This is a genomic window from Planococcus sp. CP5-4_YE, assembly GCF_019042655.1.
Classification (GTDB): domain Bacteria; phylum Bacillota; class Bacilli; order Bacillales_A; family Planococcaceae; genus Planococcus.
On the sequence record NZ_JAHPZO010000010.1, the window covers coordinates 1 to 57,231 of the forward strand.

Genomic DNA, 57,231 nt, shown 5'->3' on the forward strand with positions numbered 1-57,231 from the left:
TCGTTCCGCCTTTCGTGCGGGTCGGAACTTACCCGACAAGGAATTTCGCTACCTTAGGACCGTTATAGTTACGGCCGCCGTTTACTGGGGCTTCGGTTCGCACCTTCGCTTGCGCTAAGCACTCCCCTTAACCTTCCAGCACCGGGCAGGCGTCAGCCCCTATACGTCACCTTACGGTTTTGCAGAGACCTGTGTTTTTGCTAAACAGTCGCCTGGGCCTATTCACTGCGGCTCTCTCGGGCTGTAACACCCTACCAGAGCACCCCTTCTCCCGAAGTTACGGGGGCATTTTGCCGAGTTCCTTAACGAGAGTTCACTCGCTCACCTTAGAATTCTCTTCTCGCCTACCTGTGTCGGTTTGCGGTACGGGCACCTCCCGCCTCGCTAGAGGCTTTTCTTGGCAGTGTGAAATCAGGGACTCTGAGGTTAAACCTCTTGCCATCACTGCTTGATGTTATATAGAAACGGGATTTGCCTCGTTTCTCATCTCACAACTTGGACGTGCACAACCAACGGCACGCTCACCCTATCCTTCTGCGTCCCCCCATTACTCAAACGGCGGGGAGGTGGTACAGGAATATCAACCTGTTGTCCATCGTCTACGCCTATCGGCCTCGACTTAGGTCCCGACYMRYCSCGGGCGCAGGAAATTTGAGAGGAGCTGTCCTTAGTACGAGAGGACCGGGATGGACACACCGCTGGTGTACCAGTTGTTCTGCCAAGAGCATCGCTGGGTAGCTATGTGTGGCCGGGATAAGTGCTGAAAGCATCTAAGCACGAAGCCCCCCTCAAGATGAGATTTCCCATTGCGCAAGCAAGTAAGATCCCTCAAAGACGATGAGGTAGATAGGTTCGGGGTGGAAGCGTGGCGACACGTGCAGCTGACGAATACTAATCGATCGAGGACTTAACCAATAACTGAAATGCGTTTCCATAATTCAATGTCGATTTATCCAGTTTTGAAAGAATAAGATATTATTTTTGAAAAAATACTTGAAAAAATCGGTATTATTGATATAATAAATCTTGTCTTTCAAATTAATACAGTCTAGTGATGATGGCAAAGAGGCCACACCCGTTCCCATCCCGAACACGGAAGTTAAGCTCTTTTGCGCCGATGGTAGTTGGGGGTTTCCCCCTGTGAGAGTAGGACGTCGCTAGTCTGGTTATTATTCCGAAGTAGCTCAGTGGTAGAGCACCGCACTGTTAATGCGATGGTCGTAGGTTCGAGTCCTACCTTCGGAGCCAATTATGGAGAGCTGTCCGAGTGGCCGAAGGAGCATGATTGGAAATCATGTAGGCGGGCAACCGTCTCAAGGGTTCGAATCCCTTGCTCTCCGCCAGTATCTTAAGCTCAAAATAAAGGCCCCTTGGTCAAGCGGTTAAGACACCGCCCTTTCACGGCGGTAACACGGGTTCGAATCCCGTAGGGGTCACCATTCAATGGAGGATTAGCTCAGCTGGGAGAGCATCTGCCTTACAAGCAGAGGGTCGGCGGTTCGATCCCGTCATCCTCCACCATTTCTTTCATGCACATAAATAGAAGGAAACTTTAATATTATCGCGGGGTGGAGCAGTTCGGTAGCTCGTTGGGCTCATAACCCAAAGGTCGCAGGTTCAAATCCTGCCCCCGCAACCAAATGGTCCCGTGGTGTAGCGGTTAACATGCCTGCCTGTCACGCAGGAGATCGCCGGTTCGATCCCGGTCGGGACCGCCATTTTTATTAATTAATATGGGTCAGTAGCTCAGTCGGTAGAGCATTAGATTGAAGCTCTAAGTGTCGGCGGTTCGATTCCGTCCTGACCCACCATATTTTTTCTCCATGCCGGAGTAGCTCAACTGGTAGAGCAACTGACTTGTAATCAGTAGGTTGAGGGTTCAAGTCCTTTCTCCGGCACCATTAGGTGGGGTAGCGAAGTGGCTAAACGCGGCGGACTGTAAATCCGCTCCTTCGGGTTCGGCAGTTCGAATCTGCCCCCCACCACCAGTTTTTAGGGGCATAGTTTAACGGTAGAACAGAGGTCTCCAAAACCTCCGATGTGGGTTCGATTCCTACTGCCCCTGCCATTTTTTAAATATTATGTTGGCGGTCGTGGCGAAGTGGTTAACGCACCGGATTGTGATTCCGGCACTCGGGGGTTCAATTCCCCTCGTCCGCCCCATGTTTTCTTGAAATTTTAATATCATACATAATAATAGCGTGGCGGTCGTGGCGAAGTGGTTAACGCACCGGATTGTGATTCCGGCACTCGGGGGTTCAATTCCCCTCGTCCGCCCCAGTATTATTGGGGTATAGCCAAGCGGTAAGGCAACGGGTTTTGATCCCGTCATGCCCTGGTTCGAATCCAGGTACCCCAGCTTTTGCGGAAGTAGTTCAGTGGTAGAACGCCACCTTGCCAAGGTGGAGGTCGCGGGTTCGACCCCCGTCTTCCGCTCCATTATTTAGGCGGCATAGCCAAGCGGTAAGGCATGGGTCTGCAACACCCTTACCACCGGTTCGAGTCCGGTTGCCGCCTCCAAACTATTTTGCCGGCGTGGCGGAATTGGCAGACGCGCGGGACTCAAAATCCCGTTCCTTCACGGGAGTGTCGGTTCGACCCCGACCGCCGGTATCAAATGATCATCACTCTGCCAAGTGATGAAAGCTTAAAACTCTGACTTTTATAGTCAGAGTTTTTTTCTTTATTTATATGAATGATTTGCAGTTGTACATAGCAAAGATTTTTTTTAAAAAATAGCTAATAACCCCTTGCAAAATAATCGGTTTACTAATATAATAATAAATGTTCCTGAAAGCAATGAATAATTGTTTCTGGATTCAATTTTGCCGGCGTGGCGGAATTGGCAGACGCGCGGGACTCAAAATCCCGTTCCTTCACGGGAGTGTCGGTTCGACCCCGACCGCCGGTATCATCTACATTGCTCTGCCAAGCAATGTATTGAAAGGCCCTAACTTCAGTTAGGGCTTTTTTCTTTGTCTTAATCTGGTAACAATAGTAGCACTATTATTAGAAAAACCACTAATGGAAAAGTAGCTGAGGAGTAACCTGTTTTCGCACGAGACGGACGTGGCCGATGCGTTAAGTTGAAAGGGTAGTGATGGAAACATCTTAGGGGATCGGCTCTCTACACCGTTATTTTTAAAAAGGCAGCTTCCTTTGAAGACTGTCTTTTTTACGTATGTTGGAATATATAATAGGATGCCGTGGGAGAACGGAGGCTGCGTGTTATAATAATCAAAATTACGATCTTGGCGGGGGTGGCAAGGTGGCCGAAGAACAAGGTTTTGACCAAGAGTTTACGGCTATACTCGATAACCAGGAAGTCCGTTTAGAAGAAGGATTGAGTAGAGCTGAAGCTGTAAGAAGGCTGAACGCAATAGGACTTAATGAGTTGCCTGAAGGAAAGCGAGAATCTGGAATAATAAAGTTTTTTAAGCATTTTCATGATGTACTGATATATGTATTGCTGGCAGCGGCAGTCATTACGATCGCACTTGGACATTATATTGATACGAGTGTTATTTTAGCTGTAGTTGTAATCAATGCGGCAATTGGCTATATTCAGCAGAATAAAGCTGAGAAAGCATTGGATAGCATACGAGAAATGCTATCGGTCAAAGCCGGAGTATTGCGAGAAGGAAAACGAAAAGATATTCTGGCAGCTGATTTGGTGCCTGGGGATCTTGTTTATTTAAGGGCGGGTGATAAAGTGCCCGCAGATATACGGCTTGTAGAAGCGTCGAATCTTCAGGTGGAGGAGTCGTCTTTGACTGGTGAGTCGGATGCAGTAAATAAACAGACTGAAAGACTATCGAGCGACACTGTGCTTGGCGATCGTTCCAATATGGCATTTGCAGGAACTGCTGTTGCAGCCGGATCAGGGTTTGGGGTTGTCATTGCAACAGGAGGGGATACTGAACTCGGAAAAATCAGCAGCGCGATGGAATCGGTCGAGAAATTACAGACACCCTTATTAAAGCAGACCGCTCAATTCGGAAAAGTGATATCAGTGATTATTGTACTGAGTGCAATCGGCATGTTTTTCATTGGTTATTGGATCCATGACTATGCCACCGCTGAGTTATTGTTGGCAATCATCGGCTTGACCGTAGCCGCCATTCCAGAAGGGTTGCCGGCGGTATTATCCATTATTTTAGCTTTGGGTGTCCAAACGATGGCTGGGAAGAATGCTATTGTACGGAACTTGCCATCAGTCGAAACTTTAGGGGCCGTTACGGTAATATGCTCAGACAAAACAGGGACTTTGACGAAAAATGAAATGACGGCGACTTCTGTTATTCTGGCAGATGAAGAAATCAATGTTAGTGGGGTCGGTTATTCACCCGAAGGAATGTTAAAGAAAAACGGAGATGGAATTCGTTTAGCTGATCATCCTCGCTTGGCAAAGTTTTTAGCCTGTGTGAAAACAGTTAATGATGCGCATTTGGTCAAAGGGAAAAAAGGGAAATGGTCAATCAGTGGGGGTGCGACAGAAGGCTGCCTGTTGACGCTTGCAGAGAAAGCGGATGACGAAGTAGAGAAGTTGCCAGTAATTATGAAGATTCCGTTTGATTCTACTTATAAATACATGGCTGCTTTGGTTGAAGATCGGGGAACTAAATGGATCTATGCAAAGGGTGCCCCTGAAAAGCTGTTGGGGATGATACCAAGCGAAGAAAGGAATGAATGGGAGGCGAAGGTAGCCTCACATGCAAAACGCGGAGAACGCCTTTTAGGAGCTGCTGTTAAGCAAGTCGATTACACAGTGGAAGTCATAAATCACGAAGATATGAAGTGCGGATTTGAGTTTCTGGGCATGGCTGGCATCATTGATCCTCCGCGCGAAGAAGTGATCGATTCAATTGTACAATGCAAGAAAGCCGGAATTCGTGTCAAGATGATCACTGGAGACCATAAAGACACCGCTGTGGCGATTGGAGCCAAGCTTGGAATCGGCGATGGGGTCAAGGCGCTTGAAGGTAGGGAATTGGATGGTTTAAACGCACAACAGTTGGAAGCTGCAGCCTTGGAATATGACATTTTCGCGCGTACCAGCCCGAAAAATAAATTGCAATTGGTTGAAGCTCTTCAAGCCAAGGGGCAAGTGTGTGCAATGACCGGCGACGGGGTCAATGATGCACCGGCTTTGAAACGAGCTGATATCGGCATTGCGATGGGAATCAAAGGAACAGAAGTATCAAAAGAAGCGGCAGAGATGGTGCTGGTTGATGATAATTTCAGCACGATTGTCAATGCAGTGAAGGAAGGGCGGCGCGTCTATGACAATTTGAAAAAGACCATCCTGTTCATATTGCCGACAAACGTATCCGAAGGGCTGCTCATTTTTATCAGCATTCTATTTGGCACTACGATTCCGCTCACTGCGGTACAAATTTTGTGGGTCAACATGATTACAGCTGTGACGATTTCCTTGGCGATTGCATTTGAGAAGCTCGAGCCTGGTACGATGGAGCGGCCACCTAGGAAAGCCAATAGCCCGTTGCTCAGTGGCTATTATGTTTTCCGCATCGCTTTTGCATCGGCGATTATCGGAGGGGGCATTTTATGGATGAACAGCATGCTGGAAGCTAGAGATTATGACCAAGGCATCTTGCAGACCATGACTTTACAAGCCCTGGTCATTTCACAGCTATTTTATTTATTCAATTGCCGGAGTGAGCGGCGTTTTGCACTGAATCGTGATTTCTTTTCCAATAAAGCGGCTTTTATTGTCTCGGCCATATTAATCTTAGTGCAGCTATCGGTGACGTATGTGCCGTTTATGAATACGCTGCTTGGCACGGAACCGATCGGGCTCAGGTATTGGATTTGGCCATTGCTGATCGGGATGAGTGTCTTTATTATTGTGGAGCTTGAAAAATGGGTGGTTCGCCGAATGAGTAAGAAAGATGATCTTTTAAAAAATTAAAAAACGATCAGTAATGAGGAGGAGTTATGAGACAGATAGATAGTGAAGTCGTCGAATTCAGAGGAAGCCATTATGATTATGGAATGATGCAAGGGAATGCGCTTAAAGAATCGATCACGCTGCACAACCGCCGCGGGCAATGGAAGAGTAAGAGGCCGCGATTTGTCATCGACCCGGCAGAAGCGCAAGCTGCGTTCAATGAATACGCCCCGAACTTGTGGGAGGAGTTGAAAGGCCTTGAAGATAGCCTCAAGCTACCGATTGATGAGGTGCTTCGTGATTTTGGCGGTTACCGGATCGATGCACCGCCGTCGGGCTGTTCAATCGTCAGCGGCGAAGACTTTTTGGTGCGCAATTATGACTTCCATCCGCAGACATATGAAGGCAGGTTCTGCTTGTTCCAGCCACAAGAGGGGAACGCCATTATCGGTCCGAGCCAGCGCATTTTGGGACGTATGGATGGCATGAACGAGCATGGCTTGGCGATGGGCTATAATTTTATGCACCGAAAAAACCCGGGTGATGGCTTTGTCTGTTATATGATCGGGCGCATCATTCTCGAGAGCTGCTCAACTATAGAAGAGGCTGTTGCTTTAGTAAAAGATATTCCGCATCGAGGGTCATTTAGCTACGTTGTGACCGATAAGAGCGGCGCCACAAAGGTTATGGAAGCAACACCGCGCAAAGTGGCAGTGCGCGATGCTTCGGCCTGTACGAATCATTTTGAAATCCAGCAGCATGAAAACCGCAATTATTTAAAGGATTCTTATGAACGACTGTCGGTTATCGAACAGAATGCAGAAGATGCAGCGGAAGCGTATCGCGCTTATCGCTTGTTCAATGACACGGGCCGCGGCTTGTTTTCGGATCTTTATAAGAGTTGGGCCGGAACAATCCATACCTCTGTTTATCTACCGAAAGAGCAGGAAGTGTGGTTCGCGCTTGGAGGCGACCAGGAGCCCGAAGTGTTCAAGTTTGGGGAATGGCTTGCAGGGAAGCCTGTCCGCAATACATCCGTCAATGGACAGATCGATACCGGCATTGGGTTCGCCCATACTGATGCGTTGTTCAAATGAAAAACGGCTGGAGCATCCGAATGCTCTAGCCGTTTTTTTGCTGCAATGAAGATAGGTCGTCAAGATACGGAAACGGGAAATGGGTATCGATTTTCCCGTTGATGCGTTTTGCCAGCAAGCGTTCGCCTTGAAGCCATTTTTGAAAATCGAACATGAGCGGCAAACGGTCGGGGCCGATCGCGAAGCCGACTTCCAAGCTGTTTGGAAAATAGGAAGCCGTATGCAAGGTACCGGAAGCGGTGCTGTATTTTGTTGAAAACACGCCCTGGTTTGAGTCGTTCAATAATCGGAACGCTGCGTATGCGTCGTTTGATGTGGTGGCATGAGTCAGCAGCGCATCTTCGCGGCGTTTGGAATCGTCGATCTGGTAACGGTTTTCTTCCGATAACACTTTGAAATGGTTGGTCGATACAGCCGCTTCCCGGACAATGACATTGCGTGGGGAAGTTTCGGCGACAACTGAACGTCCGCTCTTATCCAGTAATACATAGCTGAATGACCGGCGGTGGGGCAGTTCTTTCAATAAATCGACGGCTTCTTCGATCGTTGCGCAATGCTCGAGGATCAGGCGGCCAATCATATTACAGATAAACCCGTCTGCTGAATTGCGGCGGTTGATGAAATTATAGCCCATCGCAAGCCCTTTCTCGTTGAGTCCATCCGTCCGCCCGGTAATTTGCATGGACGGCCCGATGGAAGCATAGCCTCCGTCTGTCGGCTCGTATAGGGCGAATCGGCCTTCATAGCCTTGCGGCGAACTATCATAATTGCGGACTAGAAAATCGGAGCGGCTCAGGATCGAACAGCCGCTGCGTGTATATTCGATATAATAGCCGCCGAATTCGCGCAAGGCATCAAAAAGTGGCCATTTCAAGGCATCAGCCAAGCCTTCGATTTCTTCCCAGATGCGCGGGGCGAAGCGTTCGAGCATATCAATGGCTTTCGTTTCATCCACCAATAATTGCTTGCTGTTTTCATTGCGCTGTATTTTTCGGTTTGGTAAAAGTAGTGAATCTCTCAACAACTCCCCTTGGTGGTAGCCGAAATCGTAATGGCTGCCGCGGAATTGGATAACGTCGCTATGGACTTTTTTCATGTGGCATCCCTCTTTTTTATCTCAGTATCAAAAGAATACTAGAGTTTTAGGGAGAACAAAAAGAATATGCCTGAAGCAAATGCTTCAGGCAATTAAAGAACAAACGCAGTCGCTTCGCCGCCGTTGATGCCAGTGAACATATTGCCGGCAGCGGTCAATAGCTGGATGGCGTTGTCGCTGTTCATGGAGGGGCGGAGGTAAAACACATGTATCGCGTCAGTAGTCTGTTGTGTTACAGCAGTGCGCTTTGAATCGACGTATGGGCTGCCGAACGCGCCATTTGCATCGCGTGTGACGATAATGTTATCGAGCGTATTGTCGCGGTTATTCAAGCCTTCATAGCGGTCATCGGGCTTGCCGAGTGCGATTTCGATACCGCCTTCGATTTGGTCCGTGTCGTATAAACCGAGCGGAATTTCGTACTGAAGGGATAGGAAGCTGTTCATATCAATCGCCGAGTTGACAGGGACCAGATAGTTTTGTTTGCGCACACGGCGATACAAGGCTTCTGCAGAAGGCCGGTAGCGGTTCGGGTCGCCTCCGAGAGCTTTCCAAGCCAGCCTCCATTCGAGAAGGCCAGGAAAATCCGTCAATTCTTTATCGTCCATATCGAAAAATAATTGTTCCTGAAACAGTTGGAGGCGGCCTTTTAACATTTGAGGTGAATCCGAAACGGTGATATTGTTATAATGAATAATGCCGATTTTGAAATCAGGCAGGATTTCTGTAATTTCAGAGTTTACGCGAAAGTCCACAGCAATCATCCTTTCCGTGAATAATAGCCTTATCTTACCATAAATTGGAGCAAGGAGTTATCGACATGAACTTGGATCAATTCCAACAACAACTGGTTGCGTATGCCGCGGAAATCGGAATTGATAAAATCGGCTTTGCTTCGGCCGAACCATTTTTTAATTTAAAGCATCGCTTGATCCGCCAGCAGCAATTGAATTTTCAGTCCGGTTTTGAGGAATCGGATGTGGAGAAACGCACACGTCCGGAACTATTGATGGAAGAGCCCGTGAGCATTATTGCAATTGCGATTGCCTATCCTTCCAAAATGGAAGGGGCGACGCCTGGTGTCAAGGGAGCGAGGCGCGGCATTTTCTCGCGTTCTTCCTGGGGCAAGGATTACCATGCAGCACTTCGGGACCGCCTGGCGCTGCTTGAAGCGTTCATCGCGGCTCATTATCCAGATGCGCGGACAAAATCGATGGTCGACACCGGAGAGTTGTCTGACCGTGCCGTGGCAGAGCGTGCCGGCATCGGATGGAGCGCGAAAAACACCAATATCATCACGCCGGAATTCGGGTCATATGTCTATTTGGGCGAGATGATTACCAATATCCCATTTGAGTACGACGAACCGCTGGAAGACCAATGTGGCGACTGCCGCTTATGTATCGATACGTGCCCGACTGGTGCGATTGTCGAGGGTGGGCAGCTCAATGCCCAGCGCTGCATTTCGTTTTTGACGCAGACAAAAGGCTTTCTGCCGGATGAGTTCCGCTCGAAAATCGGCAACCGGATCTATGGCTGCGACACGTGCCAGACCGTGTGCCCGAAAAATAAGCGCAAAGCCAATCGCATCCATCCGGAATTCGATCCGGACCCGGAAATCGCCAAGCCTTTGCTCGAGCCGTTGTTGACCATTTCCAATCGGGAGTTCAAAGAGAAATTCGGCCATGTATCAGGTTCTTGGCGCGGCAAAAAGCCGATCCAGCGCAATGCCATTTTGGCGCTTGCCCATTTCAAGGAGCAGTCTGCAGTGCCCACGTTGATCGAATTGATGAAGACGGATCCGCGCCCGGTCATTCGCGGGACATCGGCTTGGGCGATCGGCCGCATCGGGACGGATGATGGAAGACAAGCGCTCGAATATGCACAACAGCAAGAGAAAGATGAAGAGGTGCTGGCGGAGATCGCTAAAGGCTTGGCATTCTTTTCTGCAGAAACGAAAGGATAAGTGAAGAAATTTGGGAATACACATTGTGTTATATCAGCCATTAATTCCGGCGAATACCGGGAACATTGCACGCTCTTGTGCGGGCACAGGCGTCAGCCTTCATTTGATCAAGCCGCTCGGATTTTCGACGGACGATAAAATGCTCAAACGGGCCGGGCTCGATTATTGGGAGCACGTGGACATTCATTACCACGATGGCCTCGATGAGTTATTTGCAGCTTACCCTGACGGCAAATACCATTACATCACCAAATTTGGCACGAAGACCTACAGCTCGTTTGATTTTTCGGATACCGGGGAAGATTATTTCTTCGTTTTCGGGCAGGAGACGAAAGGTTTGCCGAGGGAATTGATTGATGCCAACTTAGAGCGCTGTTTGCGCATCCCGATGAACGAACATATCCGTTCACTCAATTTGTCGAACACGGCAGCGATCTTGATGTATGAAGCGCTGCGCCAACAGGATTTCCCGAATTTGAAATAAACGACAAAAAAGGACAGCGCGTGGGCGCTGTCCTTTTGCTTTTCAGGTTATTGTCTTTTGTCTGTGCCTGGTTTGTCATCGTATCCAGCAGTGAAGATAGCTACCAAAAACGATACACAAATCCCCAAGATTAAGATCAAGTTCATGAATGACGACCTCCTTGAAATTTGCATCTGTGTTTAGTATAGCGTACCATCGGGAAAAATGAAATATGGAACCCACTCGAAAATATGGACATTTTCCGTCTATCCGAAAAACTTGAAACTTTTTTGGATGTGATGCGTATATAGGGGTAGGAAGAAAAGGAAGGGATGAACTGATATGAAAATGAAGACATCCGTTGCACTGCTTTGGATTACGGGCCTTGCGGAGGCATTTCTGGCCATTCCGTTCATCGGGGGCGGATTTGTGATTTCTGCAGGCTATGCACCGCTCGGCATCATGTTCGTGCTACATGCCATTACGTTGTTCTTTTGCTTTAAAGAATATTCGCCGAAGTTCGGCTCGATTCTGGGGATCATTACAAGTGCACTCGCTTGGATTCCGTTGATCGGCTGGGCGCTGCACTTATTGACAGCAATCGTGCTATTGCTCTCAGCAGCCATGTCCGGGCGTTCAGCTAGAGTCTAACAAGAAAAGCACCGAGAAATCGGTGTTTTTTTGTGGGCAAATGTAAAGACAACGAAAATTGGTTTGTAAGCGGCCCTATCGTTTAAGATGCAAAAAATCCCCTGCATAGAAGAATGCAGGGGATTTTTTAATGCGGTGCAATGAGGATCTGGATCGTGAACAGCACAGCAAAAATATAAAGAATCGGGTGAACGGCTTTCCATTTGCCTTTGAAGATTTTCATCAGTGGGTAAGAGATGAATCCGAGTGCGATACCCGTTGCGATGCTTGATGTGAGCGGCATAGCGAGAACAATCAGGAACGCCGGGAACGCTTCATCGAATTGATCCCAATCGATTTGCTTGACGGCGCCGATCATTAAGCTGCCGACGATGATGAGAGCGGGAGCGGTGATGGCGGCGACGCCAGAAAGCGAGCCGACAAGCGGCCCGAAAAAGGCAGCTGCGATGAACAGGATAGCGACGGTTAAAGTTGTGAGCCCCGTGCGCCCGCCTGCAGCTACGCCGGCGGAAGATTCGACATATGCGCTGGTCGGGCTTGTGCCGACCATGGCGCCTGCACTGGCAGCGACAGAATCAGCGAGAAGCGCCTGGCGCACGCGCGGCATTTTATTGTCTTTCATGAGCCCTGCTTGTTTTGCGACACCGATCATCGTTCCGGTCGTGTCGAAAAGCGTGACGAGCAGGAACGAGAACACGACGCCGTAGAGGCCGAATTCGGCGACCAGCAGGAAGGCTTCGATGGGATTCCAAACGATGATGCCTTCCGGAAGCGATGGCAACTTCATGAAGCCTTCCGCAAATGTCAATTGGCCGGTGAAGAAGGCAATGATGCCCGTTGCGATCATGCCGAAGAAAATCCCGCCGTGAATGTTCAAGGACATGAAGATAAGCGTGATGGCGAGCCCTGCGAGCGTCAAAGCGACAGGCGGCGAAGTCAGGTCGCCAAGCCCCACGAGATTCGCTTCATTGGCGACGATCAAGCCGCTGAGGCGCATGCCGATGAAAGCGATGAACAAGCCGATGCCTGCCGTGATGGCGTGTTTCAAGTTTTCGGGAATGGCTTCAATGAGGATTTTGCGCATCGAGGTTAATGACAGTGCGACAAACAGCAATCCCGAAACGAAGACTGCAGCAAAAGCGGTTGTATAATCAATGGCGCCGTCAGAAGCGAGCACCATGGAAGTGAAATATGCGTTAAGCCCCATGCCCGGAGCGATGGCGATCGGGTAATTGGCGAGCAATGCCATCCATAATGTACCGATAACCGCTGCTATGATGGTGGCAAGAAAAACCTGGTCGAACGGAACGCCGGCAGCACCTAAAATCACCGGGTTGACGATGACGATATACGCCATTGTCAGGAACGTCGTCATACCGGCAGTAATCTCGGTTCTGACGTCAGTTCCGTGTTCTTTTAACTGAAACATGGAATATCCTCCTTATAAACACGAACATTTTGAACAACACGTTTAATAATATTCGTTTTTAATATCGGATGCAAGAGCTTTTCTCAATCTAGTGGCGAATAGTCGAAATTCCTGTCGACAATTTGTACAATAAAAAAGAACAGGAGGAGAATTTTTATGAATCTGACGATTGAATCAACAAAGACCTTACATAATGGAGTGGAAATGCCGCGTTTCGGCCTTGGCGTCTACAAGATGACCGATAAAGAAGCGGCGGTCGAAGCGATGGTAAAAGCGATCCAAACAGGTTATAAAGCGATCGATACCGCTACAGTATATGACAACGAAGCAGAGGTTGGCGAAGCAGTCCGCGCAGGAGGCGTGCCGCGTGAAAAGCTGTTCATCACGTCGAAAGTATGGAATACCGACCAGGGCTACGACCAGACCTTGCGTGCATTCGAAGCTTCATTGAAACGGCTGGATATGGACTATCTGGATCTGTATTTGACGCATTGGGCGATCCCCGACACGTTCGAGGAAACCTACCGTGCAATCGAGCGGCTCTATGATGAAAAATTGATCCGTGCTGCCGGCGTTTCCAACCATCAGCAGCATCACCTGGAGAAGATCTTGGCCAAGGCCAATACGAAACCGATGGTCAACCAGATCGAGTTGCATCCGCAATTGACGCAGGAGTCACTGCGCGAATTTTGTGCGGCACAAGACATTGCGGTCACTTCCTGGTCGCCTCTTGCGAGAGGGCGTCTGCTCGAAGATCCGGTGCTTTCGGAAATCGGCGAAAAGTACGGGAAATCCATCGCGCAGACCATTATTCGCTGGCATCTCCAGAATGACTTGATTGTCATCCCGAAATCGGTGACGCCGTCGCGCATCGTTGAAAATGCCGATGTTTTTGATTTTGAATTAAGTAAAGAAGAGATGAAACAGATTTCAGCGCTCAACCAGGATTGGCGGAGCGGAACCCATCCGGATGAAATCAAAGTTTAATAAAAAAAGGCCAGCGAATGGGTTCGCTGGCCTTTTGGTTATTGTTTTGCTTCGATATCGATTTGCTGTCCAGTGAACGGGTGTTTAAACGCGATGCGGAATGCATGCAGGAAGTATTCGCCGTCTTCAGTCGGCGGCCCTCCGTACAATTCATCGCCGATTATCGGGTGCTTGACGTGCGACAAATGGGCGCGGATTTGATGCGTGCGCCCCGTCTCCAAAGTTAAATGAAGCAGGGAGCGACCGTCTGCACGGTTGATGACCTGGTAATGGGTGACGGCGCTTTGCCCGTTCGGCGATACGCGGCGTCGCGTCGCATGATGGCGGTCGCGGCCGAGCGGGAAGTCGAGCGTCCCGGATTGCCCGCGCACCAGCCCTTTGACGAGTGCTTCGTATTCACGCTGCACAAGCTTTTGTTCGACCATCCGGTCCATGACGTTTTTGGCGATTGGGTGTTTTGCCAATAGCAACACGCCGGAAGTGCCTTGGTCGAGCCGGTGGATGTGTTCGATATACGAACCGCCGGATTGCTGGACGTAAGCCATCAAGCCGTTGATGAATGTATCATCCTGGTGGTTATCGTTCGGGTGGGTGGCGAGCCCTTTTGGTTTATTGGCGATGATGAAATGCTCATCTTCAAATAAAATCTCAGGTTCGATCGACGCGTTCGGGCGATACGGCGACTCGGCTTGTGGGATAGTAACAGTCAGCTGCGTCCCTTTGTCGAGTGCTTCCTGCCAGCGCGGTTCTGTGCCGTCTTCAAGACGGACGCCTTTGGCCATACGCAGTTCGTGCACGGTCTTTTTTCCGAGTCCCCATTCACTTTTCAATAAGTCCGTGACGGTCATGCCTTGTTCCGGGATTTGGTAAGTCCAATTCATCATACAGTCCTCCATAAAAACGGGATCATGCGCGCGGCACATGATCCCGTTTCAGTTTATTTTTTCACGACTTCCTGGAAAAATTGTTCGATATTCTCTTTCGGCTGTGCGCCTGTCCAGCGGGCGACTTCCTGACCGTCTTCATAATGGACAAGTGTCGGTGTCGCTTCAAGTCCATAATCAGACCAGCCTTGCTCAAATTCGAGCAGGTTGTACTGCAGCACATCGACATCCATATCATCTGCGACAGGCATCAAAACCGGTGTCGTCTGCTGGCAGAATTGGCAAGTCGGGCTGAAGAAATAAACCGTAGTCGGCTCGCCGCTTTGGATCTGTTCGTTCACATCATCCGGCAATGCGATGTTCTGGTAGTTTTCATCATCGAGCTGGTCGATGGTGGCCGGGTTCAAATCATCCGTGCCGTATTGGTTGTCCGCCAGTTTCTCGTCTTGCGATTGATTGGTCAAGAAGACGATCAAGGCAAAGATGGCAAGTACGACGCCGGCGATAATCAATAACTTCTTCATCTTATTGTTCCTCCTTCAATGATTTCCACAGATAAACACTCGTTCCGGCAATCAAGGCGAATGCGATGAGTGCGAGAAACGGGATGGTGATGAATCCGAGGTAATTAATATATTCCCCTGTGCATGGGACTTGCCCGCATGACGGTGCGGAATCCGACAAGAATCGGAGTTTCTGGATGCCGTAATGATACAGCGAAACCGAGCCTCCGATGACGGACAGCACGAGCGAAGTCATTGCGATGTGCGGGTTTTTCTGAACATAGGCAACGCCGAGCACAAAAACGAGGGGATACATGAAGATGCGCTGCACCCAGCAAAGCTCACACGGGGCATACCCGCGCACCTGGGAAAAATACAGCGAGCCAAGTGTCGCAACCAGGGACACTGCCCACATGAACAGCAAACTGTTTTCTTGACGCTTTGTCATCTGTTGTCCCTCTTTTCCGGAAAGCTTTCCTTTTGAAGTATAATTCTTAAAACCATACAAGTAAAATAATATCAACAACGGGGCGTATGGGCTATAATGAACTTTGAAACTTTTGTGAAGGAGCGCGGTAACGTGGCAGAACAATTCGATTTATCCCATTTTGAAAAAAGCATGATCATCCGTGAGATGAGCTATGCTGATATACCTGCCATTCTGGAAATGCAGCAGCTTTGCTTTCCGGGTATGGAACCTTGGAAAGAAGAGCAGCTTAGAAGCCATTTAGGCGTTTTTGCGCAAGGGCAGATCGTCGCGGAACTTGACGGCAAAGTAATCGGCTCTTGCTCGAGCCTATTGATCAATTTCGACGAATACGATGACCGCCATACGTGGGACGATGTCACTGACGGCGGCTATATAACGAACCATAACCAGGACGGCTATAATATGTACGGCATCGAAGTCATGGTGCATCCCGAATATCGCCGCATGCAAGTCGGGCAGCGTTTATACGAAGCGCGCAAAGAACTCGCGCGTGAACTGAACTTGAAGTCGATCATCATCGGCGGGCGCATCCCGAACTACCATAAACACGCAGACGAAATGTCGCCGCGTGAATACGTCGATTCGGTGTCACGCCATAAAATCTATGATCCGGTGCTGACGTTCCAATTGATGAACGGTTTCCAGTTGATGCGCATCAACCCCGGCTATTTGCAGGACGATAAAGCATCGGGCAAATACGCAACGCTTATGGAATGGAACAATGTCGATTACAAACCGATCTCCAAGCGCCATTTCAAGACCAGTTTGCCTGTTCGCATCTGTGTCGTCCAATATTTGATGCGTGCCATCAATTCATTCGACGATTTGGCGAACCAGGTCGAGTACTTTGTCGATGTGGCATCGGATGCCCATTCGGATTTCGTCGTGTTCCCGGAAATTTTCACGACGCAATTGATGTCGTTCTTGAATGAACCATCGCCGAGCCAAGCCGTACGCAAATTGACGGAATTCACGCCTCAGTATATTGAGCTGTTCACGGATCTTGCTGTCCGCTATAACGTCAACATCATCGGTGGGTCGCATTTCGTCAAGGAAGAAAATGATGAGATTTACAACATCGCATATTTGTTCCGCCGCGATGGTTCGATCGATAAACAGTACAAGATCCACATCACGCCGAACGAACGTAAATGGTGGGGCATTTCAGCAGGGGACTCCGTGCGCGTTTTCGATACGGATTGCGGCAAAATCGCCATCCAAATCTGTTACGACATCGAGTTTCCTGAACTGGCCCGCATCGCGACCGATATGGGTGCCAACATCATCTTCTCGCCGTTCTGTACCGAAGACCGCCAAGGCTATTTGCGCGTGCGTTACTGTGCACAAGCCCGCGCAGTCGAGAACCAGATCTACACAGTTATTTCCGGAACGGTCGGAAACTTGCCGCAAACGGAAAACATGGATATCCAATATGCACAATCCGGCATCTTTGCACCAAGCGACTTCGAATTCGCACGCGATGGCATCGTTGGGGAAACCAACCCGAACCTCGAAATGGTGTTGATCGGGGATGTCGACCTTGAGATCCTCAGACGCCAGCGCCAAGACGGCACCGTCAAGCAATTGAAAGACCGCCGCCATGATGTCTACCGTGTTGAATACAAACAAGATTAACTCCAGCCGCTCCGAATCGGGGCGGCTTTTTTGTGGAAAATTTGGTAAACTGATAAGTAATTGGAGGGATGAACCATGACATGGAAACAGCGAATGCAAAAATGGCTCGGACACGAGGGGCTAGATACGAATACGAAACAGCAGCTGCAATTATTATCGGAAGACGAGCAGCTGGCAGAAGATGCGTTTTATCAGGACTTGGTTTTTGGAACAGGTGGGATGCGCGGTGAAATCGGGCCAGGCACGAACCGCATGAACGTCTATACCGTCAGAAAAGCATCAAAAGGAATTGCCGATTATATTGAAAGCTTTGGTGAAGATGCAATGAAGCGCGGCGTGGCGATTGCGTTCGACAGCCGCCGTATGTCGCCGGAGTTTGCCGAAGAAGCAGCACGTACATTTGCAGCTGCGAGCATTCGTGCTTATGTTTACGAAGCGCCGCGCACGACCCCGCAATTATCATTTACGGTGCGCGAATTGAATGCCTTTATGGGCATTGTCATCACCGCCAGCCACAACCCGCCTGAATACAACGGCTATAAAGTATACGGCGAAGACGGCGCGCAATTGGATTTGGAAGCGGCAGACCAGGTCATCGAATTTGTCAGCCGAGTGGAAGATGAACTCGCCATCGAAAATGATGAGTATGATTCCTCTTTATTGGAAATTCTCGGTGAAGAGCTCGACCGCGCCTATATCGCCCAAGTATTGACGGTGCAGGAAACTAAAGTTGAGCCGATCAGCGTTGTCTTTACGCCGCTTCACGGGGCCTCAGGCGCGACCGTCCGCCGGGTTTTCGACGAAGCGGACTATAGTGGTATCAGTTATGTCGAAGAACAAATGGCGCCGGATGGTGAATTTCCGACGGTGGAATCACCGAACCCAGAAGAATCATCGGCGTTCGACCTCGCCCGGAAATACGGCGAAGAGCAGACCGCAGATTTATTGATTGCGATCGACCCGGACGGTGACCGTGTCGGAGCAGCGGTCTGGACCGGTACGCAGTACGAATTATTGACTGGCAACCAAACGGGTGGCATCTTGCTGGATTATTTATTGAGCCAGAAAAAAGCCAAAGGCGAACTGCCGGAAGACGGGCGCATCTTCAAGACTATCGTCACTTCCGGATTCGGTGAAGCGGTCGCTAGAAGCTACGGCGTAGAGAGTGAAGACGTGTTGACAGGTTTCAAATTCATCGGCGAGAAATTGCGTGAAAACGATGCGCAGCACGAATTCACTTTCCTGTTCGGCTACGAGGAAAGTTACGGCTATTTGATCCGCGATTTTGCGCGCGATAAAGACGCCGTTCAAGCGACATTGCTACTGGTCGAAGCGGCCGCTTTCTATAAGAAACAAGGCAAAAATCTCTACGGCGTGTTGAATGAATTGTACGAACACCATGGCTTCTACCGCGAATTGCTCGTTTCTGTAACGAAAAAGGGCATCGAAGGGGCACGTGAAATCACGCAGCTGCTCGATGGATTGCGCGCGACGCCGCCACAATCCATTGCCGGCATCGCGATCGAAAAAATCGAAGACTACGACACCCGTACACGGACGCTTGTCGATATGGGCACGAGCGAAGCGATCGTCTTGCCACAGTCGAATGTCTTGAAGTATTTCTTAGAAGACGGGTCGTGGGTCTGTGTACGCCCAAGTGGCACCGAACCGAAAGTGAAATACTACCTCGGCGTCAAAGCGGACAGTCAGCAGGAAAGCGACGAAAAACTGGAATTATTGAAAGAATCATTTCTCGACATCGTTGCGAACCGGTGAAAAAAGCTCCCCATAGAGGGAGCTTTTTCATTCGAAAGAATGAGGCGAGCGTGCGGTTCTTATGGTTACAATAGCAACTAGGAGGGATCACATGGTGCCTGAGCAACATTCGGACGTTGTTTTATTAAAGGAAATCGCAGAATTATTGAATGAAGAAACAAATATGGAGCGGATGCTTGGAGGTGCGATCGACAAGTTGTTGCAGAACTCCAAGTTCGAGACGGCGTGGATCTTTTTCATTGATGAAAAGGGCAAGCACCGGCTGGTGGCACAGGCCAATTTGCCGGATGCCCTTGAGGAGCGAGAGTGCCGCCATTTGACGAAAGGGGGCTGCTGGTGCGTCAAGCGCTACCATGACGGTGATTTGGAAAAGGCGTCGAATATCATCGCCTGCCAGCGCATCGAAAACGCCAAAGCGGCTCATGGCAAAATCGGCAATATTTCGCATCATGCGACTGTGCCCTTGCAATCGGGTAAGGAAAAATTCGGTTTGCTTAATATCGCTGCAGCCGATACGGTACGCTTTTCGAAAGATGAATTGGCTTTATTGGAATCGGTTGCATTCCAAATCGGTTCCGCCATCAAGCGCATCGTCTTGACCAAACAAGAGCAGGAATTGGCACTCGTCAAAGAACGCAACCGGCTTGCGCGGGATCTGCATGATTCCGTCAATCAGCTGCTGTTCTCGGTGACATTGACGGCAAGGGGCGGCATCGAAATGGCGGAAGACGAAGCGCAAAAAAGCACATTCCGCGATATCCAGCATCTTAGCCAGGAAGCGCTCAATGAAATGAGAGCATTGATTTGGCAGTTGCGGCCAAAAGGGCTGGAGAGCGGCTTAATAGACGCGATCAAAGCCTACGGTGAGATGCTCGGGCTATCGATGGAAACGAAAGTGACAGGCGTTATCCAATTGCCGTCGCGCACGGAAGAGACCTTGTTCCGCATTGCCCAAGAGGCGCTGAATAATGTACGCAAGCACGCGGGCACAAGCGCTGCCCAAATCTATGTAACGATGACTCCGACAGATGTTTTGTTGGTTATTAAAGATGAAGGACTTGGTTTTTCTCCCGCATACGGCGAGATTCCGTCGATCGGCATGCAAAGCATACGAGACCGCGCAAAAGCAGAAGGCGGGACGGCTGATTGGTCGAGCGAGATCAGCAAAGGAACGGAAATCCTGGTACGGATTCCGTATTAAAGGAGTGTCACGATGAGAGTATTGATTGCGGATGATCACCACGTAGTAAGAAGAGGGCTGCTGTTTTTCCTGAAAACGCAAAAAGACATTGAAGTGGTGGGGGAGGCAGCGAATGGCGTGGAAGCTGTCAAAATGGCAGGTGAGCTGCAGCCGGATATCGTCTTGATGGATCTCGTCATGCCGGAAATGGACGGCATCGAGGCAACCCGGAACATCAAAGCGTCTTATCCGGAGATCATCGTCTTGATGTTGACAAGCTTTTCAGACCGCGATCACATCTTGCCGGCAATTGAGGCAGGGGCAGCCGGTTATCAGCTGAAAGATATTGAACCGGACGAACTCGTCGAATCGCTGCGCAGTTTGATGCGCGGGGAGAATACGCTGCATCCGAAAGCCTCCTCGGAACTGGCAAAAGCGCCGGAAGCCCCGCCTCCTCATGTGCGGCATCCGTTGACGCCAAGGGAAGCAGAAGTGCTTGCAGAGTTAACGAAGGGGAAAAGCAACCGGGAAGTGGCGTCTGCTTTGTTCGTAACAGAGAAGACGGTCAAAACACATATTTCCAATATCTTTATCAAACTCGAAGTCCAAGACCGAACGCAAGCGGCACTTTATGCGGTGAAGCACGGATTGACGGAATACGTTAATTGAAGGAAATAAAAAAGACTGCCGGATTTTTCATCCGGCAGTCTTTTATCTCTTCTTGATGGGGCGGCTGCGGTATTCTTTCGTGCGCTGTTTCCATACCGCACGTTCTGCCTGTTGTTTGGCAGCATCACTTTTTCGTTCGATATAGTCGAGTTCACGCAATAATTTCAAATAGCTCGCATAGCGGTCTTCTGGCAATTCGCCGGAAGCGAGTGCCGATTGAATGCGACAGCCGGGTTCTTGCTGGTGGCTGCAATCGCGAAAACGACATTCGTCGGCAAGGCTCGTGATGTCTTGAAAGCTGGACTGAAGCCCATCGGCGGAATCGCCGAGCTGGAATTCACGCATGCCTGGTGTATCGATCAGTAAGCCGCCGCCCGACAGCAACACCAGTTCGCGATGTGTGGTCGTATGGCGGCCTTTACTGTCGTCTTCCCGGATCTCCTGCACGGCCATTTTATCGCTATGAGTCAAAGCATTGATCAGCGAAGATTTGCCGACCCCTGATGAGCCAAGCAACGCACCAGTTTTGCCATTCGTCAAATAGCGGTCGAAGGCTTCCATGCCCGCACCGGTTACAGCCGACACGGCAAACACATCGACGCCAAAAGCGGTATCAGCGACTTCTTTTAAGTAAACCGAAGGGTCCTCGCATCGGTCGCTTTTTGTCAGCACGACGACCGGCATGGCGCCTGAATCCCAGGCAGCGACCATATATCGCTCCAGACGCCGGACATTAAAATCGTGATTGAGGGACATGACTAGAAAGACGTAGTCAAGGTTGACGGCAATGGTCTGCATCTCGGACGTTTCCCCGGCTGCTTTTCGGGCAAAGCGAGAACTCCTCGGCAGCAGCTGGTGGATGATGCCTTTGTCTTCTCCAGGCATTTGTTCCAGTGCCACCCAATCCCCGACGCTCGGGAATTCATCGCGGCTGTGGCTATGGCGGTAATTTCCTGAAAGCGTCGCCGGCCATTCACCGAAATCGGTCATGACACGGTAGCCGCTTTTATGTTCGAGAATGATGCGTCCCGGTATTTTCTGTTCAGGCATTGCTTGTGCGAATGATTCATTCCATCCATATTGGTTAATAATCGACAATGTAACTTCCTCCTATAAAAACGCATAATAAAAGACCATGGCTGCAATAATGCCTGCCATGGTCCCCGCGCATAGGAAAGAAGCGTATCGTCAGCGATACACAGAGGGAGGCGCCACAGCAAACATCATTAAGTTGCGGGTTGCACGAACTGAAATAGTCACCATAATGCCTCACCTCTTTCCATTAGTTAAGACAATAATAAATGCAAATGTGAAGAAGGTCAATGTTTTTTTGAAAGAGTATTGCGACAATGGATAGCTGGGGTGATAGATCTATTCCAGAAGCAGGCTGAAATGCTAAATGCTAAAGGGGGAGAAGCCGCTTCGATGGGCAGCATAGAGTGCTCCCAAGCGTTTGCATCAAATGGAATAGGGGAACAGGAAAATAGGATAGTATTCTTTTAAGGGGGGAAGTCATGAGAAAAATCTTTTACAATTGGCGGGAAAAATTATGGGTGACTCCTGCAATCTATAGCTTCCTTGCCGTATTATTGTCTATTGCCTTTTTTTATGTAGATTTACTGCTTGTTCAACAATACCGGGAATTCATTCCGGACATCCTGTTGACGAATGTGCAATTGGCCCAAACAATCATGGGGGCGCTAGCAGGTGCGTTGCTGACAATGACGACGTTTACATTCTCCACAATTCTCGTCGTATTGACGATGTATTCGTCCCAATTTTCGCCGAGAACATTGAAAAACTTTGTCCATGACCGCTTGACTTGGCGTGTGTTGGGCATATTTTTGGGCGGATTTATCTACAATACGCTGTCGTTGATGTTCATGCGGGATGCACTTTATACGCACGATGTCATCTCGACTTTCATCGGCATCGTCATTGCATTTCTTTGCCTGTCGACATTCGCTTATTTTATCCATCATATTGCGACGAATGTGCAGGTAGAGAAGTTGATCGAGGAACTTGAAGCAGATGCCGAACGAATCATCGATACGTATAGTGAAAAACAGCAGCAGGAAATGGAGATCGATGCGCAATGGAATCCCGACGGTTTCGCCGAAACGACGCTTGCCGAAAACGATGGCTATATCCAATTCCTGTACTTCGATAAATTGAAGGAATATGCGGTAGAGCACGATTTGGAAGTTGAAATTCTGCACGGCATCGGTTCGTATGTCCATGAGAATACGCCGTTATTCCGCGTCTACCAACGCCAGCAGGAAGACATCGATTTGAGCCGTTTTATCACGATCGGCACAGAGCGGACGACAGACCAGGATCTCGATTTCGCTATCCAAAAAATGGTCGAAGTGGCGCTGCGGGCGATTTCCCCGGGCATCAATGACCCGAATACAGCGAATGGCATCATCATCCGGATCGGGCGGCTGCTCGGCAAATTAAGCCATCTGGAAACCGGCTCCATCACCATCCGGGACGAAGAGAAAAAAGGTCGCGTACGCTATCCGTTCTTCACATTCCCGCATTTTCTCTACCTGACGTTCCATCAATTGATCCATTACGGAAAAGAAGATGTGTCGGTTGTGGCCGCTATTTTTGAATCTTTGACAAACGCTGCGCAATTATCGGACGCGGCGCATCACGAGGCCATTTGGGAAACGCAGCTGCACGTACTTGAACACTTAGAGCATTCGCCTTTCAAACGGCTTGATCGCCGCTATATCCAAGGGAAATTGGATGAGCTGGCAAAAGCAGTGGATCGCCGGCCGGTTCTGCTCAGTGACTACCAGCTGGACATGCAAGGATGATGTGCAGCGGCATCTAACGGGGCGGGGGCCTGTCGGCAAAGGAGGAACTTATGCAAAACCTGCAATTATTTGAAGGCATCAGCGTTCTGAAGAATTTATCTGTCACTGAGTTTTTCTTGTTCTTTCTTTATTTATTGTTGATACTCATCGGGAAATGGATTGCCCAAGCCGTGCTGAAACGGATCGTGAGGCATGACGGCTACCAGGAGCGGATTTATCCGATTCTTGAAGATGTTCTGAATTGGATTGCCTTTTACGGCAGCATTATGCTGTTCCTGTTTTATTTCGGGCAGGAAGAATGGTTGAGGACGCCTTTTTACAAAACGGAAGGGGTCGATGTCTCCATTTTGCTGATTGTCGTCGCCATCATGATCGTTACGTTTTCGAGCCGTGTCGTCAAAGCTTTCAATAGTTTTGTCATGCCTTATGTCTATGGCCAATTTGATGTGGAACTGGGCATGAGCTATACGATCAACCGGCTCATTTACTATGCAGTGATGTTTCTGGCGATTGCAGTCAGCTTTACGCTCGTTGGGTTGGATCTGCGGGCAGTCGGCATTGTCTTCAGTGTGCTCGGGATCGGCATCGGTTTCGGCGTCCGAAATATCGCCGCGAACTTTGTCTCAGGCATCATTATTTTATTTGAACGGCCGATGGAAGTTGGGGAAATAGTCGAAATCGACAAGAAAATCGGGCGCATCACGAAAATCAAATTGCGCTCGACGATCGTCGAAACAAATAAAGACGGGACGCTCGTCGTACCAAACCAGTACTTTATCGAACAGATCGTCAAGAACCGGTCGGGCGCAAGGCTGTTCGCCCGCGTGGTCGTCAGTGTCGAATACGGCTGCGATACGGAGTTGGTCTCGAAACTACTGGTACAAGCAGCGGAACGCGAAATCACAAAAGTCGACGGTGTGCCTGATGAAAAGCCTGACGCCCAGTTCATCGATTTCCGCAATTCCTCGATGGATTTCCAAGTGGAGGCGCGCGTCTTGAATGTCGAAATGAAAGACCGCTTAGAAAGCCGGATCCGCCATGGAATCGCTGCCTTGTTTGTAGAAAACGGCATTCGCCTCGCATCTTTGCCGGGCGAAAGAACAGAATAAAAGCACAAAAAAGCGCCTGATCTCAGAAGATCAGGCGCTTTTCTCTGTTATTGTGCTTGGATACGGGTGAACTCGCCACCCGCTGCTTCGACGCGGCGAGCCAAGTCGTTGTGCATTTCAAAAATCCGGCCGCTGGAGAATTCGACCATGCCGCCGTCGCGGAAATAATAAGCGACCGACTCGATCGAACTGGTCCCGTCTTGTGTGTGAAGCCGTTCTTCGACCCTTTCAAATTGTTCCCATGTATAGCTGGAGGAATTGAAGGAAAGGGGCGGGTTGTACGTGAAGCTGTCATGGGTCATGTAGTAATAATCACCGAGGGAAAAAGCGATCGACACGAGTCCGATGACGGCCACAGCGCCAGACAATAGCCAGGACTTCAATGGCCGTTCGATCAATGCGGCGAGGAATAAAGAAATCGCAAGAAGTACAATTCCTGCGCTGCCAAGTACGAGCGACCAGAACGACGTGCCGACGATTTCTGCCTCCGGTGTGATGGTGACGACTTTTGCCGGGTAGAAGACGGCAGCTGGAACAAATATAGCGGAAATAAGCAAAATGATGCCGAACGTAACCAAAATAATTTTTTTCTGATCGTAAAAATCAATCATCCTCTTCGTCCTCCTCTATCGAGTAATCCGGTTCTATATGTACCAGGACGACACAATTCGGTTTCACTTTTTGGATTTTCCTTTCGATTTCTTCGGTGATCCAATGGCTCTCGATCACATTCAAATAAGGTGCGACGCTGACGGTCAAGTCGATGAACATGACATTTCCGTGGGTGCGCCCTTTGAAATCGCGCAGATCCAGTACGCCTGGCACGCGTCGAATGACCACGGAAAGCGATTCGACGGCTTCTTCATCAAACGCATCGGTCAAGGTCAATACCGATTCGCGGAAAATATCCAAAGCTGTTTTGATAATGATGAGCCCGACCAGAAAGGCAGTGATCGAATCGATCAGCGGCGCCCCAAGAATGGCCCCGATGATGCCGATCCCGGCGCCGATGCTGACAAGTGCATCCGAACGATTATCATAGGCAGCGGCCCGGACGGCTGAACTTTTGATTTCGCGGCTCAACTTCAAGTTATAACGGTAAACGCCGTACATGACGAGAGCCGAGAAAAACGCGACGACAGCGGTCAATGGGGAAGGCGGTTCGAGAGAAGGGTTGAACACCGTCTTCACTGAATTCAACAGCACCTGAAGTCCGATGACAGCCATGATGAACGAGGCCAACAGGGAAGCGATCGTTTCTGCTTTCAAATGGCCGTAATGGTGGTTGTCGTCTGGCGGCTTTTGGGAGATCCTTAATCCGATCAGCACAGCGACAGAAGCTATGATGTCGGTGACGTTGTTTAATCCGTCCGCTTTCAGCGCTTCGGAGCCTCCCCAAAATCCGACACCGAGTTTGATGGCGCTTAAAAACAGATAGGCTCCGATGCTGAGCCAGGCGCCTTTTTCTCCTTTGCGGAGATTATCGTATAATTCCATTGCACTTCATCTCCAGATTGGATTGTGGGGGGAAACGGAAACGACCCTCCAGAGAGGGCCGTATCGCAAATATTATTATACAGGAAGATCTTCAGCAGGTGCTTTTTGAACTTCTAAATAAAGGATATGGTGGCCGTCAACTTCTTGAATGCGGAATTCGTAGCCTTGTTCGATGATTTTCTGGCCTTCGATTGCATCGAAATGCATGTCCATGAACCAGCCCCCAATCGTATCGATGTCTTCTTCATCGATGTTAATTCCCAAAATGGCGTTCACGGTATCGAGCAAAAGTTTAGCATTGAAAATATAGTGGTCTTCGCCAAGCTTTTGGACATCCGGTGCTTCGTCGACATCGAACTCATCCTGGATATCGCCGACGATTTCTTCGAGTATATCTTCAATGGTGACGAGCCCCGAAGTACCGCCGTATTCATCGCGCAAAATGGCCATGTGGATGCGTTCGCGCTGGATCTTCAATAATAGCTCATTGACCGGAATCGTTTCGATGACTTGGATGACCGGCTGGATAAAGGCGGACACCGGCAAATTTCCGGTGTCGGGATTTTTCACATAAGCGCTTAACAAATGCTTCATATTGACAACGCCGAGAACATGGTCTTTGCTGCCGTCCGTAATCGGATAACGCGTAAATTGCTCGATTCCTTCCAGCGTAAATACTTCGCGCAAACTAATATCATGGGCGATTGTGCTCATTTCCATCCGTGGCACCATGATTTCCTTAGCGATGCGCTCATCGAATTCGAAGATGCGGTTGACGTAATCGAATTCAGATACATTGATTTCGCCGCTTTTCAAGCTTTCGGACAACAGCAATTTCAATTCTTCCTCAGTGTGGCCCATTTCGCTGCGCGATAATTTTTGGATGCCGAACAAGGCTGAAATCAAGCGGGCGATAGCGCTGAATAGAAAAATGAATGGAAACATCAGGGCGTAAGAAAAAGTAAGCGGTTTAGCAAGCAAGAGGATGACCTGTTCCGGGTTGCGAATGGCAAAGGTCTTCGGAAACAGCTCGCCGAATATGACCAATAGCAAAGCTACCGCCAGAAATGCCATCAAAAAGCTTATCCAGCCGGCACTTGATGCCGACAACCCGAGATTTCCGGCAATAAAATGCACCGTTTCCTGGACGAGCGCATGGCCAACCCAGCCGAGCCCAAGTACCGATAAGGCGATGCCCACTTGGCAGGCAAATAGATACGTATCGGCCTGTCCCGCAATTTTTACGGCAGCATGCGCTTGTTTTTGATTGTTGGCAATCGATTCGTCAAGACGCGAAGAACGGATATTGACGATTGCGTACTCGCATGCGGAAAAGAATGCGGCAGAACCGATCAAAGCGGCTATCGCTATAATTCGTAAAGGTATGTCCAAATGACTCCTTTGCGCCGGTCCTGTTAGGGAAGGACACAAAGTTTGCACCTCCTGAAAATGAAAGATGGTAGAAATGAGGGCGATGCCCACTAACAAATGCATAATATATTCATGGGGATCCAGTACTGTTTAAAGCAGGTAGAGCTTTTTAAAAGTATACCACCAAAAAGACTAATTATTCAGTGAAAAATATTTACATGGATTTAATATTAAAACGTATAAGCAAACCGTTATGATAGATAAGAATCCAAAAGAGAAAGGGAGATGGATAGTGAATCGAAAAGAACGCTGGATGGAAATCCTGAAAGCCTCGACCAAGCTAGGCTTGACCTCGTTTGGCGGGCCGGCCGCCCATATCGGCTATTTCCGGGATGAATATGTACATAGAAGAAAATGGTTAGACGATAAAGCGTATGCAGACTTGGTGGCGTTATGCCAATTTTTGCCGGGTCCTGCAAGTTCACAAGTCGGCATCTCGATCGGCATGCTGCGCGGAGGGATCATGGGCGGATTTTTATCCTGGCTCGGGTTTACTCTGCCTTCTGTCGTCGCCTTGATGATTTTCGCTATGCTGATTAGCAGCGGTTCGGTCGACATCGCTTGGCTGCAAGGCTTGAAGATCGTTGCAGTCGCGGTCGTCGCGCATGCTTTGCTCGGCATGGGGAAATCACTGACCCCGGATGTTCAGCGGCTGATGATCGCCTTTGGTGCGGCAATCGCCATTTTGCTGGTGCCGACCGCGTGGGCGCAAATCGTCGTCATTCTATTGACGGGCGTCATTGGGTTTTTATTGTACAGGAGAGAACAAGCGCCTGAGGCAGTCAAGCTTGCCTTGACTTTCGGCAAAAAGACCGGCCTCGCCGCGTGGGGAATTTTCGGGGCATTGCTCATCGGCTTGCCGCTTGTGCGCCCGTTCATTGAATCGAGCGCCTTTGCCATTTTTGATATTTTCTACCGCGTCGGGGCAATCGTCTTCGGCGGGGGCCATGTCGTCTTGCCGATGCTTGAGCGTGAAGTCGTGCCACAATGGATGACAGCAGACGCCTTCATCGCGGGATACGGGGCGGCACAGGCTGTTCCAGGTCCATTGTTTACTTTGTCTGCTTATTTGGGTCAGTTGATGAACGGGGCGGGCGGCGTATTGATCGCCGTTATCGCGATGTTTTTGCCGTCATTTCTATTGGTCGTCGGGACACTGCCATTTTGGAGCGTCATCCGCACGAAGCCTGGCATTCAAGCAGCCTTAAAAGGCATCAATGCAGGCGTTGTCGGCATTTTGCTGGCGGCGCTCTATGATCCGGTTTTCACTTCCGCAATCCGTGGTCCGGTCGACTTCGCCATTGCGATTGCTGCCTTCGGAATGTTAGTCTATTTGAAACTGGCTCCGTGGAAAGTCGTTTTGATTACGGCGCTTCTCGGTGCGCTGGCTTATGCTCTATAGAAATGGAGAGATGAGATATGCAAACAGTGGTAGAGAAAGACCAACAAGATCCTTTAGCTAAATTCAAAGAACAGTTTTTTGTAGAACCAGGAACCATTTACATGGACGGGAATTCACTCGGCCTGATGTCAAAGCGGGCTGAAGCAAAGCTGGTTGCGCTGATGGACAGCTGGAAGCAGTTCGGTATCGAAGGCTGGACAGAAGGTGAACACCCTTGGTTTACGCTGGCAGAGACGCTGGGTGAGAAAGCGGCGCCATTGTTCGGCGCGAAAGCACATGAAGTGATGGTCACCGGCTCGATCACGTCGAATATTCACCAGATGCTGTCGACGGTCTATGCGCCGACAGAGGAGCGTTTCGTCATCTTGGTCGACGAGCTGAATTTTCCGTCTGACATTTATGCAGTAGAGAGCCATTTGCGCCTGCGCGGGCAAGATCCAGCCATCGCGATGCGCAAAGTACCAAGCCGCGATGGCTATACGCTCGAGCTGGAAGATATTTTAGCGGAAATGAAAGACGATGTGGCAGTCCTGCTGTTGCCGTCGGTCCTTTACCGAAGCGGGCAATTGCTGCCGCTCCGTGAAATCACAGAAGCCGCGCATGCTAAAGACATTGTCGCAGGATTCGACTTGGCCCACTCAGCAGGCGCTATGCCGCATGACTTGCATGAAGACGGCGTAGATTTTGCTGTCTGGTGCCATTATAAATACATGAATTCAGGTCCCGGCGGTACAGGCGGCTTGTATTTGCATGAACGCCATCACGATTTGAACCCAGGGATAGCCGGCTGGTTCGGTTCGGACAAGGCGAAGCAATTCGACATGGACCATAGCTTCACGAAAGCGGAAGGCGCCGGCGCTTATCAGGTCGGCACGCCGAATATCTTTAGCATGGCACCGCTCATCGGCAGCCTGGAATTATTCGAAGAAGCAGGAATCGAGGAAATCCGCAACAAATCGCTGGAGTTGACGACGATGCTGCGCGAGAGGCTTGCGGCGCTTGTGCCTTCTTTAATAGATGTCACGCCAAAAGCGGATGAGCAGCGCGGCGGCCATATCGCACTCGCGCACCCGGAAGCGGCGCGTATCTGCAAAGCGTTGAAGAAAGCAGGGATCGTTCCGGACTTCCGTGCACCGGATATAATCCGCCTTGCGCCGATCGCTTTTTACACGAGCTTTGAAGATGTCGAGAAAGTGGCCCTTGCCTTGCAGGACATTATTGAGCATGAACTGTATAAAGAATTCAGCAACGAACGAAATGTGGTGGCCTAAATGGCAAAATCGATCATAGACATTTCGATGGCACTGGACAATTCAACTCCTGAATGGCCGGGGGATACGCCGTTTTCCTATCGTTTATCGGTGACGAAAGAAGAGAGCGGCTCGGTGAATATCGGTGAACTCAAGTCAAGTACGCATATCGGCACGCATATCGACGCGCCGTTCCATTATGATGAACATGGCTTGAAGACTGACGAATTGCCGCTTGATGTCTATTTGACGACAGCCCAAGTGATGGACGTATCGGGTCAAGAACATGTGCAATTGGCTGATCTGGATGAGCTCGCGCATGGTGTCAATGCTGTGCTGTTGAAGACGGCTGCATGGCAAGACCGCAGCACGTTTCCTGGCGCTTGGCCGGTATTCGACCCGGCGATCGCCGAATGGATGAAAGACCAAGGCGTCCGCTTGCTCGGCGTCGATGTGCCGTCAGTGGACCCTGAGACGAGCAAAGAGCTGCCGATGCATCATGCGATGAACCGCAACGAGCGCTTTATCTTGGAAGGCATTATGTTGGATGAGGTTGCGCCAGGTGTCTACAAACTTGCTGCATTGCCTTTGAAGATCCGCGGCGGGGAAGGAAGCCCTGTGCGTGCCGTGCTTTACACAGAATAAGGAAAAAGCCGCCATTCGTTTAATGGCGGCTTTTTGGTTATATTTTTTATTGTGTAAGCTGAGACCTGAGAATCGGTTCCATTTGTTTGATATTCATCGCAATGGCATCGCAGACTTCCTGGTATAAAGCCCATTTCTCGTCATTGTCTGTGCTGCGGATCTCGGGATTCGGGATATCCCAGCGCACCAATTTCTGCATCGGCAAATCGTCCGGTATATCAGCTTGCTCGAATTCCCCGTCATGCAAGGCAATAATCAAATCCGCCTGTTTCACTTCGTCCGGATTGTAGACGCGCTGCTCGACTGGCGGAATTTCCAAGATGATTTCTTTTAGGACTTCTATCGGAATGTCGTTGAAAGATGGTTGGTTCCATGCCGCACTTCTGATGTCCCAGTCCGGCAGCATTAAGCGGCTCGCCCAAATTTCAGCCATCAGCCCGCGATGTTGATGTGATGATAGAAAATATACAGTATGTCTCGGCATGGCTGACCCCTTCTTCCTTTCTTTATTTTCCAGCTGGTTTAATTAGTATTCTTTACCCATTTGGGAAATATACCAAACAGATAAATGCAAGATATTCATTTAATTATGTCAAAAATATGTCATAAAAATAAACATCCCCCTCAAGATGGGGGAGTCCACATCCTAGGGGGATCATTTCACCACAAGAACAGTAGAATTCGAATCTTTGATCAGCTTGCTGCTGACAGAACCGACAAAAAATTTCTGCAATCCGGATTTGCCGCTATTGCCGACAATCAATAGATCGACGTTTTGTTCATCGACAAATCCGATGATTGTCTTGATAACCGGCCCTTCTAATGCAAGGACGGAAGCTTCGGCATTTTTGCCGTCAAGCTGCTGCTGAATGGAGTTGTGCATGTGCTTCGAATATTCCGAAGCGCGGGCCGTATCCACTTCCTGCGGCGGCCGGTAGCCATCGTCGCCGATTCCCTGGGGCATGAATTGTGCATACGAACTGTCGACATTTGCAGAAGTAACTGGTGCGGAAGCGCGTCCGACATCCATATAGCCTGTGCGTTCTTGCGCTTCTTCGTTGACATAAATGACTGTTAGTTTAGTGCCTGGAAGAATCTTGGAAAGTTCTATGCCTTTCTCCAGTGCCAGTCGGCTGCCTTCCGACCCGTCATATGCAATTGCAATATTCTTGTACATGTCTTTCACCGCCTCAATTTGCTGTTATTCTCTTGTTCCCCTAAATATTGTAGTCGCAAACCTTTCGTGTACAACTGACGGTGTCTAGGGGAGTAGCAGTACGACTTTTGGCTGAATTGTCATTTTAGTTCAAAATAGCTTGACAATTCAAAAAAACGAGTGGTACTCTTGAACTAACAAATATTTGGAAAAGGAGGTTTGGACAATGAAAAAAATTCAAAAGGCATTGAAAACCAATTGCATAGCATTGCCAGGCACTCCGATGATTTTTCATTGTTATTTACTTCGTGACTAGAAATATTCGGGTTGGGTCTGTGCATCCAGTCCTATTTTCAAGAGCGCATGCCTGAAAACAGGTATGCGCTCTTTTTGTGTGGTTTAAACAGCCTGGCTGCTTAAATAAATAATCGAAACTAAGGGAGAGAAGCATTATGGAAAAGCGTCATGTGAAAAAAGCACTGATCAAGGAATCGCTTGAAGGCGATTAGCCAAACTGAAAATGGAAAGAAGGCGTAATGCATGTTTGATGTTTTATGGAAATTAAAATGGTTTTTTAAAGAAAACTGGCTGCGCTATACAATCGCAGTGGTGCTCTTATTTGTAGCGAATATCCTCGAGATCGTCCCGCCATGGCTGATTGGGGTAGCGATCGACGCCATCGCCCAGCAGGAGCTGACCAGTGAACTGCTGTGGCAGTATGTGGTCGTTTTACTGGTAGCGATGGTGCTGGCTTATGTCATTAATTTCGTCTGGCAATACCAATTATTCGGCGGGGCGTATGTCATCGAACGGCAGTTGCGCTCGAGTTTAATGGGGCATTTCCTCAAGATGACGCCGACTTTTTATGAAAAGAACCGGACGGGTGATTTGATGGCCCGTTCGACTAATGATTTAAAGGCGATTTCCGAGACGGCAGGATTCGGGATCTTGACACTTGTTGATTCGACTTTATACATGGCAACAATTGTCGTGGCGATGGGGATTCTCGTCTCTTGGGAATTGACGTTTTTAGCCATTTTGCCATTGCCGGTCCTCGCGATTGTCGTCCAATTGCTTGGCAAGAAAATCCACGAGCGCTATACCTTGGCGCAGGACGCGTTCGGTGATATGAATGACAGCGTCTTGGAATCGGTCGGCGGCGTCCGAGTCGTCAGAGCTTACGTGCAGGAACGTTCATCTGAAAAGGAATTCCAAGACATGACGCAAGATGTCTATGAAAAGAACATGGCAGTCGAGCGCATCGATGCGCTGTTCGCGCCAGTAACAAAAGTATTGACGGGCATCAGTTATGTCATAGGCCTCGGCTATGGTGCGTTTCTAGTTTCCGAAGGGACGATGACTTTGGGCGATTTAGTCGCTTTCAACGTTTATCTCGGCATGATCGTCTGGCCGATGTTTGCGATTGGTGAATTGATCAATATCCTGCAGCGCGGCAACGCATCGATCGACCGTGTAAATGAAACTTTGGATTACGAGGAAGACGTGGTCGACCCGAAAACGACAAAAGAAACCGGGAACCCAGATCACATCGGATTCCGCGATTTCGGCTTCACGTACCCACAGTCGACATCGATCAACCTGCAAGGTATTAATTTATCGATGAACAGCGGGCAGACGCTCGGCATCGTCGGCAAGACAGGGAGCGGCAAAACGACATTCGTCAAACAGCTGCTGAAGGAATACCCGACAGGCGAAGGGTCCTTGACGATGAACGGCATTGAAATCAACGAACTGAGCAAGGCGCAATTGCGTGATTGGGTAGGCTATGTCCCGCAGGATCATGTCCTATTTTCGCGCACCATCCTCGAGAATATCTTGTTCGGGAAAGCGGATGCAACGGAAGAGGAAGTGTCCGAAGCCATCAAGCTGTCCTATTTCGAGAAGGATTTGGCAATGCTGCCGAACGGTCTCGAAACGCTAGTTGGGGAAAAAGGCGTCGCGCTATCGGGCGGGCAAAAGCAGCGCATTTCCATTGCGCGGGCAATCATCAAAAATCCGGAAATTCTCATTTTGGATGATTCCCTATCGGCGGTCGATGCCAAGACGGAAGCCAAGATTATCGAGAACATCCAACGTGAACGGGCAGGCAAAACAACAATCATCACGACGCACCGATTGTCTGCCGTCAAACACGCCGATTGGATTGTCGTGCTGGATGATGGGCGCATCATCGAAGAAGGCACGCACGAAAAATTAGTGGCAAAACAAGGCTGGTATCATGAACAATTCCTCCGCCAGCAAATCGGGGAGGTGCAATAATGGGAACAGGAAAACGATTAACGAACTATGCATTGCAATTTAAGAGCGTTATCATCTGGGGCTTGGTGTTTCTGGCGATTGCGGTAGCCGCCGATCTAGCAGCGCCTTTGATCGCTATGGAAATTATCGATGAACACATCTCAGGTGCTGGAGCCATTGAATTTGGCCCGATTGCACAGCTATTGGCCTTGTTCTTCGGCTTATCGATCGTTACGGCCGTGTTTCGCTACCTGCAGTATATTTTGCTGCAAAAAGGTGCGAACCGCGTTATCCGTAAAATGAGAACCGATGTTTTCGAACAGGTCCAACGCTTGCCAATCAGCTATTTCGATAATTTGCCGGCAGGAAAAGTGGTCGCGCGCATCACCAATGACACCGAAGCGATCCGCGAGTTGTTCGTTACGGTGCTTGCACAATTTGCGACGAGCTTCATGTATATGGCCGGCATCTATGCTGCTCTCTTTTATCTAGACTGGCGCATGGCGGCGATTGCCTTCGTGCTCGTGCCGCTGTTGTATGGATGGATGCTCATTTACCGGAAATATGCCTCGAATTTCAATCATATCGTCCGGGAAAAAGTCAGTGAGATGAATGCCATGATCAATGAATCGATTCAAGGCATGAGCATCATTCAGGCGTTCCGCCGCGAGAAGCAGATGAAAGGTGAATTTGAAGAACTCAACCAAAAGCACTTCAAATTCCAGCAGAAATTATTGGTGCTAGAAGCAGCCGCCTCGCATAATATGGTCGGCGTCTTGCGCTCGATAATCTTCGTATTATTTATCTGGTACTTCGGCGGGGCTTCCATGACCGGCAATACGGTTGTCACAGTCGGCGTGCTGTACGCATTTGTCGATTACATCATCCGGCTGTTCAATCCGATCAGCGGCATCGTCAATCAATTCAGCCGCTTAGAACAATCACTCGTGGCAGCTGAGCGTGTATTCCGCTTGCTCGACCGGCCAGGTGAGCCGGTCAGCGATGAGCGGGTCGAGCGCTATCAAGGAAATGTGAGTTTTGAACATGTATGGTTTGCATACAAAGAAGAGGACTATGTTTTGAAGGATTTATCTTTCGAAGCGAAACAAGGGGAGACTGTCGCACTTGTCGGGCATACAGGATCAGGGAAAAGTTCGATCATGAACTTGCTGTTCCGCTTTTACGATGCGACAAAAGGGCAGATTTTAATCGACGGCGTCAATGTCAATGACCTGCCGAGGCAGGCGGTGCGTGAACACATGGGCATCGTGCTGCAGGACCCGTATTTGTTCACCGGTACGATCGAATCCAATATAACGCTTGGAGACGAACGCGTCAGCCGCGAAAAAGCAGAAGCGGCACTTGCAGCAGTTGGCGGCGAGCGCGTCACGAAGCATTTGCCGAATGGCATCGACGAGCCGGTTGTAGAAAAAGGCAGTACGCTTTCTTCAGGGCAGCGCCAGCTCGTGTCATTTGCCCGGGCACTGGCATTCGATCCGGCGATTTTGATCCTGGATGAAGCCACATCGAATATCGATACCGAAACAGAGGAAATCATCCAGCATGCGATGGATGTCTTGAAGAAAGGCCGGACGACGTTCATCATTGCCCACCGCTTGTCGACCATCAAGAATGCAGACCGCATCTTGGTGCTAGACCGGGGCGAAATTGCGGAGTCTGGCACGCACGATCAATTGATGGATCATGATGGCATTTATCGCCAGATGTACCGCATTCAATCAGGGATGGCTTCTACCCAGAACGTTGGGTAAGGGGGCCACCCTTTTTTTCTTTATAAGAGGAAGCAATTCGCTATTGTTGTGAAACAGGCGGCTCTATCTTTATAATATAGCTACGGCTCACGGTGACAATGAAAAAAGCGCCGAAACTTTTCCGGCGCTTCAGTCGTATACATGATAGAGCATCAGCTCATGGACCATCTTTTTAATGGCTTCCTCGTCCTGTGGCGGAGCGGATTGCCACACAATCGAGCCGTCCGGATGATACTCGCCGCGAATGCGTTCATTGCGGTAAAAGAATGAGATGTTCCAGCCGGGCAGCCGGCTGTCCTCGAACATCGGCTTGAATTTAAAATGCTGCAGCATTGGAATCCCCCTTTGATCGTCTCTTTCCATTATAGGGGAAGCGGCGCAATAGACAAAGAAGAAATGAGTGACCTTAGTTGAATATTCTACTGACATTAATGCTGATGGCCTTGATTGGTGCCTTAATTGGCGGCATGACCAACCATTTGGCGATCAAAATGCTGTTCTGGCCATACGAAGCGAAATACATCGGCAAGTTTCGCCTGCCGTTTACGCCAGGGCTGATTCCGAAGCGACGGGATGAATTGTCGCGCCAGCTCGGCCGTACCGTGGTCGAACATTTACTGACGCCGGAAACGTTTAAGAAGCGATTTTTCAATGAGGCGATGCATAAGAAAACCGAGAATTGGCTCAATCGCCAATTGGACTTGCATCTGTTTTCCTCGCCCCGCACGTTCAATGAATGGCTGGACCTTGCCAATCAACAAGATATTGATAGAAAGATTGAAGCGAAGCTCGACGGGTTGGTTGACCGCAACCGGGATGCTGTCGAAGCATATATTGCCGGCAAAACGGTCAGGGAGTTGCTGCCGGAAGCTTGGAAGCCGGGAATCGAAGAAAAAATCTTTGGCGGTGTTAAATACGCCATCGACAGGGGCTCGGATTATTTCGCATCTCCTGCAGGACGCCAGACCGTCAAAAGTTTATTGGATGAATTTTTGGTGTCGCGCGGCCGCTTCGGCACAGTGCTTCATAATTTATTCGGCGATTCGCAGTCTATTACGAACAAGACCCAATCAGAAATCATCAAATTCCTCAACTCGCCAAAAACTTTCGAGCTGCTTGGCACATTGGCATTCCGCGAATGGGAAAAGCTCCAGGATAAGCAGGCAGATGAGCTCTTGAAGGAATTTGATGCAGAACCGGCAATTGCATCCATCAAGCAATATGTCCGCGACCAAGCAGGCATTTCCGCAAGACTAGACACATCACTTGCAGAGACATGGCCTCGGGGGTTAGAATGGACAAGTGTCAATATTACGCCTCTCATTACGGACTTCGCGTTTGAAATGGGAGAGCAGAAGTTAGAAGAGGCCATATTGAAAATCGACATGGAAAATATGGTCAAGCAGCAAGTCGATTCTCTGCCGCTCAGCCGATTGGAAGAATTGGTGCTTGGGATTTCACGGAGAGAATTCAAGATGATCACGGTACTGGGCGCATTTCTGGGGGGCTTTATCGGCATATTCCAGGGTTTGCTCGTCACGGTGCTGAATTTAGGGTAGAGGAGAGATTTACATGGCAGTAAACATTTATGACGACATCAACAAATTAGAATCATCGTTCCGTTCAACAGAGGAATTTCAAAAACTTCAAGAAGCGGTTGCACAAGTAACGGCAGATAGCGAAGCGAACGAATTGTTCAAGAAATTCCGCGACTTGCAAGTTACATTGCAGCAAAAACAACAGCAAGGTGAAGAGATTACTGAAGAAGAAATGATGGGGGCTCAAGCGACTGCACAAGCAGCTCAGGAAAACCCGAAAATCTTGTCTATGCTTGAAGCTGAAATGGCACTTAGCCAAATGATCGAAGAAGTAAACCGTGTTTTGATCAAGCCAGTGCAAGAACTTTATGAAAGCATGTAATTCTTAACAAAAAAGGATTTTAGAAAAAGACACCGAATACGTAAAGATGAATGATAATTCATTTTTACGAAGGGGTGTCTTTTTCTTATGTATCAAACGATTATGCTGAAAAAAAATGGGCGTTTGGCTTACTTGGTGCTGAACCGTCCGGATTCAATGAATGCCATGAACGCGAAAATGATGGGGGAGCTTGCGGATTGCTTCGAAAGCTTGAAAAATGACCATTCGGTGCACGCGCTGATTATTTACGGGACGGGGCGTGCTTTTTCGGCCGGTGGCGATATCAAGGAAATGGTCAATCCCGACAATCCGATGGATATCGATGCGGTCATGGAAGATGTCAGCCGCTTAGCGAGAGCTCTTTACACGCTGCCTCAAGTCACGATTGCCGCTGTCCATGGCGCCTCTGCAGGGCTCGGCTTCAGCATGGCGCTTGCCTGCGACCATGTGGTAGCGGAAGAAAGCAGCAAATTAGCGATGAATTTCATCGGTATTGGGCTGATCCCGGACGGAGGCGGCCATTTCTTCTTGAAAGAACGTGTCGGAGTGCCAAGGGCGAAGCAATTGATTTGGGCAGGGCAAGTGCTAAAAGCGCATGACGCCCTCGCCAAAGGCTTGATCGAAGAAGTGACGGCGGAAGGCAGGGGCTTGGAGCAAGCGGAGAAATATGCGCATGAAGTGCTCGCTTCTCCGGTAGCAGCGATGCTGAAATCGAAAGAAATCTTGCACGGCATGAAGCTAGCCGAGTTGGATGAAGTGCTGGCAGGTGAAGCGGCAGGTCAATCGGCGATGCGTAAAACGGCAGACCATATCGAAGGCATACAAGCCTTCGTCGAAAAGCGCAAACCTGCTTTTAAAGGAAAATGAAAAGAATGGCGGGTTTCCGCCATTCTTCACAGGCTGTCGAGAAAGGTTAGAAGACGTATTTTCCGAAGCTTATTGCTCGCTTTCCGTGGGGCGGGAATCGAGCCTCCTCAGCCGCTATCGAAACCCTTGTGCTCAACTCTCACTTCGTTCGAGTATCGCAAATGACTGAACTCAGCACTGCTTCGCTCATTCATTGCCTGCGGGGTCTCTCAAACCCGTCGCTTCGCTGCTCCCACAGGAAAGATAAGATCGAACTATGTGAGAGCTTATCTTTGCGAAGTAATGCGCAGCATTATTGAGCAGAAGGTTTTACGAGCAAACGCTTCTCCAAATACTTAGACAGAACATTGATTTTGAATGTAGAATATATGATCTCCTTATTGTTCATAGTGGAACACGAACTTCTTCAACACTTTGAAAAGCATGGCGGGTTTCCGCCATGCTTTTTTTTGCAGCAAAATGGATCAAAAGAAAAAACACGGCGACTGCCGTGTTTTTTAGGTATGGAACAACAAGAGTTTGCCAGCTGGCGATGCGAGCCGGTGGGTTTTTTCGGTCAGCGCTTTTTCTTCGAGCAGCGCACGGCCTTTTTCTTTTGCTTCATCATCGTTTTCGGCAGTGAAAGTTTCTTCTTCGATCAATTTGCCGGTTTTTTCGAAAGCAGTTAATTTATAAGTTCTCATATTCGGCACCCCTTTCTGAACGGATATTCAGTTTCAGTATAAAGGGTTTAAGTGGAAATGTCCTGCAGTTTTGAAACATTTCGACTTCGCTGCCGTATATAAAGGTGGAAAGGGGAAGTTAATAATGACTTTATCGATTAGAAATGCAACAAAACGATTTGGTAGTTTTACAGCTGTAGATGATATTTCCCTCGATGTCGCTGAAGGACAAATGCATGGCTTTCTCGGGGCAAACGGGGCTGGCAAGACGACAACTTTTCGCATGGCGCTTGGATTGCTTACACCGACACAAGGCGAGGTGCTATGGCAAGGGCGCCGCATCAGCTACGCAGACAGCCCGGATATTGGTTATTTACCGGAAGAACGCGGCTTGTACCCGAAGATGAAAGTACAGGATCAACTTGTCTATTTGGCAAGGCTGCGGCGCATGGATAAAAAACAGGCGGAACAAGGTGCTAAGGATTGGCTGGAGCGCTTTGAAGTGCCCCATTACGCCAATAAAAAAGTGGAAGAATTATCGAAAGGCAATCAGCAGAAAATCCAGTTGATCGCGTCTCTATTACATAACCCAAAACTATTGATTTTGGACGAGCCGTTTTCCGGGCTGGATCCTGTCAATGTGGAAATGCTGAAAAAAAGCGATACTCGATTTTCAAAAGCAAGGGGCGACCATTGTCTTCTCGAGCCACCGCATGGACCATGTCGAAGAATTATGCGACGACATGAGTATCTTGGACAAAGGGAAGGTGGTTGTCCACGGCTCGATACGGGAAGTGAAGCGCACATTCGGCAAACAGAACGTCCGCATCCACACAGACGCCGATATCACAGCGCTCAGTGAATTACCAGGCGTCGAGAAATTCACCCCTCAGCGAAGTGGCGGCGTATTCCGCATTGCAGATGAAGCGGTCGGCCAAGATTTGCTCGCCCGTGCCTTAGAGCTCGGACCTGTGCGCCAGTTTGCGTTAGAAGAGCCAAGCCTCGAAGAGATTTTCATTGAAAAGGTGGGGCGTGCCCATGTATAGTTTCTGGATCATTTTCAAACAGGCATTCAAAACGAAAGCGATGACGAAGTCGTTCATGATCACCACGCTGGTCGTTGTCGCTTCATTTTTCCTGCTGGCAAATCTACCATCGATCATCGAGTCATTCGATGGAGACGATAATTCACAGCAAACGCTTCAAGTGGTGGATGAAACGGGGCAGTATACGGAAGCCTTGCAAGCGCAGCTCGACCAGCAAGACAGCGCCATTCAATTAGAAGCGAGTGCGCTTTCTGAAGAACAATTGAGGGCGGATGTGGAAGCAGGCGAAATGGATGCTTTTCTTGTTCTCGAGGGCGATGATGGCATTACTGCCCGTTATATAGCGGAGTCCGCCACTGAATCGGCTCAAGCGGCAGAAGTTGAAAACGCGCTCCAGAGCTTGCAGACGGCAAGGGTAGCCGAGCAGCTGGAGCTCGAAGAAACGGAGCTTGCCCAGTTGTTTGCGCCAGTTGAAATGGAGCGGGAAGCGCTTGCCGAATCTTCCAAATCACAGGAAGAATTAAGCCAAGCGCGCGGCCTCGTCTATATTTTAATCATGGTCATCTATATCGCGGTTATTTACTATCCGAATATGATCGCCATGGAAGTAGCGAACGAAAAATCCTCGCGCGTCATGGAAATTTTGATTTCCAGCGTCTCGCCGGTCAAGCATATGTTTGCGAAGATTGCAGGCATCGGCTCGCTCGGCATTTTGCAGATGATGATTTTCGCAGTTGCCGGCTATTTAGCAATTCAAAGTTCAGGCTCGGACCTGACGGAAGGTGTATTTAGCGTCATGGGCTTTTCGGAAGTGAAATTCAGTACGTTCTTCTACGCGATCCTGTTCTTTTTGCTGGGCTATTTCCTCTACGCCGTGCTTGCGGCGTTGCTCGGCTCGCTCGTCAGCCGGACTGAGGACGTTCAGCAGTTGATGCTGCCAATGATGATTTTAATCATCATTGCCTCATTCATCGCGTTCTCAGGCATCTCTATGCCGGAAGCAGGTTATGTAACGGTCGCTTCCTATATTCCGTTTTTCGCGCCGCTCGTCATGTTCTTGCGTGTCGGCCTGCTGGATATTCCGTTATGGGAACCGCTATTGTCGATTGCGATCATGCTGTTGACGATCGGCATACTCGGCTGGTTTGGTGCCCGCGTTTACCGCGGCGGTGTCTTGATGTACGGCTCATCGCAGTCGCTGAAAGATATCCGCCGGGCAATCAAGCTTGGCAACGAGAAATAATAAAGATACTGCTTACGGGAAGTTTCCGTAGGCAGTTTTTTTTCGCTCACGGAAATGGTAAGATAAGAACAAATATTCGCTTTTGAAAAGGGGATCACGATGGCAAGCATTCGATTTATCCACAGTGCTGATTTACATCTCGGCAGCCCGTTCAGCGGCATGAAAAGCTTGGGTGCCGAGCAATGGAAAACATTGCAGAACAGCACATTGGCCGCTTTTGGACGGTTAATGTCCTATACGCTTGAAACGCGGCCTGATTTTTTATTGATTGTTGGGGACATCTACGACGGGGAAGACCGCAATCTGCGCGCTCAGCACCGGTTTCAACAAGGCATGGAGCAATTGCATGAAGCGGGCATCCCGGTTATTTTAAGCCATGGCAACCACGATCATTTAAGTGGGGGGGCGGCTAGTTTTGAACTACCGCCGAATGTCCATGTGTTCCAAGACAGCGTAGAAAATATCGCGCTAGAAGTGAGAGGCGCAATGGTGAAAATTGCCGGGTTTAGCTACGGGCGCCGTCATGTCACGGAATCGATGATTGAACAATATCCAAGAAAAGAAGCCGGCGTCATCCAGCTCGGCATGCTCCACGGCTCTGAGGAAAGCGATACAGAGCACGCCGTATATGCGCCGTTCCGCAAAGAACAATTGCTGGCCAAGAACTACGACTATTGGGCGCTCGGCCACATCCATAAACGGCAGCAGTTATCGATGGATCCGCCAATTGTCTATCCCGGCAATCTGCAAGGGCGAAACAGGAAAGAATCCGGCCCCAAAGGCTTTTATGAGGTTGCGCTGACGGATGGCCATGCCAACTTGAAATTCATTGCGGCGGAAGCGGTGCGCTTTGAACGGATCACAATCAATTGCAGCAGCGTCCAGCATATGAACGAATTATTCAGCATTGCTAAAGAACAGCTTGAAGCGCATGACGCCGAGGCGCTCGTCGCAGAACTGGAGCTCCAAAATCTGGACGAGGCAACTATTCATATGCTTGAAGATATCCCGAATGCAGAGCTTGTCCACGCTCTACGTGAAGCACTTAGTGAGGAAGAGCGTTTCGTCCATATATCCAAGGTTCAGCTGGACAGAAATATCCTCTCAGAGGAGTTATCACCTTTTGGCAAACAGCTAGCCAGCCGATTGGAAAGCTGGGAGGCGAACGACTGGAAACAGGCGCTGAAGGAACTATACAACCACCCGAGAAGCGGTCGCTTCCTGCCGCAGCTGGACGACGGTCTGCAAGATGAGTTAAGGGCAGAAGCGGAAGCTAAAATCCGCAAGATGATGGCATTGGGGGACCAGCGATGAAACTAGAAAAACTGATCATTTACGGTTTTGGCCGCCATGAAAACAGGACCATCGAGCTAAACAAACCGATCTCCGTTTTCTACGGAATGAATGAAGCGGGCAAAACGACCATCCAGCAATTTGTCTTGCAGATGCTATTCGGTTTTTCTGCACGCAGCCAGCCGCATAAACGCTACGAACCAAAAGCAGGCGGCAAATACGGCGGCCAGCTGCAGCTGAGCGATCGCATTTATGGCCGTGTCGTGATTGAACGGATAGCCGGAAAATCGGCAGGCGATGTGACGGTCTGGTTTGAAGACGGACGCCGCGGAGGCGAGGCGGAGCTTTCGGAGCTATTAAGAGGATATGACAGGGCGTCCTATGAAGCGATTTATTCGTTCTCTGTCCATGAACTCCAGGATCTCGACCAAATGACCGAACAGGAGCTGACGCGCACGCTATTGTCCTCCGGGACTGCCGGTGTCGACCATGCCGGGAAAATGGAAAGCCAGCTCGAACGCGAAATGGGTGAGCTATTCAAGAAAACAGGGAAATTGCCGCTAATCAACCGTTTGACAGAAGAACTGAGGGAACTTGAAGCGGAGTTGCGCGAATATAAACTGCGTGCGGACACTTTCCGACCGGCAACTGAGCGGCTGGAGCACATTAAGCAGCGTTTGGTGGAGCTTGGCCACGCCGAGAGCCTCCTCATTCAAGACATCAAAGAAGCTGAGAAATGGCAGCAAGCAGCCCCCTTGTTGGCGCGCAAGCAGCAACTCGAGCGCTTGGCGGAAAACGGCCCGGTGAATTTCCCGGAAGCAGGCATCCGCCAGTATGAACGCCTCCTCGACCAGAAAAACGAATTACAGGCCGAAGCAGCTTTTCTTGAAAATGAAATCAATCGCTTGGAGCCGATCGGCGAGTTGCTTGAAACAGATTCGCTATCGGACCTGCTCGGACGTGAAGCCGAATGGCATCAGCTGAATTCTTCATTGAAAGTGAAACAAGAAGAGTGCAGCCGATTGCAGGATGAACTCGGCCGTTTACTGAAATTATGCGGGATGAGCAAAGAGCAGGCACTACTCTCCGATGCATCTCTTGAACAGGAAGAGCGATTGAAGACCGTGTTGGATGCGCTGCAAACTGCTGAACAAGAACAAGCTTTCGGGCAGCGCCGATTGGCAGAAGAACGGCAACGGCTGTCAGAAGCTGAACACGCTTTAAAACAATACCTTGAAGCGGAGCCTCCCGAAGAACAGCGGCAGCTTGCAGAACAATGGGCCGACATCGAGCCGCAGCTGGCATTAGCTAAAGCACAGCAAAAACGGCAAACGGGAACGGCTGCCACTAATCGCCTAGCCCAATTTCTGCTAGGCGCCATAGGAGTTGCCGGCTTGATCGTCGCTGTGGTTTCTGCAGACGCTTTTACGGGGCTGCTTGCGGCTATGGCACTGGGTGCAGCAGTGTGGCTCTGGTTGCGCGACAGGAAATCATCGAAAGGCAGCACAGATGGTCTAGTGGAACGCTACGGGGGTCAAGAAGCACAATACGAAGCTTTGCTCATCAAGCTAGCGGAATACGATAAAGGGCTTGATGAACGCTTTGACACGATCGAGTCAAGCAAGCGGAGAATGGCTTCGCTGCCGCAGACAGACAGCAGTGAGGAATTGCAGGAATACCGGCGATTGCTGCAATCGCTCGGTTTTCCGGAAGAAACTTCACGCGCTACCGTCCTCACGTTATTTGATAAATTGCGCGATGTGCATGCAACCGCTAGCCGGCTGGAGCGCATCACCGAAGAAATAGGGAATTTGGAAGGCGAGCGAGAAGCATGGCTAAAACAGGCGCAGGAGGCATGCGGCAAACCCGCAAGTGCAAGCAATGTCATCAGCGTGCTTCGTGCCGAATGGGAAGTGCGACAGCAGAAACTCCAGCACGCCGGAAAAATCCGCGAGAAAAATCAGCAGCTAGCGGAACAATCCAGAAAATGCGCCGAGCGATTGGCCAAGCTTTCCGAAGCGATGGATGAACTGTTCAAAAGGGCGGCAGTGGAAGATGAGGATTCATTTTACCGCGCTGCCAAACTATCGGAACAAGCAAGGTCCGCACAGGAGCAATTGCAAATGATCCAGTCGCAGCTTTCTGCTATCGGAGAAGTGGAAAAGCCTGCTGCGCTCGGCGATGAGGAAGAGAGCGAAGAACAATTTCTCGAGCATTCGCAGCAACAACTGGATAAGTTGCAGGGTGAACGCCAGTCGTTATGGGAAGAACAAGCAGACAAACTTCAATTGACGAAACATTTATTATCGGACGAAGGACATTCGATGAAACTTCAGGAACTGCAAGCGAAACAAGCGGAGTTCCAGGACGCGGCTAAGGAATGGGCCGTCAACCGTGCAATCGTTGAAGTGTTCAAGCAGACGATGGATGAATTGAAAGAAACGAAGCTGCCGGCAGTACTAAAGCTTTCGGAATCGTATTTCACCCAATTGACAGGCGGCGAGTATGTTCGCTTGCTGCTCAGCCAGGATGGGAACTTTGAAGCGCTGCGGAAAGACGGCTTGCGCTTCCGCATCATCGAGCTTAGCCAGGCGACGAAAGAGCAAGCATATTTGGCACTGCGCTTTGCGCTGGCATCTTCTTTGAAGGAATCTCATCCGTTTCCGCTCATCATGGATGATCCGTTCGTCCATTTTGATCGCCGAAGAAGCCAGCAAGTGATAAAATTAGTGGAAGAGCTGCAGGCAGACCATCAGTTCATTTATTTCACATGCCACGAAGCGATGCGGCAAGCTTGGCCAAGTGCCCAGCAAGTCGACGTGGCGAATCCTGAAAGGAGCATCCAAGCATGACAAAAGGAATTACAACCCGCGCTGTCGGGGAGACAGTCGATGATTTTCTTCTGATCAAACAATCGGTCAAAGGCGTCACGACGACCGGCAACCCATTCATGTCACTCGTTCTGCAGGACAAGAGCGGTGACATCGAGGCAAAGCTATGGGACACAAAAGACGAACATGAACGGATGTATGCGGCAGAGACAATTGTCAGAGTCGGCGGGGAGATCCATAATTACCGCGGCAAAAACCAGCTGCGCATCAAAAGCATCCGCCCGGCAAAACCGGAAGAGAACTTGACGATTGCCGAGTTTTTGCCTTCGGCGGCGCAAAGTGCGGATGAATTGCACGAAGAAGTGACAAAGTTCCTGTTCGAGATGGAAAACCCGCAAATCCAGCGCATCACGCGCCATATCCTGAAGAAATACCAGCAGCAATTCCTGACCTTCCCGGCCGCGACGCGCAATCACCACGATTATGTATCTGGCCTTGCGGATCATGTCGTCTCGATGCTCAAGCTCGGGAAAGCGATTTGCGAAGTGTATCCGAGCTTGGACAAGGATTTATTGTATTCGGGAATCATTCTCCACGACATCGGCAAAGTCTTTGAACTTTCAGGGCCGGTCGCGACGACTTATACTGTAGAAGGCAATCTGCTCGGCCATATCTCGATCATGGTGACCGAAATCGCAAAAGCGGCGGAAGAGCTCGGCATCGAAGGGGAAGAAGTCATGGTCCTCCAACATATCGTGTTGTCGCATCACGGCAAGGAAGAATGGGGCAGCCCGAAAAAGCCGATGATAAAAGAGGCGGAAATCCTCCATTATATCGACAATATTGATGCAAAAATGATGATGCTCGACCGTGTGCTCGGCAAAACGAAAGAAGGCGAGTTCTCAGAACGCGTCTTCGCACTCGATAACCGCTCATTCTACAAGCCGAAACTATAATGCAGAAATAAAGGAGGGGGGCTATTCGAAAATCTGATGACAGGGCTTTCGGAAACGCCCCTCTTTTTATACTTAGTATATTACTGATGTCCATTACGACGGACGCTTTCCGCGGGCATGGCCTCAGCCGCTTCGTCGCTGGCGCTCCTGCAGGGTCTTCGGCTCATGTCGCTCCGTCGCTTTGCTCCGTCACTGCTCCCGCAGGAGTCGCCGTCTCTATTTCCATCACGAACCTCTTCCATATATAAAAACCCCCGACAAAGATGTCGGGGGTTTTGCAGAGTGTTGAAGAAGTCCATAAATCCATTGCGAATTAGAATGGAGTGGTATTTCTACATTCAATAATCCATGATCTTTCTAAGTATTTGGAGAAGTGTTCGCTCGACTCCTACGGGATCAGCGGGTTTGAGAGACCCCGCAGGAACGAAGTGACGAGGAGGCTCGATTCCCGCCCCGAGGAAAGCGAGCGATAAGCTTCGGAAAATACGGCTTCTTGCCTTTCTCGACAGCCTGAAAAAACCCCCGACAAAGATGTCGGGGGTTTTGTTTTGCTTATTCGGCCGGAGTTTCTTCCGTTTCTTCAATTGGTGCTCCTTCTTCTGGAGCCGGTTCTGTATTGAGGATTTCATCTAATGCGCCTTCAAGTTCTTCATCTTTGATGTCGATATTGGCTTCTTCCATCAAAGCTGCGACTTTCGGAAGCAGTGTGGATTGATCCGCTTTGGCCATGGCGATTTCAGAACGTAAAGCTTCACGCTGGTCTTCAAGTGGCTCTTGGCCTTCGACTTCACGTTTTTCAGTCACTTGGATAATGTGGAAACCGTGCTGGGACTGGACAGGTTCGCTGATTTCATCGACTTCAAGAGAATAAGCCGCGTCTTCGAATTCAGGAACCATAGCGCCTGTGCCGAACCAATCAAGAGAACCGCCGTTAGCGGCAGATCCTGGGTCAGTGGAGTATTCTTCCGCCAGTTCAGCGAAATCACCGCCATCGTAAAGTTTTGTTTTCACTTCGTTGGCTGTTTCTTCATCCGCAACTAAGATATGACGCGCATTCAATTCAGTTCCTTGGCGTTCGTACCGCTGCTCGATTTCTTCATCCGTCACTTCGACGTCTTCCGTCAATGCTTTTTCCTGAAGCAAGTTCAGGCGAATGACTTTTTTATAGCTTTCTTCTGTATGGTTGTTTTGAGCGAGAAATTGTTCGAAGTTTTCGCCCATCTCTTCTTTATTGCTCTCAAGCTCCGCTTCCACTTCTTCATCAGATACTTCGTAGTTTGCACCCAATACTTTTTCAATCATCAGGATTTGAATGGCTTGATCGCCGACTGAGGTTTTCATCTCTTCGTAAAGTTCTTCTTTTGTCACGTCTCCCGCATCGGAAGTGACGAGCACTTCGCTATCGGAACCATTGTCGCTGCATGCAGAAAGTGCAAGAACCGCTGCCGCGATGGAAAGGGTAAAGGCTGATTTCTTCATCAATGTTCGCTCCTAACTTTCTTTCAATCTAAGTTGAATTTATAAGTGTGGGCTGTTGATTTTCCGCAAAAGGATGATTGCCGCAAGCGTTATGCAGCAGGCTGTTTTGCGTGTATTTTCAATAGATGCCGTAGTTACTATATCATAAACGAATGAAAAAATAAAAAGTTCCAAAAAATTGCGAATCCGTTAAAGAGTAGGGAATTTCGAGTGATTCCATAGAAAAAGCACTTGCTCGGGCAAGTGCTTACGGGGTGAATTCAACCCCGACATATAATGAAACAAGCAGGATAAGAATCAATATGTTAATGGTACGAAAAATCTTTTCATGGTTTTCCTCGGGAATTTCCCGGGATGTAACAAGTGCTAATGTCATCCGATTAATTTGGAATACGTAAAAAACGGAAAACATTATAACGAATGCGACTATCATGAGTTTCCTCCCCTCTGACCTTAACTTCCATTATAGCAAAATGGAAAGAAAAAAGCAGGTCAGGCAATTGGCTGCGGCACCAGGATCTCGAATCCAGTGTCCGTCTCTTCGATAAGTGCGTGCCGCGGCGAGCGTGCCAAATTACGGATATAGATCAAATCCGTAACGGACAAAGCGCTATGGTATGCAAGCAAAATGGCAAAATAATGGCTATAGGTCGGCCACATAATGCTCAACGCGATAATGATAGTATTGATAATCGCAAATGGCGTCACAAGCGCTAGCATAAAGCGTGATTTCCGGACCGGTTCTTTGATATATAAAGAAATAGTCGGGCATAGCTTCAATTGTTTGCGCATGCTGATTTTCAGGCATTTGCGGCTTCCGAGTAAAGGTAGAAGGTGCAAAAGTTTATGGATAGGGTAGATCGCCAGCATCCCGACCATGAACAGCAAAAAATTCTGGTCGGATAACGGGTCGGCATACATGATGGCCAGCAGCATGTAATAGCTGGTGAACACCCCGGCGCCAATCAGTGCAGAAATAAAGAACAGGCGGTCAGAGCCGTATTGTTTTTTGACGTTTATTGTTTTCCAGCAATGCATATGCGTATCTCCCATTGATGTATAGTGTTGATGAGCCGATACATACAATACAACGTTTCCTGAGGGAATGCAAGCTTCTTCAGGGATATTTTTTTTGGAGTTTTTTAAGGGTTTTTGTTCTCCGTCAAAACATGGTTTTCTTCATTGAAGCGATTCTCAATGTTCTTGAAAGAGGCTTCAAAAATCTCCATGAAATCATCGCCGTAAATATTGCGGATGATGGCCATGACATCCATGAATTCAGGGAATTTCCCGTATAAATTACGCAGTGGAAGGGAACCGTCGACAACCGAATGGGGCGTATCGTGATAGCGTTCGATCATCTCCTGCATCAACTCTTCGCCTTTTTGAGTCAGTTCTACATATGTATTGCGTTTGTCGGTATCGCGTTTCGAGAACGACAGCAATTCACGTTCTTCGAGTTTTTTTGAAAAGTTGAAAGCCGTAGAAACGTGCATGACCCCGAACTTAGCCACATCAGAGATGGAAGCTCCTTTCAAATGGTAGGAAATCCATAAAATGTGATGTTCATTAATATTCAGGTCATAAGGTTTTATCCACATCTGCCAATCTTTCTCCACTGCTTTCCATAATGCTTTCGATAATTGCCCAATTCTTTGGCTGTACAGCATAGCTTCTTTCATTGTATATTCTTTATCATTCACGCGAGCACCAACTTTCACCGGGAATATTTTCTTTATTATAGCAATAAAGCAAAGTGAATTAAAGTGAGAATAGTAAAATAATTTAGTCGAAAGAAAAAAGCTTGACCAATGATGGTCAAGCTGTCTCGGAATCGTCTTTATCTTTTGCTTTTTTTGGGTCGATTTTCGTCGGTTTGTCTTTTTTCTTCTCTTCTTCGTCTTTATCTTTGCTGATGGATGCCTGCAGTTGTTCGATGGAGTTCTGAATAGCTTTGATCTCCAGTTGCAAATATTCTTTCGCTGGCGCTGTATCTTCCTGCCACGATTGAAGGGATGCTTTCAAGCCATCCACTGCTTCTGGTACTTGAGTTTTTGACTCTTCTGTCAAGTGATTGATTGATTCCTTTAATTCATTAATGCGGGCTTTCAGCTCGTTCATCGATTCTTTCCATTCCGAGCCGCTTGATTTGATGGAAGTGCGCAATTCCTCACCGGATTTCGGAGCGGAGAGGATGGCTGTTACGGCGCCGGCGATAAGACCGGCACCGAGACCGGCAAAAAAATTCGAAACTTTCATAAGTGTAAGCGCTCCTTTCGTATCTATCTTTCTTTTCCTTTATTTCACTTAATTAAAACATGGAATGAATCGCTATTCAATAAAAAATGCCTTTCCCTGCAAAAGGGAAAGGCATTTAAGGCATTAGCGAGCCTGCGTGGCTGTGGAACTTTGGAAGTTCGAGCGCTTCATGAGCCCTGTGACAATCGGGAACATGACCGCAAAGGCAACGCCATTCATGATAGTTGCCGGAACGACGACCGTTGCAAGCAGCAGCGTGAACGGAATATCGGCGCCTAGGATGAAGATCGCGGCCGACAGAAAAATGGTTCCTGACAGTACTGTTCCGATAGCAGTGAGTGCAATGCCGACCGGCAACTTGGCGGCATGCTTTTTCAATAACGACACGAGCGCGAAAAAGACGAATGCGGTGACGAATTTATCGATGATATTCGGGAAAAAGCCTCCCGGAAAGCTTGAAAACAATCCGGAAATGATTCCGGTGGTGACAGCGAGCAAAAAGACGCTTTTCACGTCACGGAACAGCAAGATGCCGATAAACATCATCGTCAGCATAAAGTCGGGTTTCATCCCGCCGTTAATTCCTGGGATCATTACATACAATGTTGCACCGACGCTGACAAGCAGCGCCATTAACACAAGATTTTTCGTATTCATTTCTCATCTCTCCTCAGCTCAAGCTAGTTTCTTTTTCCCGGTCGTGCCCTCGTGGCCGCCGGCGAAAAACGTATTACGATCTTATCTCGTGCAGCACAGAAAATCAAGCCTCAGAGGCTAGCTTGGATTTCACTTGTTCAGCAAGTTCCTGAATCTTCTCTGTGGTGTACTCTTTTTCTTTGGTCATCCATTTGGCGCCGAACCCATCGCTTGCGCCGTAGCGCGGAATGAAATGAAGATGGAAATGGAAGACGCTTTGCCCAGCTTTTGGTCCATTATTGTTCAACAAATTCATACCTTCGGGTTCGAAAGTTTCTTTGATGGCGCTGGCGATCTTCGGCGCTACGCTGAACAATTGAGCAGCTTCTTCCGGCGCCATGTCGTAGACAAATTCGCGATGGGTTTTCGGGATCAGCAGCGTATGCCCTTTTGATAAAGGCATGATGTCCATAAAGGCATAGACATGCTCGTCCTCGTACACTTTGACGCTCGGGATATCCCCTGCAATGATTTTGCAAAAAATGCAATCGCTCATAAACTCATCCTTTCTGTAATGGGTTGGCCGTTCTTTTTTCAGTTTACCATATTCAGTGAGTGAGTCATTCCACATTTCAGCTTGTCCCGACCGGCTTCATGAAGCGTCCCATTTCCCGAAAGAATTCGCCACGCAGTTTTGATACAATAGTAAACGAAGAAAGAGGTGTTGTAAGTGGCAATATTGGAAGTAGAAAATTTAACGGGCGGCTATACGAGAAAGCCCGTGTTAAAAGACGTAAGTTTTTCGATAGAAAAAGGCGAATTGGTTGGCTTGATCGGCTTGAATGGGGCAGGGAAGAGCACGACCATCAAGCATATCATCGGCATCATGCAGCCGAAATCCGGGACAATCCGACTCAATGGGCGGACCTTCGCGGAAGACATCGACGCTTACCGTTCCGCTTTTTCCTATATTCCGGAAACGCCTGTGCTGTATGAGGAATTGACCTTGCGCGAACATCTCGAGCTGACGGCGATGGCTTATGGCCTGGAGCAGGAAGTGTTCGAGCAACGCTCTGCAGCATTATTGAAGGAATTCCGCATGGAGAAGCGGCTGAAATGGTTTCCGTCCCATTTTTCAAAAGGGATGCGCCAGAAAGTCATGATCATGAGTGCATTTCTAGTCGATCCGGATTTGTACATCATCGATGAACCTTTCGTCGGGCTCGACCCGCTTGGCATCAAATCGCTTCTCGACCAGATGGAACAGCAAAAGCGCAGCGGCGCATCGGTGCTCATGTCGACCCATATCCTGTCTACGGCAGAACGCTATTGCGACCGGATCATCCTGCTCCACAATGGTCGCGTGCGGGCAATCGGCACGATGCCCGAGCTACGCCAGGAGTTCGGCATGCCAGATGCCTCACTCGATGACCTATATATTGCGATGACCGAGGATGACGACAATGAAGAACCTGCATGAAGTGTGGGACAAGCGACTCCGTCGCTATACCGCTGAAGTCCAGAATTATTTAAAATTCATCGTCACCGGCCATATTGCGGTCGTCATGCTGTTCGCCATTGGGGCGGCCGGCTACGCTTACAGCGAATGGGTGCAAAATGTCCCGCCGGAATTTCCGGCAGCGCTGTTGATGGCTGTCTTGTTCGGTGCGCTATTATCCTACAGCCCGCCGGTGACTTTATTGAAGCAAGCGGACAGCGTTTACCTATTGCCGCTTGAAAGCCGGCTTGATGAATATTTGAAACCGGCACTTCGCTGGACGTATGTGTCGCAGCTGTATTTGCCGATTGTCGTCTTCGTGGTCTCCTTGCCGCTCATCAACGCCTTATACGGCTTGCCTTCGTCTTATTTGATTGGGTTTCCTATTTTGTTGTTGCTTGTGAAGTGGTGGAATGTCAGGAGCGAGTTTCATTGGCGAAAAGCAAGCGATGGCCATAAGGTCTGGTTCGAGCGCGCGGTCCGGTTTCTGCTCGTTGGCGGGTTTGCCTGGTCATATATCGACGGCTGGATTCTCATTGCAGCAGTCTTTTTGTTCGCGATGATTTTCTATGGCAAATGGCTCGAGCGCCGCGCTGCGGGAAAAGCATTCCCATATGGGCATTTCATCGAATTGGAAGAAAACCGCATGCTGCGTTTTTACCAGTTCGCCAATTATTTCACCGACGTTCCGCATTTGAAAGGGAAGGTGAGGGAACGCAGATGGCTCAACCCTATTTATCGGCTGATCAAGAGCAAGGCTTCCAATGCCCATTTGTATTTGGTGAGCCGTACGTTCATTCGTTCCGATGAATTGTTCTTTCTATGGGTGCGTTTGACGCTGATTATCCTGGCCGGCGCTTGGCTCATCCCGTTCCAAATTGCCATTGCTTTATTTGCTGGGGCATTGGCGTTCGCTTCAACGATCCAATTATGGCAAGGCCTGAATCAGTCCCAGCATTTCCGCATGGACCAATTATTCCCGCTGAGCACGCATAGCCGCGAAAAAGCAGTATGGAATTGGGTGCTCGCGGTCCAGTTGATTCAGGCTGCAGCGGCATTGGTCTTGTTGCTGGCACTCGAACAGTTTGCAACAGCGCTAATTGTTACAGCAGTCATAGCTGTTGTTTCGTTTGTGACGCTTGCAGGCGCCAGAAGAAAGTCAGCACAGCTCAACAACCGATAATCATCATAAAAAGGGCTGGAGAAAATAAAAATTTTCTCCAGCCCTTTTGCTATGTCGTTTATTCGTGGCAAGTGACAGCAGCTTTGCCAAGCGTTTTCGCAGCGATCAGCATCGCTTCTTCTTTGAAATCGAATTTCGGGTGGTGGTGGGGATAAACTTCACCGTCCGGCATCGCGCCTGTGAAGAAGAACGTGCCCGGAATCTCTTCGAGGTAATAGGCGAAATCCTCGCCGCCCATTTGCGGCGGACAATTGAAAACTTCCTGAACCCCCGGCACATCTTCGGCAAGGTCTCTCAGGAATTCGGTTTCCTGTCCGTGAGTGACAACCGGCGGATAGCCCCGATGGAATTTAAAGTCGATGTCGCTATTGGTCGCGATAGCCGTGCCTTTAGCGACGCGCTCCATTTCCTGCTCCATAAGGGTGCGCGTTTCTTCGGTGAAGGATCTGACTGTTCCGTTCAGTTTCGATTGATCGGCGATGATATTGAACGGGTTCTCTGCAATGAATGATGCGATTGTCAAAACTGCGGAATCGAGTGGGTCCACACGGCGTGCGACAAGCTGCTGCAGGCTGGTTACGAGCTGTGCGCCTGTTACGACGGCATCGACGGTTTCATGGGGCATCGCGCCGTGGCCGCCGCGCCCTTGGACAGTGATTTCAAAACGATCCGCCGCTGCCATGATTGGGCCAGTCCGGTAATCAATCCGCCCGAATGGCGTCGTCGACCAAAGATGGGTGCCGAAGATGACATCGACGCCGTCAAGCGCCCCGTCTTCGATCATCGGTTTTGCGCCGCCTGGGGCTAGCTCTTCTGCGTGCTGGTGAATGAGTACATACGTGCCAGGAAGTTCATCGCGCAAGCCGTGGAGGATTTTGCCGAGAACGAGTAAAGTCGCCGTGTGGCCATCATGGCCGCAAGCATGGACCACGTTTGGCACGGTCGATTTATAGCTGATTTCTTTCTGGTCTTGGATCGGCAGGGCATCGAAATCGGCGCGCAAGGCGACTGTCTTGCCTGGCTTACCGCCGCGGATAGTCGCGATGACGCCATTGCCTCCGACTCCATGACGGATATCGACACCGAGAACTTCATAGAAGTCACGGATGTACTTAGCCGTTTTGGTTTCATGGAATGATGGCTCCGGGTTCATGTGCAAGTGACGGCGGATTTCCACCATTTCAGGGTAAGCATTATCGAGTTCAGCAAAGATCTTTTCAATCATTGGATCATATCCTTCCTAATTTTCTGCATTTTCTCTAGTTTAACATAGCAAAAAACAGAACGGGGGAGCCCCGTTCTGTCAGTAAGTGAAATTCAGATATGATGCGATAAAGTATAATGCCAATACGAGTATCGACGGGATACTATAGGCAAACGTAGATTTAGTATTGCTTCTGAAGAGTGAAAAGAGCGTCAAGACACTCATGATAAGAACAGCGACAGCCATAATCATATTGGCTCCCGATACTTCGGCGAGAATAGATCCTTCTGTATAAACAGGATCGGACAATGCCAAGATGACCATATTGAAAATATTACTGCCAAGAATGGCGCCGACCGCCATATTGACGTTCGATAGGCGCAATGCCACGAACACAGAGATGGCTTCGGGCAATGATGTAGCAGCTGCGACGAGGAAACTGCCGACAAAGCTAGAACCGATTCCTGTCACGACAGCAATTTCATCCCCGGTGATCGACAACGCTGTTCCGGCTGCCATAATGATCAAAGCAAAAATCACAAATCGTATGCCAGCATGCTTCGGGGATAAATGAGCGCTAGGATTCTTGGGCGCTTTCGCATCGGGCGGCTCTTCGTCCAGCTCGATGGTGTCTAAGTTCGGCAGCTTATTGATGACAAACATGCCGATGACATATGCCAGGCCAATTGCCAGTGCATCAAGACCAATGCCTAAGACGGTTACATCCGTGCGGATCCACAATGCCAAAATCAAGAGCACTGTCAAGAAAATACCGAGCATGGAAGAATAAGTATGATCTTTTGACACGCGGTCAAGAAGACGGCGTTTGTTCAGCATCAAGTCGAATCCTGCCAGTATGAATAAATTGAATAAGTTCGAACCGACCATATTGCCGACTGCGATATCTGCATTGCCGATTGCGGCAGCAGAAAAACTTGTGGAAATCTCGGGGAGCGATGTGGCGCCGGCAAGTAAAAGTGTACCGACCATCATGCCGCCCATTGCTGATTTTTCACTGATGACATCCGCATACTGGGACAATTTAATGGCGGCGAATACGGTGACAGCTGCCGCTAATAGAAAATAAATGAATACCAATAGAAATTCCTCCTAAATAGGTTTCTTCTATTATACATAAAAAACAGCCGGGCTAGCCGGCCGTTGATTACTCGTCTTCTTCGGGTTTTGCTTTATACATGGTGACATAAGAATTACCGGAAAAGATATTGGCGCGCGGTTTTTCAACTTCTTGCTGCGGTTTTTCTGCATGGGCTTTAGCGAAAGCTTGTGATTCTTTCCATTTTTCATAGAATGCCGGTGATTCCCATTCGGTCAAGACGACATACGTGTCTGAATCGAGCGGCCGCAAGACGCGAAAAGCGACATATCCGGGTTCATTTTCGATGGCGCCGGCGCGATTCTTGAAGCGGTGTTCAAAAACAGGCCGCCCTTCGTCGGCAACGGGGATGTTATTCATGACAAAAAATCCCTTTTCGCGGAATTCGCCGGTGCCGTCGACCACTTCGTAGCGGCGCGGCGTTTGGAAGGCGGATTTGCCTTCGGTTTCGTGCAATAGCAAAGTCGTGTTTTCGCCTTGCATCAACACCATCGTTTCATCTGCATGCTTTTCACGCATTTTTTTCATAAAATCATAAGTGCCTGTCGTCATATAAACATTCATTGAAAAAGCCTCCTAGTGATCGAATCCATTTTGAATTGCTACCTCACTTTTCCCTAAAATCGGATGCTTGAAACGGAAGGTGTCAAATCCGTGAAGGCATTCGGGTCTAATTTATGACAATTGCGCCTGGATTCTATACAATAAGGGACGGAGAGTCTATAGTATAGACGGATAATGAAGGATAAACTATAGCCGCAAAGACTGAAGGGATGACTAATTCATGACTTTTAATGATACGTACCTGCGCGCAGCGCGTGGAGAGAAAACCGACCATGTACCGGTATGGTATATGCGCCAGGCTGGGCGTTCACAGCCGGAATACCGCAAGATCAAAGAGAAATATTCATTGGAGGAAATTACGCACCAGCCGGAACTTTGCGCTTACGTCAC

51 protein-coding genes, 17 tRNA genes, 2 rRNA genes and 1 pseudogene (1 of these 71 only partly in view) are annotated in these 57,231 nt (G+C 49.2%); 46 read left to right on the top strand and 25 right to left on the bottom strand.

The features are described 5' to 3' along the window. Window positions 1-700, bottom strand: a 23S ribosomal RNA gene (locus KTG14_RS18105); the annotation flags it as partial. Between the two features lie 347 nt (window positions 701-1,047). Between KTG14_RS18105 and rrf the strand changes: the two genes are divergently transcribed. The 20 genes from rrf (at window position 1,048) to KTG14_RS11895 (ending at window position 7,008) form a co-directional block, all read left to right on the top strand. Continuing rightward, window positions 1,048-1,163: ribosomal RNA gene (gene rrf / locus KTG14_RS11800) — 5S ribosomal RNA — on the top strand. A 10-nt stretch (window positions 1,164-1,173) separates the two neighbouring features. Continuing rightward, window positions 1,174-1,248, top strand: a tRNA-Asn gene (locus KTG14_RS11805). A 5-nt stretch (window positions 1,249-1,253) separates the two neighbouring features. Further along, window positions 1,254-1,343, top strand: a tRNA-Ser gene (locus KTG14_RS11810). Window positions 1,344-1,364: 21 nt separating this feature from the next. Beyond that, a tRNA-Glu gene (locus KTG14_RS11815) sits at window positions 1,365-1,439 on the top strand. A gap of 6 nt (window positions 1,440-1,445) precedes the next feature. Beyond that, window positions 1,446-1,521 (top strand) — tRNA-Val (locus tag KTG14_RS11820). 41 nt (window positions 1,522-1,562) lie between these two features. Next, window positions 1,563-1,639, top strand: a tRNA-Met gene (locus KTG14_RS11825). Window positions 1,640-1,642: 3 nt separating this feature from the next. Further along, window positions 1,643-1,718 (top strand) — tRNA-Asp (locus tag KTG14_RS11830). Between the two features lie 17 nt (window positions 1,719-1,735). Next, window positions 1,736-1,811, top strand: a tRNA-Phe gene (locus KTG14_RS11835). Window positions 1,812-1,825: 14 nt separating this feature from the next. Beyond that, window positions 1,826-1,901, top strand: a tRNA-Thr gene (locus KTG14_RS11840). A gap of 3 nt (window positions 1,902-1,904) precedes the next feature. Beyond that, window positions 1,905-1,988, top strand: a tRNA-Tyr gene (locus KTG14_RS11845). 6 nt (window positions 1,989-1,994) lie between these two features. Then, a tRNA-Trp gene (locus KTG14_RS11850) sits at window positions 1,995-2,068 on the top strand. 19 nt (window positions 2,069-2,087) lie between these two features. Then, window positions 2,088-2,163, top strand: a tRNA-His gene (locus tag KTG14_RS11855). A gap of 41 nt (window positions 2,164-2,204) precedes the next feature. After that, window positions 2,205-2,280: transfer RNA gene (locus tag KTG14_RS11860), tRNA-His, on the top strand. A gap of 7 nt (window positions 2,281-2,287) precedes the next feature. Continuing rightward, window positions 2,288-2,359, top strand: a tRNA-Gln gene (locus KTG14_RS11865). Between the two features lie 5 nt (window positions 2,360-2,364). Continuing rightward, a tRNA-Gly gene (locus tag KTG14_RS11870) sits at window positions 2,365-2,439 on the top strand. A 7-nt stretch (window positions 2,440-2,446) separates the two neighbouring features. Beyond that, window positions 2,447-2,520 (top strand) — tRNA-Cys (locus KTG14_RS11875). A gap of 9 nt (window positions 2,521-2,529) precedes the next feature. Continuing rightward, a tRNA-Leu gene (locus tag KTG14_RS11880) sits at window positions 2,530-2,613 on the top strand. A 214-nt stretch (window positions 2,614-2,827) separates the two neighbouring features. Beyond that, a tRNA-Leu gene (locus KTG14_RS11885) sits at window positions 2,828-2,911 on the top strand. A 357-nt stretch (window positions 2,912-3,268) separates the two neighbouring features. After that, a complete protein-coding gene (locus KTG14_RS11890; RefSeq protein WP_308462015.1) occupies window positions 3,269-5,932 on the top strand; it encodes a cation-transporting P-type ATPase in 2,664 nt (887 codons plus the stop codon). 26 nt (window positions 5,933-5,958) lie between these two features. Beyond that, window positions 5,959-7,008, top strand: a complete 1,050-nt coding sequence (locus KTG14_RS11895) for a C45 family autoproteolytic acyltransferase/hydrolase (RefSeq protein ID WP_216971138.1) — start codon at window positions 5,959-5,961, stop codon at window positions 7,006-7,008. Between the two features lie 25 nt (window positions 7,009-7,033). Here the strand turns inward: KTG14_RS11895 and KTG14_RS11900 are convergent, their stop codons facing one another. Both KTG14_RS11900 and KTG14_RS11905 read right to left on the bottom strand, forming a co-directional pair. After that, window positions 7,034-8,104 carry a C45 family autoproteolytic acyltransferase/hydrolase gene (locus tag KTG14_RS11900; protein WP_216971139.1) on the bottom strand — a complete coding sequence of 357 codons (1,071 nt, stop codon included), beginning with the start codon at window positions 8,102-8,104 and terminating at the stop codon, window positions 7,034-7,036. 92 nt (window positions 8,105-8,196) lie between these two features. Next, window positions 8,197-8,859: a B3/B4 domain-containing protein gene (locus KTG14_RS11905; RefSeq protein ID WP_374939903.1), complete on the bottom strand. Its 663-nt coding sequence runs from the start codon at window positions 8,857-8,859 to the stop codon at window positions 8,197-8,199. Window positions 8,860-8,924: 65 nt separating this feature from the next. Between KTG14_RS11905 and queG the strand changes: the two genes are divergently transcribed. From queG to KTG14_RS11920, 3 genes are all read left to right on the top strand, one after another. Then, entirely contained in the window at window positions 8,925-10,070 is a 1,146-nt protein-coding gene (gene queG, locus KTG14_RS11910; protein ID WP_216971141.1) for a tRNA epoxyqueuosine(34) reductase QueG, read from the top strand. 10 nt (window positions 10,071-10,080) lie between these two features. Further along, window positions 10,081-10,554: a tRNA (uridine(34)/cytosine(34)/5-carboxymethylaminomethyluridine(34)-2'-O)-methyltransferase TrmL gene (trmL, locus tag KTG14_RS11915; protein WP_216971142.1), complete on the top strand. Its 474-nt coding sequence runs from the start codon at window positions 10,081-10,083 to the stop codon at window positions 10,552-10,554. A gap of 321 nt (window positions 10,555-10,875) precedes the next feature. Then, window positions 10,876-11,184, top strand: coding sequence for a hypothetical protein (locus KTG14_RS11920; RefSeq protein ID WP_101189917.1), 309 nt, complete (start codon window positions 10,876-10,878; stop codon window positions 11,182-11,184). Between the two features lie 127 nt (window positions 11,185-11,311). Here KTG14_RS11920 and KTG14_RS11925 read toward each other — a convergent pair whose 3' ends face one another. Beyond that, window positions 11,312-12,613, bottom strand: a complete 1,302-nt coding sequence (locus KTG14_RS11925) for an NCS2 family permease (protein ID WP_211653654.1) — start codon at window positions 12,611-12,613, stop codon at window positions 11,312-11,314. 156 nt (window positions 12,614-12,769) lie between these two features. Here KTG14_RS11925 and KTG14_RS11930 point away from each other — a divergent pair, with 156 nt between their 5' ends. After that, window positions 12,770-13,600, top strand: a complete 831-nt coding sequence (locus tag KTG14_RS11930) for an aldo/keto reductase (RefSeq protein ID WP_216971143.1) — start codon at window positions 12,770-12,772, stop codon at window positions 13,598-13,600. A 38-nt stretch (window positions 13,601-13,638) separates the two neighbouring features. On the opposite strand, the gene KTG14_RS11935 is transcribed toward KTG14_RS11930, so the two are convergent. Genes KTG14_RS11935 through KTG14_RS11945 form a run of 3 tightly spaced genes read right to left on the bottom strand, consistent with a single transcriptional unit; the run spans window position 13,639 to window position 15,435 of the window. After that, window positions 13,639-14,481, bottom strand: coding sequence for an RluA family pseudouridine synthase (locus KTG14_RS11935; protein WP_216971144.1), 843 nt, complete (start codon window positions 14,479-14,481; stop codon window positions 13,639-13,641). A 56-nt stretch (window positions 14,482-14,537) separates the two neighbouring features. Then, window positions 14,538-15,008: a thioredoxin family protein gene (locus KTG14_RS11940; protein ID WP_216971145.1), complete on the bottom strand. Its 471-nt coding sequence runs from the start codon at window positions 15,006-15,008 to the stop codon at window positions 14,538-14,540. 1 nt (window position 15,009) lies between these two features. Further along, complete coding sequence (locus KTG14_RS11945; protein WP_216971146.1) at window positions 15,010-15,435, bottom strand: disulfide oxidoreductase; 426 nt, start codon at window positions 15,433-15,435, stop codon at window positions 15,010-15,012. Window positions 15,436-15,567: 132 nt separating this feature from the next. Between KTG14_RS11945 and KTG14_RS11950 the strand changes: the two genes are divergently transcribed. The 4 genes from KTG14_RS11950 to KTG14_RS11965 all read left to right on the top strand — a co-directional run bounded on the left by KTG14_RS11950 (window position 15,568) and on the right by KTG14_RS11965 (window position 20,737). Beyond that, window positions 15,568-17,112, top strand: a complete 1,545-nt coding sequence (locus tag KTG14_RS11950; protein ID WP_121301389.1) for a carbon-nitrogen hydrolase family protein — start codon at window positions 15,568-15,570, stop codon at window positions 17,110-17,112. A gap of 75 nt (window positions 17,113-17,187) precedes the next feature. After that, on the top strand, window positions 17,188-18,888 hold the full coding sequence (locus tag KTG14_RS11955; protein WP_216971147.1) for a phospho-sugar mutase: 1,701 nt from the start codon (window positions 17,188-17,190) through the stop codon (window positions 18,886-18,888). Between the two features lie 91 nt (window positions 18,889-18,979). Then, window positions 18,980-20,089 carry a GAF domain-containing sensor histidine kinase gene (locus KTG14_RS11960; RefSeq protein WP_216971148.1) on the top strand — a complete coding sequence of 370 codons (1,110 nt, stop codon included), beginning with the start codon at window positions 18,980-18,982 and terminating at the stop codon, window positions 20,087-20,089. Between the two features lie 12 nt (window positions 20,090-20,101). Continuing rightward, entirely contained in the window at window positions 20,102-20,737 is a 636-nt protein-coding gene (locus KTG14_RS11965) for a response regulator transcription factor (protein WP_216971149.1), read from the top strand. A gap of 42 nt (window positions 20,738-20,779) precedes the next feature. Here KTG14_RS11965 and rsgA read toward each other — a convergent pair whose 3' ends face one another. Continuing rightward, window positions 20,780-21,835 carry a ribosome small subunit-dependent GTPase A gene (rsgA, locus tag KTG14_RS11970; protein ID WP_254178138.1) on the bottom strand — a complete coding sequence of 352 codons (1,056 nt, stop codon included), beginning with the start codon at window positions 21,833-21,835 and terminating at the stop codon, window positions 20,780-20,782. 416 nt (window positions 21,836-22,251) lie between these two features. On the opposite strand from rsgA, the gene KTG14_RS11975 reads away from it, so the two are divergent. Further along, complete coding sequence (locus KTG14_RS11975; protein ID WP_216971150.1) at window positions 22,252-23,562, top strand: DUF2254 domain-containing protein; 1,311 nt, start codon at window positions 22,252-22,254, stop codon at window positions 23,560-23,562. A 50-nt stretch (window positions 23,563-23,612) separates the two neighbouring features. Further along, a complete protein-coding gene (locus KTG14_RS11980) occupies window positions 23,613-24,671 on the top strand; it encodes a mechanosensitive ion channel family protein (protein ID WP_216971151.1) in 1,059 nt (352 codons plus the stop codon). A 47-nt stretch (window positions 24,672-24,718) separates the two neighbouring features. Here KTG14_RS11980 and KTG14_RS11985 read toward each other — a convergent pair whose 3' ends face one another. From KTG14_RS11985 to KTG14_RS11995, 3 genes are all read right to left on the bottom strand, one after another. Then, entirely contained in the window at window positions 24,719-25,282 is a 564-nt protein-coding gene (locus KTG14_RS11985) for a hypothetical protein (protein ID WP_216971152.1), read from the bottom strand. Continuing rightward, a complete protein-coding gene (locus tag KTG14_RS11990; RefSeq protein ID WP_216971153.1) occupies window positions 25,275-26,168 on the bottom strand; it encodes a cation diffusion facilitator family transporter in 894 nt (297 codons plus the stop codon). The genes KTG14_RS11985 and KTG14_RS11990 overlap by 8 nt, the downstream gene beginning before the upstream one ends. Before the next feature lie 75 nt (window positions 26,169-26,243). Further along, the gene (locus tag KTG14_RS11995; protein WP_254178139.1) at window positions 26,244-27,560 is read right to left on the bottom strand and encodes a hemolysin family protein; all 1,317 of its coding nucleotides are present in this window, start codon (window positions 27,558-27,560) and stop codon (window positions 26,244-26,246) included. 232 nt (window positions 27,561-27,792) lie between these two features. On the opposite strand from KTG14_RS11995, the gene chrA reads away from it, so the two are divergent. Genes chrA through kynB form a run of 3 tightly spaced genes read left to right on the top strand, consistent with a single transcriptional unit; the run spans window position 27,793 to window position 30,896 of the window. Beyond that, the gene (chrA, locus tag KTG14_RS12000; RefSeq protein ID WP_216971155.1) at window positions 27,793-29,001 is read left to right on the top strand and encodes a chromate efflux transporter; all 1,209 of its coding nucleotides are present in this window, start codon (window positions 27,793-27,795) and stop codon (window positions 28,999-29,001) included. A 17-nt stretch (window positions 29,002-29,018) separates the two neighbouring features. Beyond that, window positions 29,019-30,272 (top strand): kynureninase, encoded by a 1,254-nt coding sequence (gene kynU, locus KTG14_RS12005; RefSeq protein ID WP_216971156.1) that lies wholly within the window; start codon window positions 29,019-29,021, stop codon window positions 30,270-30,272. Continuing rightward, entirely contained in the window at window positions 30,273-30,896 is a 624-nt protein-coding gene (gene kynB / locus KTG14_RS12010) for an arylformamidase (RefSeq protein WP_216971157.1), read from the top strand. A 46-nt stretch (window positions 30,897-30,942) separates the two neighbouring features. On the opposite strand, the gene KTG14_RS12015 is transcribed toward kynB, so the two are convergent. Together KTG14_RS12015 and KTG14_RS12020 are read right to left on the bottom strand one after the other, a co-directional pair. Beyond that, window positions 30,943-31,380 carry a low molecular weight phosphatase family protein gene (locus KTG14_RS12015; RefSeq protein WP_216971158.1) on the bottom strand — a complete coding sequence of 146 codons (438 nt, stop codon included), beginning with the start codon at window positions 31,378-31,380 and terminating at the stop codon, window positions 30,943-30,945. Window positions 31,381-31,551: 171 nt separating this feature from the next. Next, a complete protein-coding gene (locus KTG14_RS12020; RefSeq protein ID WP_216971159.1) occupies window positions 31,552-32,073 on the bottom strand; it encodes a universal stress protein in 522 nt (173 codons plus the stop codon). Between the two features lie 519 nt (window positions 32,074-32,592). On the opposite strand from KTG14_RS12020, the gene KTG14_RS12025 reads away from it, so the two are divergent. Further along, window positions 32,593-34,332 carry an ABC transporter ATP-binding protein gene (locus KTG14_RS12025; RefSeq protein ID WP_216971160.1) on the top strand — a complete coding sequence of 580 codons (1,740 nt, stop codon included), beginning with the start codon at window positions 32,593-32,595 and terminating at the stop codon, window positions 34,330-34,332. Then, complete coding sequence (locus KTG14_RS12030) at window positions 34,332-36,083, top strand: ABC transporter ATP-binding protein (protein ID WP_216971161.1); 1,752 nt, start codon at window positions 34,332-34,334, stop codon at window positions 36,081-36,083. The genes KTG14_RS12025 and KTG14_RS12030 overlap by 1 nt, the downstream gene beginning before the upstream one ends. Before the next feature lie 129 nt (window positions 36,084-36,212). Here the strand turns inward: KTG14_RS12030 and KTG14_RS12035 are convergent, their stop codons facing one another. After that, complete coding sequence (locus KTG14_RS12035; protein ID WP_058381306.1) at window positions 36,213-36,416, bottom strand: YheE family protein; 204 nt, start codon at window positions 36,414-36,416, stop codon at window positions 36,213-36,215. A gap of 77 nt (window positions 36,417-36,493) precedes the next feature. Between KTG14_RS12035 and KTG14_RS12040 the strand changes: the two genes are divergently transcribed. From KTG14_RS12040 to KTG14_RS12050, 3 genes are all read left to right on the top strand, one after another. Further along, a complete protein-coding gene (locus KTG14_RS12040) occupies window positions 36,494-37,642 on the top strand; it encodes a DUF445 domain-containing protein (RefSeq protein WP_254178140.1) in 1,149 nt (382 codons plus the stop codon). A 13-nt stretch (window positions 37,643-37,655) separates the two neighbouring features. Then, a complete protein-coding gene (locus KTG14_RS12045) occupies window positions 37,656-38,003 on the top strand; it encodes a YlbF family regulator (protein ID WP_121301008.1) in 348 nt (115 codons plus the stop codon). Between the two features lie 87 nt (window positions 38,004-38,090). After that, window positions 38,091-38,870 (top strand): enoyl-CoA hydratase, encoded by a 780-nt coding sequence (locus tag KTG14_RS12050; protein ID WP_216971162.1) that lies wholly within the window; start codon window positions 38,091-38,093, stop codon window positions 38,868-38,870. Between the two features lie 497 nt (window positions 38,871-39,367). Here KTG14_RS12050 and KTG14_RS12055 read toward each other — a convergent pair whose 3' ends face one another. Further along, a complete protein-coding gene (locus tag KTG14_RS12055; protein WP_216971163.1) occupies window positions 39,368-39,553 on the bottom strand; it encodes a YhzD family protein in 186 nt (61 codons plus the stop codon). Between the two features lie 124 nt (window positions 39,554-39,677). Here KTG14_RS12055 and KTG14_RS12060 point away from each other — a divergent pair. From KTG14_RS12060 to yhaM, 5 genes and pseudogenes are all read left to right on the top strand, one after another. Continuing rightward, window positions 39,678-40,578 (top strand): annotated as a pseudogene (locus KTG14_RS12060) (ABC transporter ATP-binding protein). Continuing rightward, entirely contained in the window at window positions 40,571-41,821 is a 1,251-nt protein-coding gene (locus KTG14_RS12065; protein WP_216971164.1) for an ABC transporter permease, read from the top strand. The pseudogene KTG14_RS12060 and the gene KTG14_RS12065 overlap by 8 nt, the downstream one beginning before the upstream one ends. A gap of 99 nt (window positions 41,822-41,920) precedes the next feature. Next, window positions 41,921-43,135: a metallophosphoesterase family protein gene (locus tag KTG14_RS12070; RefSeq protein ID WP_216971165.1), complete on the top strand. Its 1,215-nt coding sequence runs from the start codon at window positions 41,921-41,923 to the stop codon at window positions 43,133-43,135. Continuing rightward, a complete protein-coding gene (locus KTG14_RS12075; protein ID WP_216971166.1) occupies window positions 43,132-45,966 on the top strand; it encodes an ATP-binding protein in 2,835 nt (944 codons plus the stop codon). The genes KTG14_RS12070 and KTG14_RS12075 overlap by 4 nt, the downstream gene beginning before the upstream one ends. Then, on the top strand, window positions 45,963-46,901 hold the full coding sequence (gene yhaM, locus KTG14_RS12080) for a 3'-5' exoribonuclease YhaM (RefSeq protein WP_058381299.1): 939 nt from the start codon (window positions 45,963-45,965) through the stop codon (window positions 46,899-46,901). Before KTG14_RS12075 ends, yhaM begins: the two co-directional genes overlap by 4 nt. A gap of 552 nt (window positions 46,902-47,453) precedes the next feature. Here the strand turns inward: yhaM and KTG14_RS12085 are convergent. The 7 genes from KTG14_RS12085 to KTG14_RS12110 all read right to left on the bottom strand — a co-directional run bounded on the left by KTG14_RS12085 (window position 47,454) and on the right by KTG14_RS12110 (window position 51,831). Beyond that, window positions 47,454-48,380, bottom strand: a complete 927-nt coding sequence (locus KTG14_RS12085; protein ID WP_216971167.1) for a peptidylprolyl isomerase — start codon at window positions 48,378-48,380, stop codon at window positions 47,454-47,456. 247 nt (window positions 48,381-48,627) lie between these two features. Beyond that, window positions 48,628-48,813, bottom strand: a complete 186-nt coding sequence (locus KTG14_RS17860) for a hypothetical protein (protein ID WP_058381297.1) — start codon at window positions 48,811-48,813, stop codon at window positions 48,628-48,630. 59 nt (window positions 48,814-48,872) lie between these two features. After that, window positions 48,873-49,418: a DUF3267 domain-containing protein gene (locus KTG14_RS12090; protein ID WP_216971168.1), complete on the bottom strand. Its 546-nt coding sequence runs from the start codon at window positions 49,416-49,418 to the stop codon at window positions 48,873-48,875. 104 nt (window positions 49,419-49,522) lie between these two features. Next, window positions 49,523-50,083: an HTH-type transcriptional regulator Hpr gene (locus KTG14_RS12095; protein WP_068465618.1), complete on the bottom strand. Its 561-nt coding sequence runs from the start codon at window positions 50,081-50,083 to the stop codon at window positions 49,523-49,525. A gap of 115 nt (window positions 50,084-50,198) precedes the next feature. Continuing rightward, window positions 50,199-50,639, bottom strand: coding sequence for a YtxH domain-containing protein (locus tag KTG14_RS12100; RefSeq protein ID WP_216971169.1), 441 nt, complete (start codon window positions 50,637-50,639; stop codon window positions 50,199-50,201). 123 nt (window positions 50,640-50,762) lie between these two features. Next, window positions 50,763-51,296, bottom strand: a complete 534-nt coding sequence (locus KTG14_RS12105; RefSeq protein WP_216971170.1) for a tryptophan transporter — start codon at window positions 51,294-51,296, stop codon at window positions 50,763-50,765. A 103-nt stretch (window positions 51,297-51,399) separates the two neighbouring features. Beyond that, a complete protein-coding gene (locus KTG14_RS12110; protein WP_058383669.1) occupies window positions 51,400-51,831 on the bottom strand; it encodes an HIT family protein in 432 nt (143 codons plus the stop codon). Between the two features lie 174 nt (window positions 51,832-52,005). Between KTG14_RS12110 and KTG14_RS12115 the strand changes: the two genes are divergently transcribed. After that, on the top strand, window positions 52,006-52,755 hold the full coding sequence (locus KTG14_RS12115) for an ABC transporter ATP-binding protein (RefSeq protein WP_216971171.1): 750 nt from the start codon (window positions 52,006-52,008) through the stop codon (window positions 52,753-52,755). Continuing rightward, entirely contained in the window at window positions 52,739-53,956 is a 1,218-nt protein-coding gene (locus KTG14_RS12120; RefSeq protein WP_216971172.1) for an ABC transporter permease, read from the top strand. Before KTG14_RS12115 ends, KTG14_RS12120 begins: the two co-directional genes overlap by 17 nt. A gap of 58 nt (window positions 53,957-54,014) precedes the next feature. On the opposite strand, the gene KTG14_RS12125 is transcribed toward KTG14_RS12120, so the two are convergent. The 3 genes from KTG14_RS12125 to KTG14_RS12135 form a co-directional block, all read right to left on the bottom strand. After that, a complete protein-coding gene (locus KTG14_RS12125) occupies window positions 54,015-55,181 on the bottom strand; it encodes an amidohydrolase (RefSeq protein ID WP_216971173.1) in 1,167 nt (388 codons plus the stop codon). Window positions 55,182-55,259: 78 nt separating this feature from the next. Then, complete coding sequence (locus KTG14_RS12130; protein WP_216971174.1) at window positions 55,260-56,258, bottom strand: sodium:calcium antiporter; 999 nt, start codon at window positions 56,256-56,258, stop codon at window positions 55,260-55,262. Window positions 56,259-56,325: 67 nt separating this feature from the next. After that, window positions 56,326-56,841, bottom strand: a complete 516-nt coding sequence (locus tag KTG14_RS12135; protein ID WP_216971175.1) for an antibiotic biosynthesis monooxygenase family protein — start codon at window positions 56,839-56,841, stop codon at window positions 56,326-56,328. 220 nt (window positions 56,842-57,061) lie between these two features. Between KTG14_RS12135 and hemE the strand changes: the two genes are divergently transcribed. Then, window positions 57,062-57,231, top strand: partial view of a uroporphyrinogen decarboxylase gene (hemE, locus tag KTG14_RS12140; protein ID WP_211653686.1) — the 5' end (the start) only. It continues 874 nt past the right edge of the window; only the first 170 of its 1,044 coding nucleotides appear in the window; its start codon is at window positions 57,062-57,064; the stop codon falls past the right edge of the window.

What these genes read in the sequence shown, in the direction of transcription:
- KTG14_RS11895 (WP_216971138.1), top strand. Translation starts at nt 5,959, where the DNA reads ATGAGACAGATAGATAGTGAAGTCGTCGAATTCAGAGGAAGCCATTAT.
- KTG14_RS11900 (WP_216971139.1), bottom strand. Translation starts at nt 8,104, where the DNA reads ATGAAAAAAGTCCATAGCGACGTTATCCAATTCCGCGGCAGCCATTAC.
- queG (WP_216971141.1), top strand. Translation starts at nt 8,925, where the DNA reads ATGAACTTGGATCAATTCCAACAACAACTGGTTGCGTATGCCGCGGAA.
- KTG14_RS11920 (WP_101189917.1), top strand. Translation starts at nt 10,876, where the DNA reads ATGAAAATGAAGACATCCGTTGCACTGCTTTGGATTACGGGCCTTGCG.
- KTG14_RS11925 (WP_211653654.1), bottom strand. Translation starts at nt 12,613, where the DNA reads ATGTTTCAGTTAAAAGAACACGGAACTGACGTCAGAACCGAGATTACT.
- KTG14_RS11930 (WP_216971143.1), top strand. Translation starts at nt 12,770, where the DNA reads ATGAATCTGACGATTGAATCAACAAAGACCTTACATAATGGAGTGGAA.
- KTG14_RS11935 (WP_216971144.1), bottom strand. Translation starts at nt 14,481, where the DNA reads ATGAATTGGACTTACCAAATCCCGGAACAAGGCATGACCGTCACGGAC.
- KTG14_RS11940 (WP_216971145.1), bottom strand. Translation starts at nt 15,008, where the DNA reads ATGAAGAAGTTATTGATTATCGCCGGCGTCGTACTTGCCATCTTTGCC.
- KTG14_RS11945 (WP_216971146.1), bottom strand. Translation starts at nt 15,435, where the DNA reads ATGACAAAGCGTCAAGAAAACAGTTTGCTGTTCATGTGGGCAGTGTCC.
- KTG14_RS11955 (WP_216971147.1), top strand. Translation starts at nt 17,188, where the DNA reads ATGACATGGAAACAGCGAATGCAAAAATGGCTCGGACACGAGGGGCTA.
- KTG14_RS11960 (WP_216971148.1), top strand. Translation starts at nt 18,980, where the DNA reads ATGGTGCCTGAGCAACATTCGGACGTTGTTTTATTAAAGGAAATCGCA.
- KTG14_RS11965 (WP_216971149.1), top strand. Translation starts at nt 20,102, where the DNA reads ATGAGAGTATTGATTGCGGATGATCACCACGTAGTAAGAAGAGGGCTG.
- KTG14_RS11975 (WP_216971150.1), top strand. Translation starts at nt 22,252, where the DNA reads ATGAGAAAAATCTTTTACAATTGGCGGGAAAAATTATGGGTGACTCCT.
- KTG14_RS11980 (WP_216971151.1), top strand. Translation starts at nt 23,613, where the DNA reads ATGCAAAACCTGCAATTATTTGAAGGCATCAGCGTTCTGAAGAATTTA.
- KTG14_RS11985 (WP_216971152.1), bottom strand. Translation starts at nt 25,282, where the DNA reads ATGATTGATTTTTACGATCAGAAAAAAATTATTTTGGTTACGTTCGGC.
- KTG14_RS11990 (WP_216971153.1), bottom strand. Translation starts at nt 26,168, where the DNA reads ATGGAATTATACGATAATCTCCGCAAAGGAGAAAAAGGCGCCTGGCTC.
- chrA (WP_216971155.1), top strand. Translation starts at nt 27,793, where the DNA reads ATGATAGATAAGAATCCAAAAGAGAAAGGGAGATGGATAGTGAATCGA.
- kynU (WP_216971156.1), top strand. Translation starts at nt 29,019, where the DNA reads ATGCAAACAGTGGTAGAGAAAGACCAACAAGATCCTTTAGCTAAATTC.
- kynB (WP_216971157.1), top strand. Translation starts at nt 30,273, where the DNA reads ATGGCAAAATCGATCATAGACATTTCGATGGCACTGGACAATTCAACT.
- KTG14_RS12015 (WP_216971158.1), bottom strand. Translation starts at nt 31,380, where the DNA reads ATGCCGAGACATACTGTATATTTTCTATCATCACATCAACATCGCGGG.
- KTG14_RS12020 (WP_216971159.1), bottom strand. Translation starts at nt 32,073, where the DNA reads ATGTACAAGAATATTGCAATTGCATATGACGGGTCGGAAGGCAGCCGA.
- KTG14_RS12025 (WP_216971160.1), top strand. Translation starts at nt 32,593, where the DNA reads ATGTTTGATGTTTTATGGAAATTAAAATGGTTTTTTAAAGAAAACTGG.
- KTG14_RS12030 (WP_216971161.1), top strand. Translation starts at nt 34,332, where the DNA reads ATGGGAACAGGAAAACGATTAACGAACTATGCATTGCAATTTAAGAGC.
- KTG14_RS12035 (WP_058381306.1), bottom strand. Translation starts at nt 36,416, where the DNA reads ATGCTGCAGCATTTTAAATTCAAGCCGATGTTCGAGGACAGCCGGCTG.
- KTG14_RS12045 (WP_121301008.1), top strand. Translation starts at nt 37,656, where the DNA reads ATGGCAGTAAACATTTATGACGACATCAACAAATTAGAATCATCGTTC.
- KTG14_RS12050 (WP_216971162.1), top strand. Translation starts at nt 38,091, where the DNA reads ATGTATCAAACGATTATGCTGAAAAAAAATGGGCGTTTGGCTTACTTG.
- KTG14_RS12055 (WP_216971163.1), bottom strand. Translation starts at nt 39,553, where the DNA reads ATGAGAACTTATAAATTAACTGCTTTCGAAAAAACCGGCAAATTGATC.
- KTG14_RS12065 (WP_216971164.1), top strand. Translation starts at nt 40,571, where the DNA reads ATGTATAGTTTCTGGATCATTTTCAAACAGGCATTCAAAACGAAAGCG.
- KTG14_RS12070 (WP_216971165.1), top strand. Translation starts at nt 41,921, where the DNA reads ATGGCAAGCATTCGATTTATCCACAGTGCTGATTTACATCTCGGCAGC.
- KTG14_RS12075 (WP_216971166.1), top strand. Translation starts at nt 43,132, where the DNA reads ATGAAACTAGAAAAACTGATCATTTACGGTTTTGGCCGCCATGAAAAC.
- yhaM (WP_058381299.1), top strand. Translation starts at nt 45,963, where the DNA reads ATGACAAAAGGAATTACAACCCGCGCTGTCGGGGAGACAGTCGATGAT.
- KTG14_RS12085 (WP_216971167.1), bottom strand. Translation starts at nt 48,380, where the DNA reads ATGAAGAAATCAGCCTTTACCCTTTCCATCGCGGCAGCGGTTCTTGCA.
- KTG14_RS17860 (WP_058381297.1), bottom strand. Translation starts at nt 48,813, where the DNA reads ATGATAGTCGCATTCGTTATAATGTTTTCCGTTTTTTACGTATTCCAA.
- KTG14_RS12090 (WP_216971168.1), bottom strand. Translation starts at nt 49,418, where the DNA reads ATGCATTGCTGGAAAACAATAAACGTCAAAAAACAATACGGCTCTGAC.
- KTG14_RS12100 (WP_216971169.1), bottom strand. Translation starts at nt 50,639, where the DNA reads ATGAAAGTTTCGAATTTTTTTGCCGGTCTCGGTGCCGGTCTTATCGCC.
- KTG14_RS12105 (WP_216971170.1), bottom strand. Translation starts at nt 51,296, where the DNA reads ATGAATACGAAAAATCTTGTGTTAATGGCGCTGCTTGTCAGCGTCGGT.
- KTG14_RS12110 (WP_058383669.1), bottom strand. Translation starts at nt 51,831, where the DNA reads ATGAGCGATTGCATTTTTTGCAAAATCATTGCAGGGGATATCCCGAGC.
- KTG14_RS12120 (WP_216971172.1), top strand. Translation starts at nt 52,739, where the DNA reads ATGAAGAACCTGCATGAAGTGTGGGACAAGCGACTCCGTCGCTATACC.
- KTG14_RS12125 (WP_216971173.1), bottom strand. Translation starts at nt 55,181, where the DNA reads ATGATTGAAAAGATCTTTGCTGAACTCGATAATGCTTACCCTGAAATG.
- KTG14_RS12135 (WP_216971175.1), bottom strand. Translation starts at nt 56,841, where the DNA reads ATGAATGTTTATATGACGACAGGCACTTATGATTTTATGAAAAAAATG.